The organism is Arthrobacter sp. SPG23, from assembly GCF_000876655.1.
Classification (GTDB): Bacteria; Actinomycetota; Actinomycetes; order Actinomycetales; family Micrococcaceae; genus Arthrobacter.
Genome location: NZ_JYCN01000021.1, coordinates 170,389 through 216,929 on the forward strand (window position 1 = coordinate 170,389; position 46,541 = coordinate 216,929).

The window sequence follows — 46,541 nt, forward strand, 5'->3', positions numbered from 1 at the left end:
CCGGCAACGGACGAGATGTCCGCGGGTCATCGTCCGGCCGACGCACCGCCAGGGCCGCGGCCAACAAATCCGGCCGGAGCCGGCGATAACGGGCGTTCCCTGCGGATTGCGGGCGAGAACAGGGAAGTCTGCGCGATTACCCGCGGGACGGTTCAAGCCGCCATCGAAGTGCTGGCAGGAACACGGCCTGTCCAGCAACTCTCTCGAAGGCTTGACCAACGGTGCCTGGCCTCATTGCAGCACCGCGCGGCGCTGACCCGTCGGCTTGCTGCCGGTCCCTCCCCCACAGCAGGTCGCCTGCACCGCAACCCAGTAGTCCGCTCGGTCCGCGCCTGCGAAGTCGCTGCCGGGATCTACGAGGCAAGTGCCGTGGTCGTGGATGAACTGAGGGTCCGCGCAGTCGCTGTGAGGCTTGAGCGCAGCAACCAGGTGTGGCGCATCACGGCACTGGAGATCGGTTGACTGATCGTCATGAACGCCAACTCACGGTTCAAGCATCCAAACACGGTTGAATACGGGTGAAGACCGGAACAACAGTTCCGGTCTTCACCCGTATTCAACCCGCTGCTGTTCGACCAGCCCTCAATCCCTAACGCTTCTTCTTTTTGGCCGCCGGCTTGCGTGCGCCGTCCTGGGCAGCCTTGGCCGGGTTTCCGGAGCGCCCCGACGACCTGCCTTCAACACGGGTCTGGCTGGCGCCGTCTTCGCCCGGCGCGGTGTACTGCAGCTGGGCCGGCTTCTCCGGCGCTTCCAGTCCGGCAGCGTGGATTTGCGGCTCGTGGTGCTCCGTGTGCTCACCGGCACCGTCGGCCACGACGACGTCTTCGGCAGGAGTGACCTCGACCTCCAGGTTGAACAGGAAGCCGACGCTCTCCTCCCTAATGGCCTCCATCATGGCCTGGAACATGATGAACCCCTCGCGCTGGTATTCCACGAGCGGGTCGCGCTGTGCCATGGCGCGGAGGCCGATGCCTTCCTTCAGGTAGTCCATCTCGTAGAGATGCTCCTGCCACTTCCGGCCGATCACGGAAAGCACCACCCGGCGCTCCAGTTCGCGCATGCTCTCTGAGCCGATGGCCTCTTCCCTGGCCTGGTAGACCAGGCGCGCGTCGGAAAGAATCTCCTCCTTCAGGAAGTCCACCGTGATGCGGGACTTGCCGCCGGCCTCGTCGATGACGTCGTGGGAAGTCACGCTGACCGGGTACAGCGTCTTGAGGTTGGTCCAGAGCTGGTTGAAGTCCCAGTCGTCCCCGGTGCCTTCGGCCGTTGCTGCGTCGATGAGCGCGGTGATGGTGTCTTCAAGGAAGAACTGCACTTTCTCGTGCAGGTCATCGCCTTCGAGGATCCGGCGGCGGTCCCCGTAGATGGCTTCACGCTGGCGGTTGAGGACGTCGTCGTACTTCAGGACGTTCTTGCGCTGTTCCGCGTTGCGGCCCTCGACCTGGCCCTGGGCAGATGCGATGGCCCGCGAAACCAGCTTCGACTCCAGGGCAACGTCGTCAGGAACGGAACTGTTCATCAGCCGTTCCGCTGCGCCCGAATTGAACAAGCGCATCAGGTCATCCGTCAAGGAAAGGTAGAACCGCGACTCGCCCGGGTCGCCCTGGCGTCCTGAACGTCCGCGGAGCTGGTTGTCGATGCGGCGGGACTCGTGGCGTTCAGTGCCGAGGACGTAGAGTCCGCCCAGGTCCAGGACTTCCTCGTGTTCGTCTTTGACCGCCTGCTTGGCCGCCTCGAACGCCGCAGGCCAGGCGGCCTCGTATTCTTCCGAGTTTTCTTCCGGATCCAGGCCTTTGGCTGCCAATTCAGCGACCGCGGTGAATTCAGCGTTTCCGCCGAGCATGATGTCCGTACCGCGGCCGGCCATGTTGGTCGCAACCGTCACGGCACCCTTACGGCCGGCCTGCGCGACGATGGCCGCTTCACGGGCGTGGTTCTTCGCGTTCAGGACCTCGTGCCGGATGCCTTCCTTGGCCAGCAGCCGGGAGAGGTATTCGCTCTTCTCCACGCTGGTGGTACCCACCAGCACCGGCTGGCCCTTTTCGTGCCGCTCGGCGATGTCCCTAACGACGGCATCGAACTTGACCGCCTCGTTTTTGTAGACGAGGTCGGGCTGGTCAATGCGCTGCATGTCCCGGTTGGTGGGGATGGCCACCACGCCGAGCTTGTAGGTGCTCATGAACTCGGCAGCCTCGGTCTCGGCGGTACCGGTCATGCCGGAAAGCTTGTCGTACATGCGGAAGTAGTTCTGCAGCGTGACCGTGGCGAGGGTCTGGTTCTCCGCCTTGATCTCGACGCCTTCCTTGGCCTCGATCGCCTGGTGCATGCCTTCGTTATAGCGGCGGCCGGCAAGGATACGGCCGGTGTGCTCGTCGACGATCAGCACTTCGCCGTCGAGGATGACGTAGTCCTTGTCCCGCTTGAAGAGTTCCTTGGCCTTGATGGCGTTGTTAAGGAACCCGATCAGCGGCGTGTTGGCGGACTCGTAAAGATTGTGGATGCCAAGGTAGTCCTCGACCTTCTCGATGCCGGCCTCCAGGACACCGACCGTGCGCTTCTTTTCGTCGACTTCGTAATCCTGCTCGGGCTGCAGCCGCAGGACCACCTTCGCGAACTCGCTGTACCAGCGGTTGGTGTCCCCTTGGGCCGGACCGGAAATGATAAGCGGGGTACGGGCCTCATCGATGAGGATCGAGTCCACTTCGTCAACGATGGCGAAGTGGTGGCCGCGCTGGACGAGTTCCGTCTGGTCCCAGGCCATGTTGTCCCGCAGGTAGTCGAAGCCGAATTCGTTGTTCGTACCATAGGTGATGTCCGCGGCGTACTGCTCACGGCGAACGGCGGGGTCCTGGTTGGACAGGATGCAGCCGCTGCTCAGTCCCAGGAAGCGGTAGACACGCCCCATGAGGTCGGACTGGTATTCGGCCAGGTAGTCGTTCACGGTGACGACGTGCACGCCCTTGCCGGCGAGCGCATTGAGGTAAGCCGGAGCGGTGGCAACGAGGGTCTTTCCTTCACCGGTCTTCATTTCAGCGATATTGCCCAGGTGCAGGGCAGCGCCACCCATCAACTGAACGTCGAAGTGGCGCATTCCCAAGGTGCGGGAGGAGGCTTCGCGGACGGCAGCGAAGGCCTCCGGCAGGAGGTCATCCAGCTTCTCGCCGTCCTGGTGGCGTTCCCGTAGCCGGTCGGTTTCTTCACGCAGTTCGGCGTCCGTGAAGGTCTTGAAAGAGCTCTCCAGGGCATTGATGGAATCGGCATAGTTCCTCAACTGCCTCAGGGTCTTTTTGTCACCCGTACGGAGAAGTTTTTCGATAAGTGATGCCACGTGAAGTTGCTCCCAGTCTCAAGCTGCCGAATTCTGGCCTGTTCAGTCTACGGGAGACACGCACGGCACGTTACGCCTGTTCCCTAAGAGCGGATAGCCCGCTTCGCCAGCAGCTACGGCCGCGGCAAGAGCGGGCGCAAGGTCCCCGGAGGGCAGCACAACCACACGGTCAAGCCCCAGCCAGTCGGCCATGAGGTGCAGTTCCGCAGCAAGTTCGACGGCGGTGTCCGCCGGGGCGTCCGGCTCGGCGTGCGCCGCCCTCGCGAGGAGCAGCCCGGACGCCCTGTCAGCCTTGAGGTCGACCCTCGCCACGATGCCGTCCCGCAACAGGAACGGAAGCACGTAGTATCCGAAACGGCGTTTCGCCTCAGGGGTGTAGATCTCAATCCTGTAGTGGAATCCGAACAGCTCCTCCAGGCGCCGGCGCTCAAACACGAGCGAGTCGAAGGGGCTCAGAAGCGCCCGCCCGGTCGCCGTGCGAGGGAGCCTGGCGTCAACATGCCGGTAGACCGCCCTGTCCCAGCCCCGGACGGATACGGGCTCGAGCGTGCCGTCCTCCACCAGGTGCTGCACCGCGATGGCGGCCGCCTTCAGGGGCGTTCGGAAGTAGTCCGCGAAGCAGCGGACGGTGCCGATGCCGTGGGCCCTGGCCGCGGCATCGATGAGCCGTTCCATCGCAGCCGCAGGATCAGCCTCAGCGCCTCCTCCGCCGTCGAACCCGGAATAAACCCTGGCGGTCAGCGCGTAGCGCCGTTCAAACTGTTCGGTCCGCGAGGCCGCGGAAACCAGGCCTTCCTCAAACAGATGTTCCAGGACCCTTTTGACCGTATTCCAGTTCCAGCCCCATTGGTCCCGCTGCCGGTCCTCCACATGGCCCAGCCGGGCGGTAAGTTCCGCGGCGGTCAGGGGTTTTCCCTTTGCGAGTTCTTCGAGGACTTTCGCGGCCACTCCGGTGCGGAGTTCCGGATCCATGCCTGAGGCCCCCACCCATTTGCGGTTCTGCCACAGCAGCAGGTCCGGGAAGTGGTCCGGCCGGATGAAACTGGCTTCGTGTGCCCAGTACTCCGTCATCCTGCGCGGATGCGAGGAAGCCATCCGGTGGAGAATGCCGCGGTCGTAGTTTCCGAGCCGGGAAAAGAAAGGCAGATAGTGGCTGCGGGCCACGACATTTACGGAATCAATCTGGACCAGGTGGAGCCGGTCAAAGGTCCGGCCCACCGCCCGTGCAGTCACGGGTCCGGCGGGCCGTCCCTTGTCCAGTCCCTGGGCTGCCAGCGCGATCCGCCGTGCCTGGTTAAGGCTCAGCGATGCGCCCATGTCAGTCCTTCCGTTGGCTGGTCAACACCAGCTTAGGGGGACGCGCGGCTCAGGCGCGCGCGGGCTCGTCCTCCGAGCGGTAGGCAAGGATCTTCTCTTCCACGGCTGCTTCACCCGGTTCGCATGTCTGGTCCAGGCTGATGACGCCATAGGTCCACCCGTCGCGGCGGTACACCACGGACGGTGCTTTCGTTTCCTTATCAACGAACAGGTAGAAGTCGTGCCCCACAAGCTCCATGTTGTCGACGGCGTCGTCGAGCGTGAGGGATGCCGCCGGGAACACCTTGCGGCGGATCAGGACCGGCGAATCCCCTGCAGGGATGTCGTTGTCGACGTCGTACGGCGACTTTTCGACCGGTGCGGCCTGGGGCTCCTGGTGGCTGCTCGCCTCCACGTACAGAGGCTCAGTGGCGCTTGCCGGCTCAAGGCTGGCGGTCGCTTCGGTGACGGACTTGGGGGTGTGCCGTCCGTGGTGGACCTTCTTGCGGTCCTTCGCCCGGCGCAGGCGCTCAAGAAGCTTGTTGTAGGCGAGATCGAACGCGGCGAACTTGTCGGCGGCGCTGGCCTCCGCACGGATGACGGGGCCCCGGCCCAAGACAGTCAGCTCAACCGTGAGCAAGTCTGCGGTCTGGCGGGCCTTGGTCTCCTTGGAGACCTTCGCGTCCACCCGTTGGACCTTGTCTCCCAGCGATGCGATCTTTGAGATCTTCTCGTCGGCGTATTCGCGGAAGCGGTCTGAAACCGTCAAATTCCGTCCGCTGATCATGAACTCCATGGTGCCCTCCAAATGACTTCGGTGACACGACGGCGACACTTCCCGGGGCCGATCTGACTGACAGTCGAGCCCCTTTCCGAGCCGCTATCGACAGGTACAACTGATCTTGGTACCCACAACCGACGTTAGTTCATCGCTACCCGTTATTCACCTTTTCTTCGTTTATTTTTTTCAAAGTCAGCCGCCCATCGCTGCTGTGGCGCCGGGAACGGTTGGTGGATCTCCGACGTCGGGCGGGCGTGTCGCTGCGAGTACAACGGCACCCACTACGACGCCTCCCGCCTGGTGGACCGCACGTGCTGCTTCCGCCAGCGTGGCTCCGGTGGTCAGCACGTCGTCCACGATGATGCATGGGCGTCCACGGATGTCCGGGGCGAGGAGCGCCGGCCTGGCCCGCATGGACCCCCGGACGCGCTTGGCGCGGGCGCCTCGTCCCAGTCCTTTTTGGCCTCCGGCCATCGCGTGGGCCGGAACCAGCGACTGGAGCCGCTCGGACAGGTCACCGTCAGCCCATGGCTTCTGTCCGAATCCTCTACCCTTGCGCAGTGCGTCGGCAGGACCCCCCGCACCGAGGCTCCCGCCGCGGTCCAGATTCCGCAGCATGAGGTGCACGGGGCTGAATCCGCGCTTCCTGAATGCGCTGTTGGTGGTGGGAACGGGTACCAGGCAGTATCCCCGCATTGTTCCGGCTGCACTTTTGATGGCTCTTCCCAGCGCTTTGGACAACACCGACTCGAGGTGGCCCTGGCCATATTTCTTGAACGACAGCACAGCCTGCGCGAGCTCCTCGCGATAGACACCGGCGGCCACGACGGGAAGGATGACCAAACCGTTCACATCCATCAGGGCAGGGGCCTGTCCCTCGGCCCTAAACGGAGTCCGTGTGAGCCCGCGCAGCGCCCGTTCACAGGGGCCGCACAGCGTGAAGTCTTCCGTCCCACAGCAGACGCACTCCACGGGGGCGGCGAGGGCCAGGAGTTCGCGGACCGAGTCCGCTGCCCGGTCCGCGGCACGCGGCCACCACTGCGCATAGTCGCTCCGGTGTTTTGCCGACGCCGGCGCGGACGGCTGGAGATCGGGGTCGGGGCTTCTCGTCACAGACCAAGCCTTCAGTGCGGGGTGTCCGGGCGCCAGCCCTCCCCCGCCTATGTGGGTCTGGTTCCTATGTGGATAATGTCCCGCCCGGCGGGCACGCTTCGCGCAGGGCCGGCACCGGCGTCAGCCCGGAAATTCAGCCCGGGAATGACGGGTCCACAGGTCCCTTCAGCTGGGGCGACCAGCCGTTTCCGAGGCGCTGGAATATACCGTCAGCGGACTGCCCGAAGATTTCCTCGGGTCCGTTGCCTGCGCTGATCGCGGTGAGTCCGGGCCAAGGGGCCAGTGGCTGGGGCTGCGATGCTGCCAGGGAAAGCAGTTCAGGGGTGACGTTGTCAGTGGCCGATGCTTTCATGACCGCTACTGTGGTGTCGCTGACCCAAACGCCCTGGTCCGGTTCCCGGTCCGTCAGGAGGGTTGTTGGGGCAGTCAGGTCACGGGGGGTTCCGTCCGCATTGCGGACGATGCCGGTCACCTGCACGCGGGTCTTCCCGTTCTGCTCGGAAATCACGAGTGCCCGCACCCCCTCGCGCGACACCCGGAACTCTTTGACGGTACGTCCGGCAAGCCAGGCAGGCGCAAGGGTTACGGTGGGCATGGCCGCGCCTTCCGCAACACCCGATGGGCGGTATGCCAGCACTTCTGTCGCCCCATTGGCGCCCGGCCCGGCAGTCCAGACCCAGTCCTGCTGCCCGAACGACGGGTGGGTGAGAGTGGAGCGGGTAGTCAGTGCCCGCGCTGGCTGGCCCGGCACGATCGAGTACAACGTGGTCCGGCTGCTGTTCAGGAACGCCACTGACTGCGATATGGGCGATTCGGCGGGGGAAACCGGACCGAGGGCTCCCACGGACTGAATATCAGGCAAGGGCGAGACGCGGTTGTTCTCGTACCGGACCAGTTGGCCGTCATTCACGGCAATCTGGCGGGCCGGGACGTTCTTGTCCCGGACGGGTGGGAGCACGGACCCGTTATCCTCCACGCGCACCAGGTCCTGGTTTGCCCGGAGTTCGACGTTGACGACGTCAGGCTGGCCACGGAAGGTGAGGGCCAGCTGGGTCTGCATCCTCAGCCTGTCCTCGCTGGAGGCCTCGACGAGTTCTTTAGCCGACAGGTCCACCTGGGCTGCCCCGGAGACCACCGGAACGGACTCCCGCGTCAGCTTCATTCCGGACGGGAAGGCGCTGACTACGGCTCCCTTGAGATACGGGGCTGGTCCGCTGAGCAGGGCGCTGGTCATAGCTTTGACCGTCTTCTTTTTGTTGAACCATCTGACGTCGGGCACCGCGTAGGTGAAGCCGGGGTCGTAGAAGTAGATGGGGTAGGCGCCGTAAATCACCTTGAATGTCTGCTCCGGGATGGCAATTCCGTCAGGGATCGCAGAGATGCGCCACTCACCGTCCACCTGGGTCAGCGTGACCGGAATGTTCTCCTTGGTGCCTTCGGGGAACTGTGTGGCAATCCCGTCCGCATCGACCGAATAGGCAACATCAAGTTCGTAGTTGAAGACGTTTTCCACTCCGGTCCGGACCACCCTGGTGGAACGGAACACCAGAGTGCGCTGGTCCGGTTTCCAGGCAACGGAGGCGGCCTGGGTCAGGTATTCCCTCGCAACGGCATAGTCATCCTCGTAGCCGCTGCCGGCGAGGTAGAAGTCTTCTATGACGGATTCCGGTCCGGCGCCTTCGCGCGGCGCCACCGGAAAGAAGACGGGCGCGTTGTTTGGCTTGCCGGCGCTCTCATCCGTGCTCTTTCCCACTGGCCCGGAACGGGGAATCTGCGCGCAGGAGGTCAACAGCAGGAGCAGAGCTGTCAACAGGGCAACGGCCAGGTTGACCAACCGTCGTCGGGTTCCGTTCATTTCGATTCTTCCCTGCCGGTAGCTGGCTTCAGTCCCCGCGAGCCGGCCGACGGGCCTGCCGGCTCCTCCGGACCCGGCCGATCTGACTCTGTTGGACCGGCCGGCCCTGCGCCCGTGTCGACGCCGACCGTGTCAACGCCTGCGTCCTCCGGCGATGCAGTGCTTCCCAGGAGCAGCATGGTGCCCTCCCCCGATCCGCCGGGCAATTCGACGTCGGCAGGTTCCAGCTGGAGCGGCGATTTGGCGATGGCCTCGCCCTGCCTGAGCGGAAGCGTCAGCCTGAAGTTTGACCCTGTTCCCTTGCTGCCCCAGGCCTGAAGCCAACCGTTGTGGAGCTTCGTATCCTCCGCGGCAATGGACAGGCCCAGCCCGCTGCCGCCCGTGGTGCGTGCCCGGGCGGGGTCCGCCCGCCAGAAACGGTCGAAGACCCGTGCCGCCTCGGACTGCGTCATGCCGATGCCGTGGTCGCGGACAGCGACGGCAACGGCGGTCTCGTTCGCAGCCACGGAAATATTGACCGGTTTGCCTTCGCTGTGTTCCAGCGCGTTAAGCACGAGGTTGCGGAGAATCCGCTCGATCCGCCGGTCGTCCATCTCCACCACGATGCTCTCATCCCGGGAATTGATGGTGACCTGCGAACCGTATTCCGCCGCGACGGGCGCTGCGTCTTCGACGACCTTCGCCAGGAGCTGCAGGATATCGGTGGGTTCGGCGTCGAGCATGGCCACGCCGGCGTCGAAGCGGGAGATCTCCAGGAGGTCGGCCAGGAGGGACTGGAAGCGCTCCACCTGGTTGTAGAGCAGCTCGGCGGAACGCTTGTTGATGGGATCGAATTCATGCCGTGCGTCGTACAGTACTTCGGCGGCCATCCGCACCGTGGTGAGGGGCGTGCGGAGTTCGTGGGACACGTCGGAGACAAAGCGCTGCTGCATCTGGGACAGCGTTGCCAGCTGGGTGATCTGTTCCTGGAGGCTGGCAGCCATGTGGTTGAACGATGCGCCCAGCCGTGCCACCTCGTCCTCGCCCTTGACCACCATCCGCTCCTGCAGCTGCCCTGCCGCCAGTTTTTCCGAGACCACCGCGGCATGGCTGACCGGGCTGACCACGTTCCGGGTCACGTACCAGGCGATGGCACCGATGATCAGAACCAGTACCGCCCCGCCGGCGAGCAGGACATTCTGAATCTCGTCCAGGGTTTTCTGCGCGGTGTTCAGGTCGTAGATGAGGTACAGCTCGTACACAGTCCCGTTGAAGGTGACCTTGTTGCCGACGGCGATGCCCGGCCGGTCTTCGGTACCCACCGGGAACTCCGTGGATGCCCAGTACTGGTCCTTGCCGGACTCCTGAACTGCCTTCCGCAACTCGGGCGGAATGACACTGACCGTGAGCTGGTCCGAGGCCCGCGATTCCACCCAGCGGTTGCGTGGCTTCGTCTGTTCCGGCATCGCCTCAAACACATATCGCCGCTGGATGACCGATCCGCGCCCTTCAACGGCATTCAGGGTGTCGTACACCAGCGTTATCACGCTGGACTGGTCGGTGACCTGGGCGCCGTCAAAAGTGTCCTGGACCTGCTTGACGTTGTAAAGCGTCTCCGACTCGGCCTGGGTCAGCCGTTCCTGGAAGAGGTTGTTGGCGATCTGGTTGGACAGGTAGGCACCCACCACGGCAAACGAGCCGATCGAGAGCAGCAGGGTGGTGAGGACTGTGCGGAACTGCAGGGACCGGCGCCAGCGACGGTGCAGGGCCCGCAGCAGGAACCGGACACCGGGCAGCAGGCGGACCAGTCCGGTCCGGACAAGCCGCGCAACCCGAAGCCCCACGATCCGGGCCCGGCGAAGCCAAATACGGGTTCGGAACGGCAAGCCCGAAAGCACGCCGGCCATGGCGTCCGTATGCTCCGGAGCGCTGTGGCCGTGGGCGTGTTCCGTTTTGTGGGGGCGGGCTACCTCCGGCTCATTGCCGGTTTCGCCGCTGGACGGTTCAGGAACCTGCTTTGTAGCCGACACCACGGACCGTCAAAACTACTTCGGGGGCTTCGGGGTCCCGCTCGATCTTCGACCTCAGCCGCTGAACGTGGACGTTCACGAGCCGCGTGTCTGCGGCATGCCGGTATCCCCAGACCTGCTCCAGAAGCAGCTCACGGGTGAAGACCTGCCACGGCTTGCGCGCAAGGGCAACAAGCAAGTCGAATTCGAGGGGCGTCAGCGAGATCCGCTCGTCATTCCGGCTCACCAGATGGCCGGCCACGTCGATGGTGATGTCGGCAATGCGCAGTGTTTCAGGTGCTTTTTGGTCCCCGGGCCGGAGCCTGGCCCTGACGCGGGCCACCAGTTCCGCCGGTTTGAACGGTTTCGGCACGTAGTCGTCAGCGCCCGATTCCAGACCGCGGACAACGTCCGAGGTATCCGACTTGGCGGTCAGCATGACGATGGGTGAATCAGACTCGGCGCGGATCTGCCGGCACACTTCAATGCCGTCCGCACCAGGGAGCATGAGGTCAAGCAGCACAAGATCCGGTTTTGAGGAACGGAAGACTTCCAGCGCCTGCCCGCCATCCGCGCAAAAGACCGGCTCGAAGCCGTCGTTGCGCAAGACAATCCCGATCATCTCGGCCAGCGCCTCATCATCGTCCACTACCAGAATGCGTGCCTTCATAGTTATATATTCGCCTATTGAATGGGCTTTGTCCCGTTGAGGGCCCACACGGCATGGCGCGGGCACCGCCGGACGGGACGTGGTCCGGGAAGCGGATCGGCGCCACAACGGGAAGAATCAGCCCGAAGCTATGAGGCATGCAGGCAAAACTATAGGCTGGGAGCGGGCCGGACGGTGCAGCACACCTCAGGCACGGAGCGCCCGGCTGAAGTCCTGGCCGGTCGGCTCGCGGACAGCGTCTTTTGGGGAGGAACAGGTTGTCAGAGCAGGATCCGAACGCGCAGTCCCGGGAGGGCCAGGCGCAGCCGGCGCAACCACACCCTTGGGACGCGCCTCCGCAGTGGAATGCGCCGCCGCCGGCCTACGGCGGACAGCCACAGTGGAATGCGCCGCCGCCGGGCTACGGCGGACAGCCACAGTGGAATGCGCCGCCGCCGGCCTACGGCGGACAGCCACAGTGGAGCACGCCCAACCCCGGACCACAGCCGGGGTACTCCCAGCCGGCATATGTTGCCCCGCCAAAGCCGGGCATTGTGCCTCTTCGGCCGCTGCTGTTCGGGGAAATCCTCGACGGCGCGTTCCAGACCATCAGGCGGAACGCGGCGGCGATGCTGGGGGCGGCACTGCTGGCACAGACCCTCGCCACCGTCGTCGGGGAGGTCGCCGCGGCCGAGACCGAATCGGGGGGAGAGTCGATCGGCCTGTGGCTGACAGGCATGGCTCCCCCCGAAGTGGCCAACCTTGGCGGAGGCCTCCTCATCGGCGCTGCCATCCTGGGACTGGTCTCGTTCTTTATCTCCGTTGTACTTCAGGGTGTGATGGTAGTTCCGGTGGCCCGTTCGGTCCTCAACCAGCGCACCGGCTTCAAGAAGATGTGGACGTTGTCACGGTCCAGGATCGGCGCGCTGCTCGCGCTGGGCGGCCTGCAGATCCTGGCCGGCGTGGCACTGGGCGTCGTGCTGCTGGGCGGGGCCTTCCTGCTGGCAACAGCCATGGGCGGAATGTCTGCGCTGATAATCGTCCCCCTGTTCCTCGGCAGCATGGTGGCCGTATTGCTGATCTCCATCCGGCTACTCTTGACCCCGGCAGCGATCGTGGTCGAGGAACAAGGCGTTCTTGACGGCCTGCGAAGGTCCTGGCAGCTCACCCGGCACAACTGGTGGCGGATCTTCGGCATCGTACTGGTCATTTCCCTCCTGATCGGCATCATCAGCCAGATTGTCCTGGTCCCCATCAGCCTTGCTTCCGGCGGCTTCTCCTCCGTCATCGCACCCCACGGCGGCGACGACGCGCAGCGCGCCCTGTCCGCGGGCCTCGGCATCGCGACGATCATTGTCACGGCCGTTATCGGTGCCGTCGGCTACGCGTTCCAAACCTCAGTGATGGGCCTTTTGTACATGGACCTCCGGATGCGCAAGGAAGGCCTGGACCTCGCGCTTCAGCGGCAGCTCGAGTCAGGAAACGACGACGACGGGGTTCCGGGGCGCGGCGTCGCACCGGAGGCTCACCCGGCGGGGCGCCCTCCCGACGGCGGCTGGGCTCAGTCCCCCTACGGCCCCCACCGGGCTACAACCCGCCACCGCCTTACGGCGCACCGCCAACCTACGGCCCCCCACCGGGCTACAACCCGCCACCCGGCTACAACCCGCCACCGGGTGCCGGATGAGCGGGCCTGGCATTGTCGAGGCGGCCTCGCACGCGCTGTCCGCAGCCGGCGCGGCCATGCATTCGGCATTCGGCCGCGCGCGGGCCGAGGCTCCCGTGGAGCCGGACAGGCAGGAGGCCAGCCGATGGGCCGTCGAGGAGCTCTCAAAGCCTGTTTACCGGGATGCGCAGCCTGACTGGCTAACAGACCTCTGGCGTCAGTTCGCTGAATGGTTGCGATCCCTTGGCAGCGGGGACCCCGCAATGGACAGCGGGCTCGCGGTACCCGCCATCGGAGTGACGATCCTGGTCCTCATCGCTGTGGCCATCCTCCTCGCGCGCCCACGGCTGAACGCCCGCCGCCGGCGCGCGGACGGTGACGATGTCGACGCCGACCCTTCCGTCAGCCCGGCCGAATACCGGCGGCTTGCGGGAGCCGCTGCAGCGCGCTCCGAGTGGCGCACCGCCGTCGTCGAACAGTTCCGTGCCATCGTCCGGGCCGCGGAGGACCGCGCCATTATCGACCCATTGCCGGGCCGGACGGCGGATGAGGTCGCCGGCCAGCTTGCCGGCGCCTTCAGCGGCCATGCCCCTGAGCTGCGGCGCGCCGCCCGCGTCTTCGACGGAATCAGGTACGGCAGCGCTGACGCCACAGCCAGGGACCACGCAGGCGTGGTGGCGTTGGACCAGCTTCTGGAAACTGCCAAACCCGACTATGGCCGGCCCGCCGCAGACAATCTGGCGCTGCCGCGATGACGCCCGTCCTGGAGACGGACCGGCCCGCATCCGCCGCTCCTGGAGCCGGCAGCGGCCGCCGCACCCTCATGGCTTGGATCCGCCACCACCGTACCTGGACCCTTCTTATCCTGGTGTTTTCCCTTGGAGTGGGGCTAACTATCCTCGCCCAGCAATCGCCCCGCAGCGACGGCCTTGCCCTGTCTGCGCGCAACCCTGCTCCCGACGGAGCCAGGGCAGCAGCCCAAATACTGTCCAGCCGTGGCGTCGACGTCCGCCAGACCGACAACTTCGAAGCAACGATGTCCGCGCTGGACAGCGCGTCGCAGGCGTCGCAAGCCGGCAGCGGCTCCGGGCCCACATTGCTCCTGTACGACCGAAACGGCTACCTCGACGCCGTGCAGCTGCAGGCGTTGCAGCGGACGGCAGACCGGATGGTGGTGATTACTCCCCGCCTGAACACGCTCAGCGCCCTCGACGGCGGCATCCGTCCCGCCGGCGTCGTGCCGGCGGGTATGCCGACCCTGGACCCGGGCTGTGAGCTGGATGATCCCGCCGCCGCCGGCGCGGTTACGGCGGACTCCGCATACCTCTATAAGGCCAATCATGTCTGCTACGAGCCCGTGGAAGGCCTGGGCGGCCTGTATGCCAGCAGCGACGACGGCCGGCTGGCGGTGCTCGGCAGCACCCAAATCATCAGCAACCGCCTGCTCGATGAACACGGCAACGCCGCTTTGACGCTCAGGACGCTGGGTGCCTCGGACACATTGGTCTGGTACCTGCCCGGCCTGGCGGACGTCACAACAGCGGACAAGCCGAAGACACTGGATGAACTCGCCCCGCCGTGGGTTGCCTTCCTTGGCCCGTGGCTTGCCCTGGTGGCATTGCTGGCCATGGCCTGGCGGGGAAGGCGGCTGGGGCCCCTGGTCTTCGAACCGCTGCCCGTGGTGGTCAAGGCAGTGGAAACGGCCGAAGGCCGGGCCCGGCTCTACCATGACGCCCACGCCGTGGACCGGGCGGCCGACAATCTCAGGGCCGGTGCCCTGGTCCGGCTCGCCCGGGTCCTCCGGCTGGGACCGGACGCCGGGTCAGCGGCAGTTGTCGACGCCGTCGCCCGTCATCTGGGGCGCACTCCCGAAGACACGGCCGGCATCCTTGAGGCCCGTCCCCGGACGGAGACCGCGCTGGTCCACTGGGCCCAGGAACTTGAATCACTAGAGGAAGAGGTAACTGCCCGATGAGTGAGCAGACCAACAGTTTCACGCACGGCGCCCCCGGCGGGCCCGCCCTGGCAACCGCCGGGGCCGGGCCCGGCACCGATCCCGTCCGCCAGGCCCTGCTCGACGTGCGGCACGAGGTGGCCAAAGCTGTGGTCGGCCAGGACGCCACCGTCACGGGGCTGCTCATCGCATTACTGTGCCGCGGGCATGTCCTGCTGGAAGGAGTTCCGGGGGTGGCCAAGACCCTGCTGGTCCGCACGCTTTCCGCAGCCCTGAGCCTGGACACCAAGCGCGTGCAGTTCACTCCCGACCTGATGCCCGGTGATATTACCGGCTCTCTGGTCTTCGACTCCCGGACCTCTGAGTTCAGCTTCCGTGAGGGCCCCGTCTTCACCAACATCCTCCTGGCCGACGAGATCAACAGGACGCCGCCGAAGACGCAGGCCTCCCTGTTGGAGGCCATGGAGGAACGCCAGGTGTCGGCGGACGGCACCACACGGCCGCTTCCGGTTCCGTTCATCGTGGCGGCCACGCAGAACCCCGTGGAGTACGAGGGCACCTATCCCCTGCCTGAGGCCCAGCTGGACCGTTTCCTCCTGAAGCTTGCCATGCCGTTGCCGGGGCGGGCCGACGAGATCGAGGTCATCCGCAGGCATGCGGCCGGCTTCGACTCCAGGAACCTGGCGGCTGCCGGCGTGCGCGCGGTGGCGGGTGTGGCCGAACTGGAACAGGCACGCCAGGCAGTGGGTGCCGTGGAGGTGGCCCCTGAGGTTGCCGCCTACATCGTCGATATCGCCAGGGCCACCCGCGCCGCGCCGTCCTTCCAGCTCGGCGTGTCTCCGCGCGGCGCGACAGCCCTGCTGAGTGCCGCCCGCGCGTGGGCCTGGCTCTCCGGGCGGCAGTTCGTCACCCCGGACGACGTGAAGGCGCTGGCACTCCCCTGCCTGCGCCACCGCGTGGCCCTGCAGCCGGAAGCGCAGATGGACGGCGTGCACGTTGACGGCGTCCTCAACAGCATCCTGGCTACCGTTCCCGTGCCCCGCTGACGCCATGGCCATCTCCGGACGGTTCGTCCTACTGGCGCTGGCCGGGCTGGTGCCGGTGATGCTGTTCCCCGGCTGGGGCACGGTGCTGCTGGTCTGCCTGGCCCTGATCGCTTTCCTGCTGCTGGATCTCGCCATGGCCGCGTCCCTCCGAAAGGTGACGCTGGACCGCACCCTGCCGGCAAACGTCACGCTCACAGGCAGCACCGAGTCCGTCCTGACTGTCGGGAACACGGGTTCGCGTCCGCTCCGGGTGTTGGTCCGGGATGCCTGGCAGCCGTCTGCCGGCGCGCAGAATCCCCGCCAGCAGGTGGACGTTCCGGCCGGCGAGCGGCGGCGCATGAAGGTCCTGCTGAAGCCTGCCCGGCGCGGCGACCTCGCGGCACCGCATGTGACCCTCCGCGCCTTTGGTCCGCTGCGGCTGGCCGCCCGGCAGCGGACACTGCCGTGTCCGGGCTCCGTCCGGGTGCTGCCGCCGTTCCACTCGCGACGCCACCTTCCCTCCAAGCTCCGTAAACTGCGCGAGCTGGACGGAAAGGCGGCGGTCCAGATCAGGGGTGCCGGCACCGAGTTCGATTCCCTCCGCGACTACGTCCGTGGTGACGACGTGCGCTCCATTGACTGGCGTGCCACGGCGCGGCGGTCCGCCGTCGTCGTCCGTACCTGGCGTCCCGAACGTGACCGGCGCGTGGTGATCATGCTCGATACCTCCCGTACCGCGGCTGCGAGGATCGACGACGAACCCCGCCTTGACACCGGCATCGAGGCGGCGCTGCTGCTGGCCGTGCTCGCCGAACGCGGCGGTGACCGCGTGGACTTCTTCGCCTTTGACCGGCGGACCAGGGGACGGGCCGGGTCCGCCTCGAAAGGGAACCTGTTGGGGCAGCTCGTGCAGGCCATGGCGCCCTTGGAACCCGAGCTCATCGAGCTGGACTGGAGCCAGATCCCCGGCCAGGTCCGGCAGATTTCCGCACACCGCTCACTGGTGGTGCTGCTGACCCCGCTGGACGGCGGCGCGCCGGAAGAAGGACTGCTGCCGATGGCCGCGCAGTTGGCGCAGCAGCACGTTGTGGTGGTTGCCTCCGTGCGGGATCCCATGCTGGGCACGATGCGGAAGGAACGGACGACGGCGGCACAGGTGTTCCGCGCGGCAGCGGCCGAACGGGCTCTGCTGGAACGCGAAGCCGTGGCCATCCAGCTGCGCCAGATGGGCGTGGAAGTGGTGGACGCCGAACCCCACCAGCTGCCGCCCGCACTCGCGGACGCCTACATCCGGCTCAAGGCGGCAGGAAGACTATGACCCATGCGTCGAAAACCAGGAGGATACCGTGAACACACCCATCTATGAACGTGCCCTGGGCAGTGACTTCCCCCGCCTGCAGCCCGAGCTCCAGGAGTACTTCTCGCTCGCTCCCGGCTCCGGGCGCTACGGCGTCGGAGAAGGCGTGTTCGACGTCGTCGGGTGCCGGCAGGCGTGGCTCCGTCCACTGCTGCGGCTGACCGCCGGGGAGGAAGCGTTCTTCCCGGAGTACGGCGAACGTATTCCCTTCCGGATCGAAAACCACGCGCACCTCGACCCGTTCGGCCGATCAAGCCTCACCGCCCGGCGCGAGATCCACTTTCCCGGCGGCACGCGGTTGTTCCACGACACCACCAGCTTTGACGACTCCCGAAGCACTCCGGGTCTGGTGGATTACGTGGGCCGCTACCGGCGCCTGGTCACCGACCTCAACCTCAGCGTGACTGCCGAGGGCAGGCTCCGCGGCGTCTCCGAGGCGTCCCGGCTGTTCCTGGGCCCGCTGCGCATCCCCTTGCCGGCGGCACTGGATGCCAAGGCCTACGCGGAGCAGTGGTGGGAACCGGCAGAGGGCCCGCAGGGAAAGCACCGTATCCAGGTCAAAGTGATCCAGCCGCAGCTGGGACTCGTGCTGGTCTATGCCGGGAGCTTCGACTACCGGCTCCGCGCCTACCCCGGAGGGGCCACGGGCGCGGGCCATCTCCCGGGTTACGCCCGTCCGGACAGGTGGGAGAGCCGGGTCTAGCCGAGCGCCAGCTGGTTGAGCCCGTCCGCCACCTGGGTGAGGCGGGCCAGGACGGCCGTGGCGGAGGACGGCGTGTGCCCGGAAAGCCCCTCGGACGGCGTCACCCGGATCGAACCAAGCGAGGAGGCCGGCAGACCCAGCTGGCGCCAGGGGCGCCACACGTTCTCCACGGCTTCCTGGACACGCGGCAGGGCGTTAGCGGTACGGTTGGCCGGCAGCACGCCGGCCCACAAGCTCTTCCCGGCCTCGACCGCGCCCGCCAGCTGTTCCCATTGACGGGATGTGAGGGCCTTGAGCGGCACTGCGATCCCGTCAGCGCCTGCGGAGAGAATGCGTTCGAAGGGCGCCTCGATTTCAGCAACCGCGATGACCGTTTCGGCGGCACCGGCGGCCCTGAGCGCATCGATGAGCAGACGCCACGACTCTGTGACTTCCTGGCCCGGCACGGACCGCAACGTCCGGTATCCGCTGGCAGTGGGAATCGTGCCGCCGAGGACGGCAGCGATGTCAGGTTCATCGATCTGGACCACCAGCCGCGCCCCGGGAACAGCCGTCCCGACCCTGGCCAGGAAATCCCCTATGCCTGCTGCCAGCGATTCGGCAATGTCGCGTCTGGCGCCGTAGTCGAGCAGGGCCCGTTCGCCGTTGTGGAGGTGAAGGCCGGCGGCCAGGCTGAGCGGACCGCGCAGTTGGACCTTGAAATCTGCTGACGGAGTGTCTTCTGTTCCGGCGATGTCGGCAAGGACGTTGATGTCCGTGGACAGCGCCGACCTGGCCCGCATGAGGTCCTTACCCGGACGATCCACGATCCGCCATCCGTAAGGCTGGACGTCCACGCTAAAGTCCACCAGGAGCGAGGCCGTCCTGCCGAGCGCATCCGACCCGACGCCGCGGTCCGGGAGCTCCACGAGGAACGGCAAGTGCGGGCTGCCGAGTTCGCCGCGGACTATCCGGGTGGCTTCCAGCGGATCTTCACCGGGCCACGGTCCCAGGGCTGTGGCAGTTACCTGCGATTCCGGCATGGCCTAGGCGTCGACGGCGGCGGAGGGGGCAGGCGAGGAAAGCAGCGGCTGGCCCGCAGCCGTTCCGTTGTTCTCCGCGGCCTGGTGATCTTCCGCAATGGCCTCGTGATGCCGGATGACCTCCCCGATGATGAAGTTCAGGAACTTCTCAGCGAACGCCGGATCCAGGTGAGCTTCCTCGGCAAGGCGCCGCAGCCGTGCAATCTGCGCGGTCTCCCGGCCGGGGTCGCCGGCGGGGAGTTTGTGCGCCGCCTTCAGGAAGCCCACTTTCTGCGTGGCCTTGAACCGCTCGGCCAGGAGAAAGACAAGGGTGGCGTCGATGTTGTCGATGCTGGACCGGATAGACAGCAGTTCAGCCATGACCGATTGGTCCACCTGTCCGGCCAGTGAGCTGGCTGAGGGGTCGTAGGAGTCGGTGCCTGGATGATCTTGGTTCTGCTCGGTCATGCTTCCAGTCTATGGGCACCCCGCCAATTCCCCGTGGCTGTTAAGCGTCTGTGCAACGTTGCCCGGGGGCGGGACCGGGGACGCAAATGCCCGCCGTCCTGAACGGACGGCGGGCATCTTCGCCGCGGAACGGAACTAGCCGGCGAGCAGAGAACGGCTCGCTTCCCGGCGCCTGGCCTGTTCGTCCGGGTCAGGCACGGGCAGCGAGGCGATGAGCCGGCGCGTGTAGTCGTGCTGCGGGTTGCCCATCACCTGGGTGCCAAGCCCCTGTTCCACGAGCTTGCCCTTGTAGAGCACACCCACCCAATGGGACAGGATGTCCACTACCGCGAGGTCGTGGCTGATGAACAGCGCGGCGAACCCGAACTCGGACTGGATGTCCTTGAACAGCTCCAGCACCACAGCCTGGACGGAAACGTCCAGCGCCGAGGTGGGCTCGTCGGCAATCAGCAGCTTCGGGTTCAGGATGAGGGCCCTTGCCAGTGACGCCCGCTGGCGCTGCCCGCCGGAGAGTTCGTGCGGGAACCGGTCAGCGTACGACGCCGGCAGCTGCACCGATTCGAGCAGCTCACCCACGCGTTTCCGCGCCTGTGCCGGCGTGGGATTGCTGTGGATGATGAGCGGCTCGGCAACGCAGTCGCCGATGGTCAGCTGCGGATTGAAGGACGCCGCGGGGTCCTGGAACACGAAGCCGATCTCTTTGCGGAGGGGCTTGAACGTCCGTTCTTTGAGGTTCAGCATTTCGTAGTCCAGCACCTTCAGGCTGCCGCCCGTGGTGCGGTTGAGGCCCGCGATGGCCCTTCCGATGGTGGTCTTTCCGGACCCCGATTCACCGACCAGCCCGAAGACCTCGCCTTCGGACAGCGTGAAGCTCACGCCGTCCACAGCCTTGAAGCCCGGGCTGCCCAGCCGCCCGGGGTATTCGATGGTCAGGCCCTTGGCTTCCACCAGTACCTTGCGGTCCTGGTGCGCACGGGCTGTCATTCCCTCGGAGGCAGAATTCCTGCCCAGGTGCGGAACAGCGGCGAGGAGCTTGCGTGTGTACTCCTGCTTCGGCTCGGCAAACAGGACCTTGGCCGTTGCCTCCTCGACGACGTCACCCTGGTACATGACCACCACCCGGTCGGCGAGATCGGCCACCACCCCCATGTTGTGGGTGATCAGCACGATCGAGGTGCCGTATTTGTCCCGCAGGTCCCTCAGCAACTGGAGGATCTCGGCCTGAACCGTAACGTCCAGGGCTGTTGTGGGCTCATCGGCAACGATCAGTCCCGGGTTGAGGGCAAGCGCGGCCGCGATGACCACGCGCTGCTTCTGGCCACCGGAGAACTGGTGGGGATAATAATCCACGCGGTTTTCGGGGTCCGGGATGCCCACTTTCCGGAGCGCGTCGATCGCACGGGATTTAGCTTCCTTTGCCGATACCCGGCCGCCCGTGCCGTGGGCGTGGGCGCGGATGCCTTCGGCGATCTGCCACCCCACGGTGAAGACGGGATTCAGTGCCGTGGACGGTTCCTGGAAAACCATGGCGACGTCCCGGCCGCGGATCTGCCGGAGCTTGGCCGGGCTGACGCTGATCACGTTGTTGCCGTTGATCAGCACGGCGCCGGAACTGATCGCCGTCTCCGGCAGGAGCCCCAGGATGGTTTTTGCTGTCACGGTCTTGCCGGAGCCGGACTCGCCGACGATTGCCACCACTTCGCCCGGATTGACCTCCAGGCTGACATCCTTGACGGCGTAGACGTCTCCGGCGTCGGTGGCAAACGTGACCCTCAGGTGGTCGATGTCCAGGACATGCCCGGTGCCGCGCGGATCGATGTTGGGGCTCATGAACTGCTCACTTCTGCTCGGATGGCTGCCTGCGCGCCTGCGGTGGAATCCGGGCCGCCCTTGCCGGAAGCGGCCTTTCTGCGTCCGCGCAGCCGCGGATCGTTGAGGTCGTTGATGCTCTCGCCGACGAGCGTGAGTCCCAGGACGGTCAGCACAATTGCCAGGCCGGGGAACACACCGGTCCACCAGATGCCCGAGGTGGTGTCCGCGAGGGCTTTGTTGAGGTCGAAGCCCCACTCCGCGGCGGAGGTCGGTTCAATGCCGAATCCCAGGAAGCCAAGGCCTGCGAGCGTCAGGATTGCTTCGGAGGCGTTGAGCGTGAAGATCAGCGGCAGGGTTCGGGTGGCGTTCTTGAAGATGTGCCGGCTCATGATCCGGACGTTGGACGCCCCCACCACCTTTGCGGATTCCACGAAGGGTTCGGCTTTCAGACGGATGGTTTCGGCCCGGATCACCCGGAAGTACTGCGGGATGAAGACGACGGTGATCGAAATCGCCGCGGCAATAATCCCTCCCCACAGGCTGGACCTGCCGCCGCTGATGACGATCGCCATCACGATGGCAACCAGGAGGGACGGGAAGGCGTAGACGGCGTCTGCGATCACCACGAGGATGCGGTCCAGCCAGCCGCCGATGTAGCCGCTGACCAGGCCCAGGATCACGCCGATGAAGATGGACATAACCACGGCCACCACGATCACCATGACTGCGGTCTGGGCGCCCCAGACAACCCTGGAGAAGACGTCATAGCCGCCCACGGTGGTACCCCAGAGGTGCTTTCCGCCCGGCGCCTGCTGGGCAGGGAACCCGCCGTCGGCGTCGGAGATCTGTGAGAAGCCGTAGGGGGCGATAACCGGCGCAAGGACGGCAGTGAGCAGGAAGATGCCCGTCAGGACGAGTCCGGTGACAAGCATTCCGCGCTGCAGGCCTACACTCTTGTTGAAATGTGAGATCACCGGCAGGCGGCGGAACCACGACGCCCGGGGATCCTTGTAGGTAGTGGTTGGGGAATCGGTGCTCATGTCAGTACCTCACGCGGGGGTCGATCAGCGCGGCGACAATGTCCACGATGAAGTTGGTCACGGCCACGATCACTGCAAGGAGGACCACGATGCCCTGAACCGCCACGAAGTCGCGGGCCGTCAGGTAGGTGGCCAGTTGGAAGCCAAGGCCCTTCCATTCGAAGGTTGTCTCGGTCAGCACCGCACCGCCGAGCAGGACGGCGATCTGGAGTCCCATCACGGTGATGATGGGAATCAGGGCAGGCTTGTAGGCGTGCTTAGTCACCAGGCGGAACTCGCTGACGCCGCGTGAACGGCCTGCTTCCACGTAGTCCTTGCCGAGGGTGCCGATGACGTTGGTGCGGACCAGGCGGAGGAAGATACCGGCCGTGAGCAGGCCGAGCGCGAGGGCCGGCAGCACGGCATGGGCCATGACGTCGCCGAGTGCTGCCATGTTGCCGCTGCGGACGGCATCCAGCCAGTAGATGCCGGTGGGCGCCTGCAGCGAGGTGAGCTGCAGTTCGCTGGACGTTTTGGCGCGCCCGGCCACCGGCAGCCATCCCAGCCATACCGAGAAGGTCAGCTTGAACAGCAATCCGGAGAAGAACACCGGCGTGGCGTAGCAAAGGATCGCAAAGATGCGCAGCACGGCGTCGGGTGCCTTGTCGCGGCTGTGCGCGGCAACCATGCCCAGCGGGATGCCCACCAGCAGGGCGACCAGCAACGCATTGATGGTCAGTTCAAGGGTGGCTGAACCATAGGTGGTCAGCATCTCCGTGACCTGGCGGTTGTCCGAGAGGGTGGTGCCGAAATTGCCGGTCAGCAACTGCCCGAGGTATTCGAAGTACTGCACGAGGATCGGACGGTCGTAGCCGGCCGCCGTGATCCTCTCGGCCAGCTGCTCTGGCGGTAGCCGCCCGCCGAGCGCCGCAGTAATCGGATCACCGGTGATCCGCATCAGGAAGAACACCATCGTGACCAGAATCAGGATGGTCGGAAAGATCAGCAGGAACCTGATCAGGATGTATTGGCCCAGTCCCCCGCCGGACGACTTCTTCTTTGACGGCAGCAGGCCGTCGGCGTCGGTTGGCGGCGCCTCGATAAGTGTTGTCATTGGTACCTAAATGTGTGCTTCCGGCAGCCTCGTGAGCCCCGGAATCTGTTGCCCTGGCTCAGCACGAAAGGCGGGACGCCGTGGCGCCCCGCCTCTTCGGCTGGTCAGGACCGGATGGGGAACTGGACCTACTTGGAAATCACGCCAAGACGGGTCTTGAAGGATGCGTCCAAGGTCTTTTCGACACCCTTGACGTCCTTACCGGCGACCATGAGCTGGGCGCCCTGCAGCAGCGGCAGCGTGGAGAGATCCTTGGCGACTGCCGTCTGGGCGTCACCCAGGACTTTCTCGCGCTCTGCCTTGTCAACCGTGGTGAGCTGTTTGGTGATCAGGTCCGTCACGGCCGGGTTTTCGTAGTGGTTCTTCAGGAAGTTGCCCGGAACGAAGAACGGGGTCAGGTAGTTGTCCGCGTCCGAGTAGTCCGGGAACCAGCCGAGCTGGTAGACCGGGTAGACGTCCTTGGTGCGGTCCTTGGAATACGTCACCCATTCGGTGGACTGCAGGTCCACCTTGAAGAGGCCGGACTTTTCCAGCTGCTCCTTGATCATGGCGTACTCGTCGCCTGAGGACTTGCCGTAGTGGTCCGGGTTGTACTGCAGCTTGATGTTAACCGGGGCCGTGACTCCTGCATCGGAGAACGCCTTCTTGGCCTTGTCCAGGCTGGGCTTGCCGCTGCCGTCGCCGTACATTTCCTTGAGCGGCTGGATTGCGCCCACGAACCCGTCGGGGACCACGGAGTACGCCGGCAGGTAGGTGCCCTTGTAGACCTGGGTTGCGATGGCATCGCGGTCAACGACGTCCGCCATGGCCTGGCGGACGGCAAGCGCCTTGGCGGGATCAGCCTCGGCGGTCTTGGCACCGAACGGCATTGTGTCGAAGTTGAACACGATGTAGCGAAGCTCGCCGCCGGGACCCTTGTGGACGGTGACCTTGGAGTCCTTTTCGAGGTCCGCTGCGTCGGTGGCGGTCAGGCTGCGGCCGGCCACGTCGATGTTGCCCTGCTGGACGTCCAGCTTAAGGTTGTTCGAATCTGCGTAGTACTTGATGCTCGCGCCGTCATTCGCGGGCTTGCCCAGCAGGCCCTTGTAATCCGGGTTGACCTTCAGGCTGACGAGTTCGTTCTTCTTGTAGCTTTCGATCGTGTAGGGGCCCGCGAAGGGCTTGCCCTTGACGATTTCGTCGTCACTCATCAGCTTGTCCGCCGGGAAGACCTCTTCATCGACGATGGGTCCGGCATTGGCAGCCAGCACGCCCGGGAAGACCTGGTCGTTGCCGGCCTTGAGCTTGAAGACCACCGTGGAGTCGTCCTTGGCGGTGACCGATTCCAGGTTGCCCAGCAGGGAGGCCGGACCGTTGTCGTCCGCGATGCTGACAACGCGGTCGATGGAGAACTTCACGTCGGAGGAGGTGAGGGCGTGTCCATTGGCAAATTTGAGGTCCGACTTGAGCTTGACGGTGTACTCCGTGGGGCTCGTGAATTCTGCGGATTCTGCAATGTCGGGAGTGGCGTCCGCAGTGCCGGGCTTGGCGTTCAGCAGGAACGGGTAGATCTGGTTCATCACCATGAAGGAACCGGCGTCGTACGAGCCCGCAGGATCGAGGGTAACGACCTTGTCCGTGGTGCCGTAGGTAATGGTTCCGCCTCCGGCGCCGCTGGTGGAAGTTCCGCCGCCGCCGGACGGACCTGTGCAGGCTGTCAGTGCAAACGCGGAAACACCCGCGAGCGCGATAGCGCTGTGCAGGGCCTTTTTGTTCATTGCCATCTGTGGACTTTCTGTTCGATGAGTACACGCGTGCCGCCGCGCAACTGGATGAGTTGGACTCGGTGGGCGGGACGTTGTCCTGATCACACGATTCAATCAGACGGCAGACCGCTGAATCGTTACAACCTGTGAGATGAGACACAAAATTTACCTGATTGGGGCAAAACTATCGTTTTCTTCAGGATTCAGGCCCGATCAGCCTCCGGCGGAACGATTGGGAAACGCCACCGGTGATTGCCATTGAAGAGCCTCCCTCCCGGGAATAGAGTTGCCCTACCCGGCCGAAGGAAACACATCATGAGCAAAGCCGCCCTGTGTGTAGGGATCAACGAATTCGAACACCTGCCGAAATCCAGTTGGCTGCAGGGCTGCGCCAACGACGCCCGGGACCTCGCCGGACTGCTGCAGGCCGGATACGGATTCACCGCTTCCGAGATCTCGCTGCTGCTGGATTCCCAGGCAACGAAAAACCAGGTGATGGCGCAGCTCAATTCGATGATGGACCGCGCCGCGGCCGGCGAACTCCGGCACATCGTTTTCACCTTCTCCAGCCACGGCACCCAGATTCCCGACACCAGCAACGACGAGGCGGACCGGCTGGACGAGGCCTTCGCCTGCTACGACATCAACAACACCGGCGACTCGTGGGATCCGGCCACCGTCATTTCGGACGATGAACTCTTCACCCTCTTTGCCCGCTTGCCGGATGGCGTTCTCATGGACGTTGTACTGGATACCTGCCACAGCGGGACGGGCCTGAAATCATTGGACCTCCTGCCCGGGCGGCGTCCCCGCTTCCTGCCGGCGCCGACGGCGCGCGGTGTTGCCGCCACCGAATTCAGCGACACCCGGGCGCTGCGGGACCTGGTCAAGGCCGGCCGCGGCACCAAGCCGGTCCTCCTGGCTGCATGCCGCGCCGACCAGACGGCAGCAGATGCCTTCCTCGACGGCCGCTACAACGGTGCCTTCACCTACAACTTCATCAGGGCCGTCACGGGCGACGGAACACTGGGCCGGGCAGAGATCCTGAAGCTGGTCAGCAAAGGCCTCCGGGCCGGCGGCTTCGACCAGGTGGCCCAGCTGGAAGGCCCGACGGCGGCACGGAAAGCCCCATGGGGAAGCTGACACAGGGAGGAAGCTGACACAGGAGGAAGCTGGCGGGGGCTCACTCCCGGCGTTCGCCCTCCGGGTGGTAAGTCGCCGCCGGCATTTTTATGCCGGCTTCCCTTTTGATGGTTTCCAGTTTTTCCTGCTGCCACTCGGCGTCCATGACCGGTTTGAGTGCGGCGAAACATAGCCTGCCGCCCTCATCAAACCGCAGCAGTCCCCCGCCCCGCACTGTGTAGTAGTCGCTGTCCACCCTGAGCCCAAGCTTGTTCCTGGCTTCGGCTTTGGACAAGGTGACGGACTGCACGTAGGAAGCACCGATTTCGGACACGACGAAGCCATCCGGTCCGACGCGCGTACTGGGGCGGACCCTGCTCACAACGATGCTCGTGTTCTGGTCGATGCCGGCCGCCTCGATCAACCGCGGATTCTCCCAAATGAACCGGTTGACCTCCTCGGGATCGGCGGCCAGGGCAGATAGGCGGACCGGGTACCGCAGGTCGCGCAGGTGTTTCAGGCCGTCCAGGAGTTCATCGGGTTCCGTGGCAAGGTCAATGTCCCAGAAGGCGTCCCGCACGGCCTGCCTGTATCCCATCATGTCCGTCGGCACCAGCACGGCGTCCGCTGCCAGGATTCCGCGCAGCAGGTCCTCCCACCCCGGGTCCACCGGCGGCATGTAGGCGAGGCCCCGAAGGACCATCCCCAGCATCCGGTGTCCAAGATGCGCGCCCGCTTCGGCCACCTGATATCGGCTGGACCGGCCGCCGGGCCTTTCCAGCCGCTGCAGCCAGATCCTGACGACGGCGTCAAGTACCGCCTTCACGGCAATCTCGCCCCGCCGGTGGGGTTCGGGATCCAGCCGCCACTCGAATGGCACGTCCATGTCGAGCGGCCGCCTGGCGGCGCCCCGGGAGAACAGTCCGTCGGCCAGCCCGAACAGCCCGGAGGCCAGGACTTCCATTTCCATGTTCCGCGCCGGCACGCTTCCCGGCTTGCTGCCCGCGCCGGGAACGGCCACAGACAGCTGTTGCTCCACCCGCTCGGGAGATGAAAACACGCTCAGCATTGCCACGAGATCAGCAATGCACTCGTGCAGGGCATAGCCGTCGAGCAGCGCGTCGCTGTCCGTCCACAGGCGCCGGTAACCATCCAGGACCGCGTGAGTCACCTCATGGGCCACGAGGTCGTGGTAGAGGGCCAGCGGGACGGAACGCTTGGAACGGTCGTCGGTTCTGTGCCCAAATCGGATCAGGCCGCGCTCGCGGTCGTAGCCGGTGGAGGTGTAAGGGATCTTGTCATACACGCTGATGACCAGCCGGTGGCCCGACGCCCAGCCCATCCGGCGTCCCAGGGTGACTTCGAAGGCCTGGAGGGTGGCCGAGGCCACTGCATAGACATGCTGGGCCAGGAACCGGCTGTCGGCCAGCAGCTCGTCCAGTCCGGAAGGTGCGGCCTGGTCATCGATGCACCACTCGTTGCGGTCTACGGACAGGGAAATAGGCCGGGGCCCGTCAGCCCCGGGGGTCCGCACCTGCAGCGCCAGCCGCGCTCCGGCCGGACCGCTGACGATTCTCTCCACGGGAACCCGGATGGTGGTGGTGAGCGGCTTTCCTGATTTGCGGGTGAACGGGCCCTCGGCGAGCGCAGTGAGCGCGACCATCTCGAGGCCATGCCCGATTCCAAGCGCTGCAGAGACCATAGCGGGCCCGCTTTCCTGAACTTGCAGCCTCCCGGCGAAGGGGCGGTCTGCATCAAGTCTGGTTCCCCAGGCCTCAATTATTGCGGGCGAAGCCACGATTGACTACGCCGCCGCGCGGCGGAGGGCCGGTAGAGTGCCGCCCTTTAGAGCGCGGCCCGCTGCAGCGAGCGCGCGGCGTCGATGGTGGCCTGCCCCAGGACACGGCTTCCCTGGTAGAGCACTACGGTCTGACCGGGAGCCACACCGCGCAGCGGAGAGGTCAGCGTCACCACAAGGTTGGTCCGCTCCGCGCCGTCGTCGCCGGTCAGCAATTCCGTGTGGGCCGTCGCCGGGACGGGATCGCCGTGGGCGCGGACCTGGGCGTGGCAGTCGAACTCTTCGCCGGTGGCAATTTCCGCAATGGGCAGGCCGGCCCAGGACACCTTGATGCCGCGGATCTCGTCGATGGCCAGAAGGGCCTCGGGACCCACCACCACCTTGTTCTCCTTCGGGCGGATCTCCAGGACGAACCGCGGTTTGCCGTCAGCGGCAGGGGTGCCCAGCTTGAGCCCGCGGCGCTGCCCGACGGTGAACGCATTGGCACCGGGGTGCTCGCCCACTTTGGACCCGGTTTCATCCACGATGTCGCCTGTGGTCATGTCGATCTTTTCCGCGAGCCACCCCGCGGTGTCGCCGTCCGGGATGAAGCAAATGTCATGGCTGTCCGGCTTGTTGGCCACCGAGAGTCCGCGGCGCTCGGCTTCCGCCCGCACTTCAGCCTTCGAGGGAGTGTCCGCCAGCGGGAACATCGAATGCTGGAGCTGTTCATGGGTGAGCACGCCGAGCACATAGCTCTGGTCCTTGGCCCAGTCGGCCGCACGGTGGAGTTCCGGGTTTCCGTCGGCGTCCGTAATCACCTTGGCATAGTGGCCCGTGCAGACGGCGTCGAAGCCCAGCGCGATGGCCTTTTCCAGCAGCGCCGCAAACTTGATGCGCTCGTTGCAGCGCATGCAGGGGTTGGGGGTCCGTCCGGCGGCGTACTCGTCGATGAAGTCCTGGACCACGTCCTCCTTGAAGCGCTCGGAAAAGTCCCACACGTAGTAAGGAATACCCAGCACGTCGCAGGCACGCCAGGCATCGCGGGAGTCCTCGATGGTGCAGCAGCCGCGGCTGCCGGTACGGAGCGTTCCGGGCATCCTGGACAGCGCCAAGTGGACACCGACGACGTCGTGTCCCGCCTCGACGGCGCGGGCGGCGGCAACGGCGGAATCTACTCCGCCGCTCATGGCTGCAAGAACTCGCATGCTGGCTTTCTCTAGGGGAGGGTTGTGGTTGTACGGCTGCAGAACGTTCGCGGCCGGGTCGCTGGGCGCCGGCCGGACACACTGCATGCCCGTCTATTCTACCGCCTCGCCCGAGGGAGGGCTGAAAATCACCCGGGCGCACCCTTGACTGCCAGGACCGAGGCTTCTATCGTCAGGATTACTCGTTATAGAAGTCCGCCGGCCCCGGCGCCGGCATTTCCCGGAATCGAGCGGCATCATGGCTGTCGAACGAACTCTTGAAAGCATTGTGATCGCAGGGGCCGGCCTGGCCGGCGCCACTGCGGCCCGCACCCTGCGCAGCGAGGGCTTCGGGGGCCGGATCAGCCTCATCGGCACGGAACTGCACCACCCGTATCTCCGCCCGCCGCTGTCCAAGGAATACCTGCTGGGCAAAGCAGGCGAAGACGCCGTCCCGGTGGCACCGGAGCCCTGGTACGCCGGGAACGACGTCGACCTCCGCCTTGGCGTGACGGTCACCGCCATCGAGCCCGGCCCCCATACCGCACGCCTCAGCAGCGGTGGTTCCCTGGACTACGACGCGCTCCTGCTGGCCACGGGCGCACTCCCCCGGCGCCTCCGACTGCCGGGTGGCGGGCTGGAGGGCGTCACCACGTTCCGGACCCTGGACGACAGCCGGCGCCTCAGGGAACAGCTATCGCAGGGCGGAAAGAACGTGGTGATGATCGGCTCCGGCTGGATCGGGATGGAACTCGCAGCCGCTGCCACCGCTTACGGCAATCACGTGACGCTGATCGGGCTTGAGGATGTCCCACTTGCAGCCGCCATTGGACCCGAACTGGGCACGTTCTTCCGCACGCTCCACGAATCGAACGGCGTCCAGTTCCGCCTGGGCGCCACCGCCGCCGAACTCCGGGGCGATTCGGGCCGCGTCACCGCGGTGGTGACCGGATCAGGTGACATCCTGCCCGCCGACATAGTGGTGGTAGCCGTGGGCGTCGCGCCTGACACTTCACTCGCGGAAGCTGCGGGGCTGGCCATTGAGAACGGAATACTGACAGACGCCTCCCTGCGGACCAGTGCCCCGGACATCTTCGCCGCGGGGGACGTGGCCAATGCCATGCACCCGTTCACCGGGCAGCACCACCGCAGCGAGCATTGGTCCAACGCGCTCAACGGCGGCAAGATCGCCGCGAAATCCATGCTTGGGCAGGACGCGAGGCTGGAAACCATCCCGTATTTCTACACCGACCAGTACGACATCAGCATGGAGTACTCGGGTTTCCCCGCCTTGGCGGCAGGTACCGAACCCGTCATCCGGGGCACGCTTGAAGGCAAGGAGTTCATCGCGTTCTGGCAGCACGAAGGCCGCGTGGTCGCAGGCATGAACGTCAACGTGCCGCGTTCGCAGAAAGCAATCAAGGCCCTGATCTCCAGCCATGCGCCCATCGAGGGCGGCCGGCTGGCCGATTCCGCCGTCGCGCTGGATCAGCTCCCGGCGGACGGCTGACGGGCCACCGTGGCAGCCGTCTGGATGGTCGACTCATGTCCCGCCATGCCTGCCTGCCGGGCACGTTCATAGGCGCCCGGCAACGCTGCCAGGAGGGCGTCAACGTCGGCCTCTACTGATGCGTGGCCCAGGGAGAAACGCTGTGCACCCCGCGCTCTTTCCTCATCCAGGCCCATGGCCAGCAGGACGTGCGAGGGCCGCGGCACACCGGCGGTGCAGGCGGAACCAGTGGAGGATTCAACGCCCGCAAGGTCCAGCAGGAACAGCAGGGAGTCACCCTCGCAGCCCGGAAACGTGAAGTGGGCATTGCCGGGGAGGCGTCCGTCCCCCGGAGCTCCGCGCAGCACAGCTTCCGGGATGGCGTTCCGCACGCCCGCGATCAGCTTGTCCCGCAACCCAGCGATCCGGGCCGACTCCCCCGGGAGGTCCCGGGTCACGGCCTCGGCGGCAGCTGCGAAGGCGGCGATCGACGCTGTGTCCAGCGTCCCGGACCGGACATCGCGCTCCTGCCCGCCGCCGTGCTGCACCGGCGTCAGCTTGACGGAGCGGCCCAGCAGCAGGGCGCCAACGCCCACCGGCCCGCCGATCTTGTGGCCCGATATGGACATGGCATCCAGCCCGCTCGCCCGGAAATCCACCGGGACGGATCCGAAGGCCTGAACCGCGTCGGAATGGACCGGCACGCCCGCGGCATGGGCCAACTCAACCACTTCATGCACCGGCTGGATGGTACCAACCTCGTTGTTGGCCCACATCACGGTGACGAGGGCGATGGACTCCGGTCTGCGTCCGAGCTCGGACTTCAGCACATCGAGGTCAACAACGCCGCCGGGATCCACCGGCAGCCAGGTAACCTGCGCTTCCTCGTGCCGCTCCAGCCACTCGACGGTGTCCAGGACAGCGTGATGTTCGACGGCGGAGCACAGGATTCGCGTTCGTTGCGGGTTTTCGGCGCGGCGGGCCCAGTACAGGCCCTTCACAGCCAGGTTGTCAGCCTCCGTGCCGCCCGAGGTGAAGATGACCTCTGAGGGGTGGGCGCCGGCCACGGCAGCGATGGACTCCCGGGCATCCTCCACCGAACGCCGGGCGCGGCGTCCGGAGCCGTGCAATGACGACGGGTTCCCGGTCCGGGCGAGCTCGCGGGTGAGCGCCGCCAATGCCTCGGCGGCGATGGGCGTGGTGGCGGCATGATCGAGGTAGACGGACACATCCCAATTCTAGCCGCGGCCGCTCCGCCCCCTCAGGCACCGGTGTAGATTCGAGCGGTGAAAGCCTCCATATACCTGGTGCTGGCCACCCTGTTCTGGTCCGGCAACCTCGCTGTGGGGCAGGTTGCCGTGAACACCATGACGCCGCTGGAACTTACCTTCTGGAGGTGGGCACTGGCCGCCCTTCCGCTCGTTGCCCTGGCCCACTTCGTGGAACGTCCCGACTGGCGTGCTGTCCTTGGCCGCTGGCGGGTGCTGCTCCTCCTGAGCGTCCTGGGCATGGGCTGCTACACCCTGCTGCTCTACACCGCCCTCCAGCACACTTCGGCACTCAATGCGTCGCTGATCACCGCCGCCAACCCGGCGCTCATCGTGGTGATGGCCATCTTCATTCTCGGCGAAAGACCCGGTCCCTTCGGCTGGCTGGGCATAGCCCTGGGCCTCGCCGGGGTGCTCCTGGTCCTGACCCGGGGCGAACTGCAACGGGCGTTCAGCATCAGCTTCAATTTTGGCGAGCTGCTGATGATCGGTGCGATCACGGTGTGGGGCTTCTACACCATCATTTCCCGCCGGCTCGGGCTGCCGGCCATCGCCGCCACGGCTGTGCAGGTGGTGATGGCAACCGCCCTCCTCGCTCCGATCGCCTTCGTAGCCGGCTCCGGATTCCCCTCCACCGCAGCCGAAGGATGGTCGATCGCGTACATCGCCGCCTTCCCGTCATTGGGGGCTTACTTGTGCTGGAACCTCGCACTCAAAACGACGGCACCGGCGACCGCCGGCAACTACCTCAACCTGATCGTGGTGTTCACGGCGGCCATCACGGTCATGATGGGCGTTCCGGTCAGCCTGCCCCAGGCCGTCGGGGGCCTGCTGGTCATAGCCGGCGTCCTGCTGGCAAGCCGGCCGAAACGCTCTCCGGCAATTAGGGCGGCGTAACCCGGGCGCAGCACTGGCCGGGTGTTGTGTTACCCACGATGCGGTTTTCCTCAATCCCGCAGCCGGCGGCCGCGCCGCAGAGGAACGCTCCGTTCATGGCGCAGACCACGTCCGCGTGGCCGTCCGCAAGCTTGTGGAACGGGCAATTTCCGAGGGCAAAGCCTCCGGCTCCGTCGGATCTCGGCATGTAGCCCTCGGCCGAGAGGAATTCCTCCAGGCTTCGGCTCCCTTCCGCCATCGCCCGGCCCTTCGCATACGAGGTGGCCAGCAGTGCATCCCGGATAGGTTCTCCGCCGGCAGTGGACTGCTCGATGGCGCTGGCCATCAGTTCGCCGGCGAGATCGTAATTGCGGTCAGGAACAGAGGCTCCCACCTCCGGCTGCGCCAACCGGTACATTTTCGCCGGCCGCCCCGAACCGGGGCCCGCTTTGCCGCCGAGCTTGCGGAACTCAACGGCGAGCAATCCGTCCTGCGCCATCCTGTCCAGATGGAACGACGCCGTGCTTCGCGGGATTTCCAGGGCAGCAGCCGCTTCATCCCGGCCCGCCGGACCGGACGAAGCGGCGACGAATGCGAAAAGTTTCCGGCGCGTCTCATCACCAAGGGATGCCACGGCCGCGATCCGGCGGGACCAGGGAAGTCTGCGCATGGAACACCCTAACTCTAAAAACAAGATCCATTGCTTAATCTGACTGTGATTTCTAAAATAAGAATACCCACTTTTAGAAGGAGTCGTCATGAAATCCTCTTCGGTCCTGAGTTCGCCCGGCTACACGCTGGCCTCCGAACCAGGCAGGCAGGCCTTCCTGCTGCTGCGCACCGTCTTCACGGTCGCGCCAATCATCTTCGGCCTCGACAAATTCACCAACTGGCTCACCGACTGGACCATGTATTTGGCCCCGGCCGCGACAGCGGTGGTGCCGCTCCCGGCGCAGACCATCATGTACGTCGCTGGCGTCGTCGAAGTCGTGGCGGGTATCACGGTGGCAGTCCGGCCGCGTTTCGGCTCGCTGCTGGTGGCCGTGTGGCTGCTGGGAATCATCATCAACCTGCTGCTTTTGGGCAGTTTCTTCGACGTCGCACTTCGCGATTTCGGCCTGCTCGTGGGCGCGCTGGCCCTCAACCGGCTGTCACCGCAGCCCTCCCGCAAGCCATAGCGGGCAACGCTCAGTTCGTTGGCGGAACAACCAGCAGGCGTTCCGCCACGTCCGCCCGGGCCGCCGCGAGCGCGGCCGGGTCGGGGCACGACACCGAGATATAAACGGACGAACCCGCTGTGGCAAAGAGCCGAGCCAGTACTGCCGTCGATTTTCCGCCTGGCGCCGATCCGCCCTCGAAGACCAGCATCTCCACGCGGGGACCGGGCTTATCCGGCTCACCGCCCCAGCGCAGGGTGCCGCTTTTCAGGTAGCCGGGAAGAATGGTGGGGTCCAGGTATTTGAACAGCTCAACGGTGGAGGCCCTGTCGTCCCCGTCAACGGCCAGGGACCCTTGGTTCTCCCGGACCCGGGCCGAGACCACGCATCCGTCGGCCTTGAGGTAGCGGTTCTCCCCCGCCACGTTCTCCTTGACTGCCTTCCACCCCGGCGCCTCGCGGAGTCCGTCGGAAAGCCCGACGGCGACTCCTGCGGCCAGCGAGCCGCCGGCCGTCAGCGGAAGGTCCTTTGCCGCGACCGCAGCGGCATCGTGGCCCGGGGTGATGGTGGGCGTCGCAAGCGCGGACGTGGTCGGGACACCACGCGGAGCCGCGGGGTCCGGTACGCCCACGCTGCACCCGGCGACGGCGGCGAGCACCGCGGCGAGGGTCAGCGGCCACACGATCCGCGGGGTTGCCCGGGGTGCGCAACGCGACCGGCCCGCAGCGGTTCCCCTGCCCATCAATTGCACCTTGCCCCCACACGGTCTGCCGGCGGCACTGATCCGGCCGGTCCTCCGCAAGAGTTTAGACGCTCCGGCCGTCATGGCCGCACGGACCCGGCCAGCACCCTGATGGCGCCGGGCACCACCTCCACGGTCAGTGGCAGCGGGCCCGCCCTCTCGCCGTCGGCATACGCAACCACGTTTCCCGCCGAAAGCTCCACCCGGCGCACCTGCCGGATGTGCACAGCGTCGTGCCCGGCATGACGGCCGGAATAGACTTTCGGGAACACGGCAAGGAACCGTGCGCGGGACCGCGGCTTGACGATGAACAGATCCAGGAACCCGTCGTCGAGCACGGCATCGGGGGTGATTTTCATGCCGCCCCCGATGGACTGGCCATTCGCCACCGAGATGAGCATGGCCCCCTGCCGCCAGGTTTCCCCGTCTGCCGTTACCGTGTAGTCGATGGCCTTGAAAGTGGCGAGTTCGCGGAGCATGGCGAGGATGTACCTGCTCTTGCCACGGGGCCAGCGCCAGGCGTTTGCACGTTCATTGACAGCGGCATCGAAGCCGGCGGAAACGACTCCGGCAAACCAGCGGCTTGAACCGTTGCCCGTAATCCGCCCGGCATCGATGAAGCGCCCGCCCGCCTGCATCGCGGACCATATCTGTTCACAGGCGGCAGCCGCATCATTCAACGGCAGACCCAGCGCCCGGGCCATGTCGTTCCCTGTGCCTGCCGGCACGATACCTAGCGGCACCGTGCCGTAAGGGCCACCTGACTCGGCGAGCGCATTGATGCCCAGGTGGACCATGCCGTCCCCGCCCACCACAATCAGGGCATCGCAGCCCGACGCCAGCACCGTGCGTACCTCAGCTGCCAGCCGTTCATAGCTGGCCTCCCGCAGGGCGATGACGCGTGCCCCGGCGGCGCGGAAGAAGGCCACCACGGCGTCGCCCGTGTGCCGGGTACTGCCGAACGAAGCCCGCGGGTTGATGGCAACGGCGAGGATCATGCGCTGAATTATGCCAGTGCCCGGGAACCAGAGCCGCGGGCGCGGACGTTGAGCCTGTACACGGTTAAACTGGGCGGACCGGACTGCCTGAGTGGACTGGAACCGACAAGATAAGGATCAGTGCTTGACCCAGGGCAGCAGCTCCCATTACCAGGTCCTTCGCCTTCCCGTGACGGCGACGGACAAAGAGATCAAGGTGGCGTACCGCAAGGCTGCCCGACGGGCACATCCCGACCACGGCGGGGACGCCGCCGTCTTCCGGCAGGTGACGCTGGCTTACGAGACCCTGATAGATCCGAAGCGCCGGGCCGCCTACGACCGCTCGTACGCGCACGGGGCCACCGGCGCGGCAGCGACGGAAGGCGCCCATTTTGATGCGCCGGCGGCCGGGAGCCGCGCGTCGGCAACCGTCCATCGGCCCAACACACCACGCAACACCGCAGGCGACCCTCCGGTCTACGTTCCGCCGTTCGAGCATCCGGAATCCGGCAATGTTCCGCTGATTCCGGAGGAACTTGCCAGCCGGCAGGTCCACGGCATGCCGCGGAAACGGGGCATCTTCGGAGCGGAAGCCCGGATCCAGCGGGAGATGCGGACCGTCCAGCTGATCAGCAGGCAGATCCTGCCCGCCATTCCCGCGGCCCGGTTGATCAACGGGCTGCAGTCGCCCGCGGACAACAGCCACATCGACCACGCGCTGCTTTCCGGCTACCGGCTGGCCCTGATCGGATCCATGCTGCTGCCCAAGGGTGCGTACGCCTGGAATGGAAGCACGCTGACGCACGGCGGCCGGGCCATTGCCCCGCCGCAGCTGGCGCATATCGTGCGGCGCATGCAGGACATCTTCCCGGAGCTCAACGTGACGGGATGGACAGTCATCCACAGTCCGGACGGCAACCTCCATGAACCGGTGATCGACCATCACCGTCGCTCACACCGCGGGCATGAAACCGTGCAGGTGGTCAACGGTGCCGGGCTGGTCCGCGGACTCAAGGAGTTTCTTGGCTCCGGGCCCGCCCCGAATACGGTCAACGTTCCTGTCCTCGCCAGGCTGCTGCGCGGAATGCACTGAGGCGCGGCGTGGACCGCAGGGTCATACCGCAGCACGGGCGGCGTGCCGCACCCGGGGGCCGCGATGGCTAGGATGGGACCGTGTTCCGCATCCTCTTCCACACCCCAGAAATTCCCGGCAATACGGGCAATGCCATCCGGCTGGCTGCCATCACAGGCGCCGAGCTGCACCTGGTGGAGCCGCTGGGCTTTGATTTTTCCGATGCCAAGCTGCGCCGCGCCGGCCTGGACTACCACGACCTCGCTGTCGTGACCGTCCACAAAAGCATCGATGCTGCCTGGGAGGCCTTGCAGCCCGAGCGCGTCTACGCGTTCACGTCCGACGGCGAAACCTCCTATGTGGACATCAATTACCTCCCCGGCGACGTCCTTCTGTTCGGTCCGGAGTCCGTGGGGCTTCCGGACGAGATCAAGCATGACCCCCATGTGACGTCCCGGGTGCGGCTTCCGATGCTGCCGTCCCTGCGGTCCCTGAATCTTGCCAACGCGGCGTCGATCGCGGTCTTTGAGGCCTGGCGCCAGAACGGCTTCGCCGGCGCCAAACTGTAGCCCGGCGACTCCCAGAGGCGTCCGCTCTCCCGCGCCGGCAGCACCTCAATTTGCAGAACCCGCCGCCCATCCATCCGCGCCTGCACTCCGAATCACCTGTAGAGGCCAACCCGGGCCAACTTCAAGAATGCGAGGAGCGGCAGGTGACTACAGTGCAGGTCCGCCGGTCCCCGGCCCGGATCACCGAGGGCCACCCCGACGTTCCTAGTGCCTCTGCTGACAAAAGATCGGCCCGGGTCGACTTATGCTTGGGAGTGATGGAAACTCCCAACGCCCCAAACCCAGAGGCCACTGCTTCCCCTGGCACATCCGCCGACGTGAACCGCCGGCTCGGCGACCTGCTGGCACGGATCGCCGTAGGCGACCAAGGGGCTTTTGCGGAGTTCTACGAATTGACCTCACGGCGGGTGTTCGGCATGGCCCGGCGCGTCCTGATTGACCCCGAGCTCAGCGAAGACACCACCCAGGAAGTGTTCCTCCAGGTCTGGCAGAATGCGGCGAAGTTCAATCCTGAGGCGGGCAGTCCGCTGGCCTGGCTTATGACGATTTCGCACCGCCGGGCGGTGGACAAGGTCCGGTCCTCCCAGTCGGCCACCGACAGGGAGGCCAAATACGGGGCCAGCAGCCAGGAGATCGACCATGACTCCGTCTCAGACGAGGTCGGAAGCAGGCTGGAAGCCGAGGCCGTGGTCAGATGCCTGGACACCCTCACCGAGACGCAGCAGCAGTCCGTTCGGCTGGCCTACTACGGCGGGCTGACGTACCGCGAAGTCGCAGAGACACTGAACGCCGCCGTGCCCACCATCAAGTCACGCATCCGCGATGGACTGATCCGATTGAAAACCTGTCTGGGGGTGAGTTGAGATGACCGACATGAACCAACCGAACAGCAGCCGCTCCTCCGGAATGTTTGCCCGCGATATCGCCACGGACCTGGCCTCCGGCCGTGCCGTGGAGCTGGCGGAGGTGTATGCCCTGGACGCGGTGAGCACCGCCGAGCGGGCTGCCATTGAGGACTACATCTCGGCCGCGCCGGTGCCCGAACGGGAGGCGTTCGATGAGCGCGTGCGGCAGGCCCGCGAAACGCTGGCCGTTACCTTTACTGCCGAGGAGGAACCGCCGGCCGGCCTGTTCGACCGCATCCTGGCGCAGCTTCCCGCGCAACCCCCGGTCCAGCTTCCGGCACAGCCAGGCACCATGCCCGGTTCCGCTCCCCGGGTGCACGAACACGCCCGGGAGCCGGGCCAGGCCCCTCCTGTCAGCGATGAGCTCGGCGCAGCCCGCGCCCGCCGCGAAGAACGGCGCCGGGCACCGGGGCTCCGCAACTGGCTGGTGGGCGTGGCCGCCGCCGCCGTCATTGCCCTGGGCGGCGTAGGCGTAGGCGCCTACGTGGCCAACCAGAACGATCCCCTCAACCAGGTGCTCCAGGCCCAGGATGTCCGGGAAGCGACCGTCGACGTCAGCGGAGGAGGCACGGCCACCGTTGCCATTTCGTCATCCAAGGACGCAGTAGTGGTCAAGATGAACGGCGTTCCGGCACCCCCCGCCGGAAAGGTGTACCAGATGTGGCTGATCCCCAAGGACGGCTCCGCACCGGTTTCGCAGGGGCTCATGGACGCGGAGGCACTGTCCAAGCCTGCCGTGGTGAAGGGCATTCATTCGGCGGCAGCGCTGGGCATCACAGTTGAACCGGTGGGCGGTTCCGCTTCGCCTACCCTGCCGACGGTTGCTGCGGCGCCCCTCGGAGCCTAATCGGACCCTGTTTTCCATACCGGCCTGCCGGTGCCGCCACCTGGGCGTGCACCGGCAGGCCGCGAAGTTTAAGCACTGCCCCCAGCAGCCGCAACAGGCTGTTGACTTTGACGCAACGTCAACTTCTAGGATGGGGGCATGAAGCAGGAGGAACCCCGCAGCTGGTCCATTGCCGAGGTTGCCCGGCTGAGCAACGTCTCGTCCCGCACCCTCCGGCACTACCACCATCTGGGGATCCTGGACCCCGCCTACACCGGGCAGAACGGCTACCGCTATTACGGCCGGCAGCAGCTGCTCCGGCTGCAGCGGATTCTCCTGCTTCGCGAATTGGGCCTCGGTCTCGAGGCCATCGCCGAGGTCCTCGCCGGACAAACCAGCCAGCTGGAGGCACTCGCGGTGCACCGTGACTGGCTGCTGGCCGAACGCGACCGACTCGGCCGGATGGCCGCCACCGTGGAGGGCACCATGACAGCGCTAAGACAAGGAGACACCATGTCCGCCGAGGACATCTTCAAGGATTTCGACGACAACCCGTATGAGGAAGAGGCCCGGCAACGCTGGGGCGACCAGGCCGTTGAGGCCAGCAAGGCCCGCCACGCGGCCATGAGTGGCGCCGCGAAAAAAGCACTCATGCAGGAGGCTCAGGACATCAACGAGGAACTGGCACGCTGCTTCGACGCCGGCCTGACGGCCGACGCACCGGAAGTCCAAGCCGCCGTCGACCGGCACTACCGGTGGGTATGCACCAGCTGGACTCCGGACGCGCAAAGCTACGTCGGCCTAGGCCGGATGTACGTCGACGACCCGCGGTTTACCGCCTTCTATGACAAGAACCGCGCAGGCCTGGCTCCCTACCTTTTCGAAGGGATCAAGGCCTACGCGGCGGCACGGCTAAGCTAAGCCCTGAACACAGGGTTGCTTTAGAATCCGGCAATGGTCGCCGGGCCGTTCACGGTGACAACGTGGAACGCCTCGGCGCTGTGCCCGGGGGGCAACCCGGCCCGCTCGCCGGTGGCCAGCATGAGGCTGCGGACCGTCCGGTCCATCGCGTCAAGGTCGGGGTGCTGGCTGGCATGCACGTGGATGGCCTCGAGTTTGTTGTCCACGTGGGCCGTAACGTCCACGAAGTAATTTTCCCGTTCCTCCGGCCCCGCGAACAACCACAGCCATGGCAGCTTGTAGGCCGCCAGGCCCGCTTCGGCAAGGTCGGGGTAGGCGAAGGGGTTTTCCAAGGCGGGATAAACCGCCCGGGTCACCGCCTCGCCTACGGCCAAGTGGTCCGGGTGGCTCTTCTGGATGCGGTTCCAGTTGCGTTCAGGATGCATGGAAAGAACGACGTCGGGCCGGATCTCCCGGATCAGCTTAACCACGCCCCTCATCACCTCGTGCGTCGGCTCCAGGTAGCCGTCCCGTTGATGGAGGTAGTGGATGTCCGTCACGCCGACCATGGCGGCGGCGCGGCGCTGCTCTTCCGCCCTCATGGCCACTATTTCCTCGCGCTGCGCGGGATCGAACCCGCCGGCATCGCCGTCGGTCATGATGCAGTAGCTGACCTCAACCCCGGCTGCGGTCCAGGCGGCGATAGTGCCGGCGGCACCAAAGTCGATGTCGTCCGGGTGGGCGGTAAAACAAAGGACCCGCTCAACCCGGTGGTGGTCCGGGTTGAACGGGCTTTGCGCCGTAGCGTTGGTGCTCAAGTCATCAGCCCTTGCGCTTCTTGATTTCTTCAGTCGCCTGCGGGAGGACCTGGAAGAGATCCCCGATAATTCCGAAGTCGGCAATTTCGAAGACGGGCGACTCTGCATCCTTGTTCACCGCGACGATAACCTTGGCGGTTTGCATGCCGGCCTTCTGCTGGATTGCGCCGGAGATGCCGGCGGAAATGTACAGCTGCGGGGAAACGGTCTTTCCCGTCTGGCCCACCTGCGCATCGTGGCCGATCCAGCCGGCGTCCGTAGCGGCGCGGGACGCACCCACTGCAGCACCCAGGGCGTCGGCAAGCTCCTCCACCGGGCCAAAGTCGCCGTCCACGCCGCGGCCTCCTGCCACCACAATCCGGGCCTCGGTGAGGTCCGGGCGGCCGCTGGCGGGCTTGTCCTTGCGCCCCGTAATGCGGGCAGCGCCGGCCGTGGCGGAGTCCGGAACGTCAACGGTGAGGAGTTCGGGGCTCGCTGCGGCGGCGGCGGGTTCCGACGTGACGCTGTTGGGCTTGACCGTCAGCACGGAAACGGCCGTGGTGGCCTTGGCCGTGGTGGTGTAGGACCCCGCCAGCACGGACTTGTGGGCCGTGCCGTCCGCTTCCACGCCAACGACGTCCGTGATGACGCCCGCGCCGAGCTTGATGCCCAGCCGGGCCGCGATTTCCTTGCCGTCGAACGAATTCTCCAGGAGCACGGTGGTGGCGCCCGAGGCCGCAACGGCACCGGCAAGGTAGGCAGCCTTGGGTCCTACCAGGAAGACGTCCAGGTCGTCGGACGACGGACGGAAGACGGCCGTCGCGCCGTGGGCACCCAGGGCCGCCACGACGTCGTCGGTCAGTGTGCCGTTGACGGCGACGGCCGTCTCACCCAGCGAGCGCGCGATCGTCAGCAGTTCCAGGCTGCTCTTCTTGAGGGCCTGGCCGGGGTTGTCAATGAATACAAGTACTTTTGCCATATCGGGGATCCTCTTAGAGCAGCTTCTGGGCGGCCAGGAAGTCCACCAGCTGGATGCCGGCGTCGCCTTCGTCGGTAATGATGGTGCCGGCGGTGCGCGGCGGGCGCGCGGCGGCCGTCTTCACTTCGGTCCAGGAACCCGCCTTGCCCACCTGCGCAGGGTCCACCCCGATATCCGCGAGCGTCAGGGTGGTGATGGTCTTGCGCTTGGCCGCGATGATTCCCTTGAAGTTGGGGAACCGGGGCTCGTTGATCTGGTCGGTCACGGAAACGACGGCGGGCAGCGTTGCCTCGATCGTGTCGTAGTGGGTGTCGCTGTCGCGGCGGGCGATGACGCGGCCGCCGTCGACGTCGAGTTCGGAGGCGAAGGTTACCTGCGGGAGGTCAAGCCGCTCTGCGAGCTGCGCAGGTACCAGGGAGGTCTCACCGTCGGTGGATGCCATGCCGGTCAGGACCAGGTCCACGGGACTGTCTGCCCCGAGGTGGCGGACGGCCGCTGCCAGCGCCAAAGAGGTCGCAGCGGCGTCGGATCCGGCCAAGGCATCGTCACGGAGGTGGACGCCCTCGGTGGCGCCAATCTGGAGGGACTTCTTGATGGCATTGACGGCGCCGGCGGGGCCCATGCTCAGGGCGATGACCTGGTTGCCTGCTTTTGCTCCCCCGCGGGCTTCAATCAGCTGGAGGGCAGCTTCCAGGGCGTATTCGTCCAGCTCGGACAGGATGCTATCGGCGCGGTCGGTGGTGTTGTCCTCGTCGCTGAGGTGACGGTCCAATTGCGCGTCTGGTACATGCTTGACCAGAACGATGATCTTCAATGTCTCTTCCACTTTCTGTACAGCAGCCTTCCATGCTTGTGGATAGCCAGCCGGGTGAGGTTATGGCCGCGGATCTCCCCCGGGGTGCGGGTAGATCCAAGCTAACCATATAGCGGGGCGCCCGCGCCGTCCCGTTAACGCCTGTGTCAGGCTGCCACTGGCAGCGGGTTAACGCAGCGGAGGCGGGGACCACCGCACCGGTGTTCCCCGCCTCCGCTGTCGCCTAATGCGTCCTTGAGGTGTGGCCTGGCCCGCAGCCCGGAACTACTGCTCCGCTGCCGCTCCGAGCGTTACGTCCACTTGCTGTTCCTGGCCGCCGCGCTGGATGGTGACTTTCACGGACGCTCCGGCCGGCTGTTCGCGGACCGCTGCGGTCAGCTGGTTCGGATCGCTGATGATGAGGTCGTTGAACTTCGTGACGACGTCACCCACCTTGAGGCCGGCCTTGGCGGCGGCGGAGCCGGACTCCACGGTGGCCACTTCGGCGCCCACCGAGAAGGACGAGCTCGACGACGTCGACGACTTCGCCTTGACACTGACGCCGAACTGGCCGTGTGTTGCCTTGCCGGTGTCAATGATCTCCTGGGCCACCCGCTTGGCGTTGTTGATGGGCACGCTGAAACCAACGCCGATGTTGCCGCTGGTGCTGGAGCTCGAGTCGCCGCCGGCCGAGGCAATGGCCACGTTGACGCCGATGACTTCGCCCTTGCTGTTGACCAGGGCACCGCCCGAGTTGCCCGGGTTGATGGCCGCATCGGTCTGGATCACATTAATCGAAATGGATCCCTGGTTCGTGGCGTTCTGGCTCTGGCCGCCGTCCGGCGGCGCAAACTGGAAACCGCCCTCGCCGTTGCCCTGCGAGTTGTCCGCTCCGTCCTTCGGCGCGGCCGAGGAGGCCACGCTAATGGTGCGGTTCAAGGTGGACACAATGCCGTCGGTCACCGTACCCGTCAGGCCCAGCGGCGATCCGATGGCTATGGCGGTGTCTCCCACGTTGAGTTTGCTGGAGTCACCGAGGGTTGCCGGTGTCAGCCCTGTTGCGTTGTCCACCTTGATGACGGCGAGGTCGCTCAGTGGATCCGTGCCCACGATCTTCGCGGTGAGAACCCTGCCGTTACTCGTGCGGACTTCGATGGTGGCGTTGGCGGTCTTGCCGTCCAGGGTCACCACGTGGGTGTTCGTCAGGATGTGGCCGTTGTCGTCCAGGATGATTCCAGAGCCGGTGCCGCCGTCGCTTCCACTCGTCGCCTTGATGGTCACGACGCTGGGCGAGGCCTTCACCGAAGCAGCAGTAATGACGTTCACGTCGTCTTTGTTGTTCACGATCACGGTGCCGGGCTGGCTGCCGGTGCCGCTGACGACAGACGTGGAACCGTTATTCAGGAAGGCATCACTGGCCGCCACCACGCCGCCGCCCACCAGGCCTGCGGCAAGGATGCTGGCCACGAGGGTTCCCACACCGAAGGCCGCCTTCCGCTTCGGCGTGCTCGCAGGATCCGCGGCATAAATGCTGCCCGGATGGTGCTGGTTTCCCTGGTAGGGCCCGCTGCCCTGCGGGGCGCCGGCACCTGAATATGTGCCGCTTCCGGCGTGGGCGCCGTGCTGTGGGGCCGAGGGACCGGGCTGCTGGCCGTAGAAAGGCTGATGCTGAGGATAAACGGGCTGCGGAGCGCCGTGGTCGCCGTGCTGCGGCTGTCCACTTCCGGAGTGAGCCTGGCCGTTTTCGGACTGCGCCTGGTCCAGCCGGACAGTCGGGTTGTCCTGTGCAGTCGGGTTGTCCTGTGCAGTCGGGTTGTCCTGTGCTGTCCGGTTGCCCTGCGCTGAGTCTCCGGCGGGCCGCGCCGCATCCAGCGGTTGCGTGTCCGCATGGGGAGGCTGCGCAGGCCAGCCGTCCCGGGGCTTTTCGGGACCCCTGTTCTCAGGCGACGCACCCTGTGCTGGGTTCTCAGTCATTAGACTTCCTTTCATCCTTGTCTGCCTTTAACTATGGACCCTCAGACTGAAGCTAAAGCGGACGTTGGCTGGGAGGTTCCTGAACGCCGTCGGAATCCATTTTTTGCAGGTACGGCCATGGGTGAAGCGCTTTTCGCTGGTGGCATATTCCCCGCTGTGGACGACCAAATTGGGGCACCATAGAATCAAATGGAATTGCCACAGCGACCTGCGGCTTTACACATGCGTGGGGGCGCTGCTGCATTCTGTGACGACTGGCTCGGCCCGAATCAGTCGCAGAAGTGCTGAAGGGTTGCACATGCGGTCTAAATTCAAACGTCTCCTCGCCGTGATCGGCCTTGCCGGGTTGCTGGCGGTTCCCGCCACCTCAGCTTGGGCTGAAGACCCGGTGACCCTCGACCCGGCGTCAAAAGTCGTGGACAAAGCCGGAGTTCTGGGCGGCAAGAAGTCCGACGTCGAGGCTGCCATCAAGAAGCTCGGCACTGATCACCAGATGAACCTCTACGTTGTCTACGTCAAGACGTTCACCAACCCCTCCGTTCCGTCGGAATGGGCTGCCGAGGTGGCCACTACCGCGCAGCTGAGTAAGAATTCGATGCTTTTAGCTGTCGCCACCGACTCACGCAAATACCAGCTCAGCAAGCCCAGCAACAGCGCTATCAGCGATGCCAAGCGAGACAACATCATCAAGAATGCCGTTGACCCGCAGTTGCGGAATGGCAACTGGGCCCAGGCCGCCATCGACACCGCCGCCGCCATCGGCGACGCCGCCGGTGGCGGTCAGGGCAACCTCCCGGGGGATGGCTCAGGAGCGGCTGTTCTTGTAGGAACAGGAGTCGTCGCAGCTGGAGGTGTCGGCGCGTACCTGTACTTCCGGAACCGCCGCAAGAAGGCGTCCGCCGCGTCCAGCGCTAGCTACGGCCCGCAAGGCGCGGAACTGGACCCGCTTGCGTCGCTGAGCGTGGACGACCTGCGCAAGAAGAGCGGCTCACTGCTGATTGAGGCCGATAACGCCATCAACTCCAGCGAGCAGGAGCTGGGATTCGCCCAAGCGCAGTACGGTGACGCCGCCGTCGGGAACTTCACCAAGGCGCTGCAGGAAGCCAAGGCTCACATGTCCGAGTCCTTCAAACTGCAGCAGCAGCTTGACGACCACATCCCGGACACCGAAGAGCAGCAGCGGAGCTGGCTCGGCGAAATCATCCGCCGCTCAGAGGCCGCACTGTCATCCCTCCAGGAGCAAAAGGCAGACTTCGATTCCCTCCGGGAGTTGGAGAAGAACGCGCCCCAGGCCCTGGCCGCAGTGAACACCGGCGCCCGGGAAGCAGACGCCCGGATCGCGAACGCGGAGCAGACGCTCACTGCACTGCGGGCCAAATATGCCGACAGTGCCCTCGTCCAGGTCTCAGACAACATCGGCCAGGCCAAGGAGCGGCTCGCCTTCGTGCAGAACGCCAGCTCCACCGCCCAGGACAAGCTGGCCTCGGGCGAAGGCAGTCTGGCCGCCGTGGCCGTCCGCGCAGCCGAGGAAAGCCTGCACCAGACAAAAGTGTTGCTCGACGCCATCACGAAGGTCTCCGGCAGCCTGGACGAGGCACGCAACAGCCTTGAGGCCGCCGTGGTTGATACCTCCCAGGACCTCGCCCAGGCCAAAGCGATGATCCAGTCCGGGGCCCATCCGGAACTCGCCGGACCCGTAGCCGGAGTGGAAGCCGCCCTGGCTCAGGTCAAGGCGGAGATCCAGGGGGGAAAGATCGATCCGATTGCCACGCTGGAACGGGTGGAAACAGCCCACCAGTCCTTGGACCAGTCCTTGACAGGTATCCGTGACCAGCAGGAGCAGGCCCGCCGCGCGCAGGCCTCGCTGCAGCAGACCATCATGTCCGCCCAGGCGCAGATCAGTGCCACCTCGGACTACATCACCGCGCGGCGCGGCGGGGTGGGAACCGAAGCACGGACCCGCCTGGCTGAAGCCCAGCGGAACCTGGACTACGCCCTGTCCATCTCCCGCAACGATCCCGTCACGGCTCTGACCTACGCCCAGCAGGCCCACGCCCTGGCAGCCCAGGCCGCGCAGCTCGCCCAAGGCGACGTGGACAGCTTCGGCTACGCAAACCAGGGCTACGGCCGCGGCGGCATGTTTGGCGGCGGCGGAGGCGGCGGCCTCGGCGGCGCAATCCTGGGCGGCATCCTCATCAACTCCATCCTCAACGGAGGCAGCGGCGGCGGCTGGGGCGGCGGCCACAGCGACGGCGGC

General features: G+C 65.8%; 40 protein-coding genes (1 of these 40 running past the window's edge). 17 read left to right on the forward strand and 23 right to left on the reverse strand.

Annotation, left to right across the window (positions count from 1 at the left end):
- Positions 1–462: the 3' portion of an Rv3235 family protein gene (locus TV39_RS22580; protein WP_235347391.1), read on the forward strand. Its footprint begins 87 nt before the window's first position; only the last 462 of its 549 coding nucleotides appear in the window; its start codon lies beyond the left edge, outside the window; it ends in the stop codon at positions 460–462.
- Positions 463–589: 127 nt separating this feature from the next.
- Here the strand turns inward: TV39_RS22580 and secA are convergent, their stop codons facing one another.
- The 7 genes from secA to mtrA form a co-directional block, all read right to left on the reverse strand.
- A complete protein-coding gene (secA, locus tag TV39_RS14020) occupies positions 590–3,328 on the reverse strand; it encodes a preprotein translocase subunit SecA (RefSeq protein WP_043482635.1) in 2,739 nt (912 codons plus the stop codon).
- 42 nt (positions 3,329–3,370) lie between these two features.
- Positions 3,371–4,645 (reverse strand): winged helix-turn-helix domain-containing protein, encoded by a 1,275-nt coding sequence (locus TV39_RS14025; RefSeq protein ID WP_043482636.1) that lies wholly within the window; start codon positions 4,643–4,645, stop codon positions 3,371–3,373.
- A 49-nt stretch (positions 4,646–4,694) separates the two neighbouring features.
- A complete protein-coding gene (hpf, locus tag TV39_RS14030) occupies positions 4,695–5,420 on the reverse strand; it encodes a ribosome hibernation-promoting factor, HPF/YfiA family (RefSeq protein WP_043482637.1) in 726 nt (241 codons plus the stop codon).
- 177 nt (positions 5,421–5,597) lie between these two features.
- Positions 5,598–6,518, reverse strand: coding sequence for a ComF family protein (locus TV39_RS14035; protein WP_043482638.1), 921 nt, complete (start codon positions 6,516–6,518; stop codon positions 5,598–5,600).
- Positions 6,519–6,651: 133 nt separating this feature from the next.
- The gene (locus TV39_RS14040; protein ID WP_043482639.1) at positions 6,652–8,373 is read right to left on the reverse strand and encodes an LpqB family beta-propeller domain-containing protein; all 1,722 of its coding nucleotides are present in this window, start codon (positions 8,371–8,373) and stop codon (positions 6,652–6,654) included.
- On the reverse strand, positions 8,370–10,259 hold the full coding sequence (mtrB, locus tag TV39_RS14045) for an MtrAB system histidine kinase MtrB (protein ID WP_052500583.1): 1,890 nt from the start codon (positions 10,257–10,259) through the stop codon (positions 8,370–8,372). Before mtrB ends, TV39_RS14040 begins: the two co-directional genes overlap by 4 nt.
- 97 nt (positions 10,260–10,356) lie before the next feature.
- Positions 10,357–11,031, reverse strand: a complete 675-nt coding sequence (gene mtrA / locus TV39_RS14050) for an MtrAB system response regulator MtrA (RefSeq protein ID WP_043482640.1) — start codon at positions 11,029–11,031, stop codon at positions 10,357–10,359.
- Between the two features lie 533 nt (positions 11,032–11,564).
- On the opposite strand from mtrA, the gene TV39_RS22585 reads away from it, so the two are divergent.
- The 6 genes from TV39_RS22585 to TV39_RS14080 all read left to right on the forward strand — a co-directional run bounded on the left by TV39_RS22585 (position 11,565) and on the right by TV39_RS14080 (position 17,715).
- On the forward strand, positions 11,565–12,872 hold the full coding sequence (locus tag TV39_RS22585; RefSeq protein ID WP_144406425.1) for a DUF7847 domain-containing protein: 1,308 nt from the start codon (positions 11,565–11,567) through the stop codon (positions 12,870–12,872).
- Positions 12,873–12,939: 67 nt separating this feature from the next.
- Complete coding sequence (locus TV39_RS14060) at positions 12,940–13,431, forward strand: DUF4129 domain-containing protein (RefSeq protein WP_235347392.1); 492 nt, start codon at positions 12,940–12,942, stop codon at positions 13,429–13,431.
- Positions 13,428–14,651 carry a DUF4350 domain-containing protein gene (locus TV39_RS14065; protein WP_043482642.1) on the forward strand — a complete coding sequence of 408 codons (1,224 nt, stop codon included), beginning with the start codon at positions 13,428–13,430 and terminating at the stop codon, positions 14,649–14,651. The genes TV39_RS14060 and TV39_RS14065 overlap by 4 nt, the downstream gene beginning before the upstream one ends.
- Positions 14,648–15,676, forward strand: coding sequence for an AAA family ATPase (locus tag TV39_RS14070; RefSeq protein WP_235347393.1), 1,029 nt, complete (start codon positions 14,648–14,650; stop codon positions 15,674–15,676). The genes TV39_RS14065 and TV39_RS14070 overlap by 4 nt, the downstream gene beginning before the upstream one ends.
- A gap of 4 nt (positions 15,677–15,680) precedes the next feature.
- On the forward strand, positions 15,681–16,973 hold the full coding sequence (locus tag TV39_RS14075; protein WP_043482643.1) for a DUF58 domain-containing protein: 1,293 nt from the start codon (positions 15,681–15,683) through the stop codon (positions 16,971–16,973).
- 28 nt (positions 16,974–17,001) lie between these two features.
- Entirely contained in the window at positions 17,002–17,715 is a 714-nt protein-coding gene (locus TV39_RS14080; protein WP_043482644.1) for a DUF4166 domain-containing protein, read from the forward strand.
- Here TV39_RS14080 and TV39_RS14085 read toward each other — a convergent pair.
- The 6 genes from TV39_RS14085 to TV39_RS14110 form a co-directional block, all read right to left on the reverse strand.
- Positions 17,712–18,737 carry a hypothetical protein gene (locus TV39_RS14085; protein WP_043482645.1) on the reverse strand — a complete coding sequence of 342 codons (1,026 nt, stop codon included), beginning with the start codon at positions 18,735–18,737 and terminating at the stop codon, positions 17,712–17,714. The genes TV39_RS14080 and TV39_RS14085 overlap by 4 nt on opposite strands.
- Positions 18,738–18,740: 3 nt before the next feature.
- Positions 18,741–19,184 carry a chorismate mutase gene (locus TV39_RS14090; protein WP_043482646.1) on the reverse strand — a complete coding sequence of 148 codons (444 nt, stop codon included), beginning with the start codon at positions 19,182–19,184 and terminating at the stop codon, positions 18,741–18,743.
- 135 nt (positions 19,185–19,319) lie between these two features.
- Positions 19,320–21,014 carry an ABC transporter ATP-binding protein gene (locus TV39_RS14095; RefSeq protein WP_043482647.1) on the reverse strand — a complete coding sequence of 565 codons (1,695 nt, stop codon included), beginning with the start codon at positions 21,012–21,014 and terminating at the stop codon, positions 19,320–19,322.
- Positions 21,011–22,036: an ABC transporter permease gene (locus TV39_RS14100; protein WP_043482648.1), complete on the reverse strand. Its 1,026-nt coding sequence runs from the start codon at positions 22,034–22,036 to the stop codon at positions 21,011–21,013. The genes TV39_RS14095 and TV39_RS14100 overlap by 4 nt, the downstream gene beginning before the upstream one ends.
- Position 22,037: 1 nt before the next feature.
- Positions 22,038–23,129, reverse strand: coding sequence for an ABC transporter permease (locus TV39_RS14105; protein ID WP_043482649.1), 1,092 nt, complete (start codon positions 23,127–23,129; stop codon positions 22,038–22,040).
- A 128-nt stretch (positions 23,130–23,257) separates the two neighbouring features.
- Positions 23,258–24,892, reverse strand: a complete 1,635-nt coding sequence (locus TV39_RS14110) for an ABC transporter substrate-binding protein (RefSeq protein ID WP_043482650.1) — start codon at positions 24,890–24,892, stop codon at positions 23,258–23,260.
- 297 nt (positions 24,893–25,189) lie between these two features.
- Between TV39_RS14110 and TV39_RS14115 the strand changes: the two genes are divergently transcribed.
- Positions 25,190–26,017 carry a caspase family protein gene (locus tag TV39_RS14115; protein ID WP_043482651.1) on the forward strand — a complete coding sequence of 276 codons (828 nt, stop codon included), beginning with the start codon at positions 25,190–25,192 and terminating at the stop codon, positions 26,015–26,017.
- Between the two features lie 40 nt (positions 26,018–26,057).
- Here the strand turns inward: TV39_RS14115 and TV39_RS14120 are convergent, their stop codons facing one another.
- Both TV39_RS14120 and mnmA read right to left on the reverse strand, forming a co-directional pair.
- A complete protein-coding gene (locus TV39_RS14120; protein ID WP_043482652.1) occupies positions 26,058–27,698 on the reverse strand; it encodes a hypothetical protein in 1,641 nt (546 codons plus the stop codon).
- A gap of 143 nt (positions 27,699–27,841) precedes the next feature.
- Positions 27,842–28,981 (reverse strand): tRNA 2-thiouridine(34) synthase MnmA, encoded by a 1,140-nt coding sequence (gene mnmA, locus TV39_RS14125; protein ID WP_043482653.1) that lies wholly within the window; start codon positions 28,979–28,981, stop codon positions 27,842–27,844.
- Between the two features lie 238 nt (positions 28,982–29,219).
- On the opposite strand from mnmA, the gene TV39_RS14130 reads away from it, so the two are divergent.
- Positions 29,220–30,470, forward strand: coding sequence for an NAD(P)/FAD-dependent oxidoreductase (locus tag TV39_RS14130; protein ID WP_043482654.1), 1,251 nt, complete (start codon positions 29,220–29,222; stop codon positions 30,468–30,470).
- Here TV39_RS14130 and TV39_RS14135 read toward each other — a convergent pair.
- A complete protein-coding gene (locus tag TV39_RS14135; protein ID WP_043482655.1) occupies positions 30,449–31,678 on the reverse strand; it encodes a cysteine desulfurase family protein in 1,230 nt (409 codons plus the stop codon). The genes TV39_RS14130 and TV39_RS14135 overlap by 22 nt on opposite strands.
- 57 nt (positions 31,679–31,735) lie before the next feature.
- Here TV39_RS14135 and TV39_RS14140 point away from each other — a divergent pair, with 57 nt between their 5' ends.
- Positions 31,736–32,614, forward strand: coding sequence for a DMT family transporter (locus tag TV39_RS14140; RefSeq protein WP_043482656.1), 879 nt, complete (start codon positions 31,736–31,738; stop codon positions 32,612–32,614).
- On the opposite strand, the gene TV39_RS14145 is transcribed toward TV39_RS14140, so the two are convergent.
- Complete coding sequence (locus TV39_RS14145; RefSeq protein WP_043482657.1) at positions 32,601–33,263, reverse strand: helix-turn-helix transcriptional regulator; 663 nt, start codon at positions 33,261–33,263, stop codon at positions 32,601–32,603. The genes TV39_RS14140 and TV39_RS14145 overlap by 14 nt on opposite strands.
- Positions 33,264–33,351: 88 nt before the next feature.
- Here TV39_RS14145 and TV39_RS14150 point away from each other — a divergent pair, with 88 nt between their 5' ends.
- Positions 33,352–33,771 carry a DoxX family membrane protein gene (locus tag TV39_RS14150; RefSeq protein WP_043482658.1) on the forward strand — a complete coding sequence of 140 codons (420 nt, stop codon included), beginning with the start codon at positions 33,352–33,354 and terminating at the stop codon, positions 33,769–33,771.
- A 10-nt stretch (positions 33,772–33,781) separates the two neighbouring features.
- Here the strand turns inward: TV39_RS14150 and TV39_RS14155 are convergent, their stop codons facing one another.
- Together TV39_RS14155 and TV39_RS14160 are read right to left on the reverse strand one after the other, a co-directional pair.
- The gene (locus tag TV39_RS14155; protein ID WP_235347394.1) at positions 33,782–34,492 is read right to left on the reverse strand and encodes a hypothetical protein; all 711 of its coding nucleotides are present in this window, start codon (positions 34,490–34,492) and stop codon (positions 33,782–33,784) included.
- A gap of 80 nt (positions 34,493–34,572) precedes the next feature.
- Complete coding sequence (locus tag TV39_RS14160) at positions 34,573–35,490, reverse strand: diacylglycerol/lipid kinase family protein (RefSeq protein ID WP_043482660.1); 918 nt, start codon at positions 35,488–35,490, stop codon at positions 34,573–34,575.
- Positions 35,491–35,614: 124 nt separating this feature from the next.
- Here TV39_RS14160 and TV39_RS14165 point away from each other — a divergent pair, with 124 nt between their 5' ends.
- The 5 genes from TV39_RS14165 to TV39_RS14185 all read left to right on the forward strand — a co-directional run bounded on the left by TV39_RS14165 (position 35,615) and on the right by TV39_RS14185 (position 39,762).
- A complete protein-coding gene (locus tag TV39_RS14165; protein ID WP_043482661.1) occupies positions 35,615–36,562 on the forward strand; it encodes a J domain-containing protein in 948 nt (315 codons plus the stop codon).
- Positions 36,563–36,642: 80 nt separating this feature from the next.
- Positions 36,643–37,110 (forward strand): tRNA (cytidine(34)-2'-O)-methyltransferase, encoded by a 468-nt coding sequence (locus tag TV39_RS14170; RefSeq protein WP_043482662.1) that lies wholly within the window; start codon positions 36,643–36,645, stop codon positions 37,108–37,110.
- Positions 37,111–37,367: 257 nt separating this feature from the next.
- Positions 37,368–37,973: an ECF RNA polymerase sigma factor SigK gene (sigK, locus tag TV39_RS14175; RefSeq protein ID WP_043482663.1), complete on the forward strand. Its 606-nt coding sequence runs from the start codon at positions 37,368–37,370 to the stop codon at positions 37,971–37,973.
- A gap of 1 nt (position 37,974) precedes the next feature.
- The gene (locus TV39_RS14180; protein ID WP_082049737.1) at positions 37,975–38,862 is read left to right on the forward strand and encodes an anti-sigma factor; all 888 of its coding nucleotides are present in this window, start codon (positions 37,975–37,977) and stop codon (positions 38,860–38,862) included.
- Positions 38,863–39,000: 138 nt separating this feature from the next.
- A complete protein-coding gene (locus TV39_RS14185; protein WP_043482664.1) occupies positions 39,001–39,762 on the forward strand; it encodes a MerR family transcriptional regulator in 762 nt (253 codons plus the stop codon).
- 20 nt (positions 39,763–39,782) lie between these two features.
- On the opposite strand, the gene TV39_RS14190 is transcribed toward TV39_RS14185, so the two are convergent.
- The 4 genes from TV39_RS14190 to TV39_RS14205 form a co-directional block, all read right to left on the reverse strand.
- Entirely contained in the window at positions 39,783–40,559 is a 777-nt protein-coding gene (locus TV39_RS14190; RefSeq protein ID WP_043482665.1) for a PIG-L deacetylase family protein, read from the reverse strand.
- Positions 40,560–40,563: 4 nt separating this feature from the next.
- Complete coding sequence (locus tag TV39_RS14195) at positions 40,564–41,517, reverse strand: electron transfer flavoprotein subunit alpha/FixB family protein (protein ID WP_043482666.1); 954 nt, start codon at positions 41,515–41,517, stop codon at positions 40,564–40,566.
- Positions 41,518–41,530: 13 nt separating this feature from the next.
- Entirely contained in the window at positions 41,531–42,331 is an 801-nt protein-coding gene (locus TV39_RS14200) for an electron transfer flavoprotein subunit beta/FixA family protein (protein WP_043482667.1), read from the reverse strand.
- 264 nt (positions 42,332–42,595) lie between these two features.
- Entirely contained in the window at positions 42,596–44,284 is a 1,689-nt protein-coding gene (locus tag TV39_RS14205; protein WP_043482668.1) for a S1C family serine protease, read from the reverse strand.
- 298 nt (positions 44,285–44,582) lie between these two features.
- Here TV39_RS14205 and TV39_RS14210 point away from each other — a divergent pair.
- Positions 44,583–46,541, forward strand: a 1,959-nt coding sequence (locus tag TV39_RS14210; RefSeq protein ID WP_200891025.1) for a TPM domain-containing protein, incomplete at its 3' end; no start/stop codon positions are given.

Bases quoted from the DNA above. Each gene is read 5' to 3' on its own strand.
- TV39_RS14025 (WP_043482636.1), bottom strand. From the start codon at position 4,645: ATGGGCGCATCGCTGAGCCTTAACCAGGCACGGCGGATCGCGCTGGCA.
- hpf (WP_043482637.1), bottom strand. From the start codon at position 5,420: ATGGAGTTCATGATCAGCGGACGGAATTTGACGGTTTCAGACCGCTTC.
- TV39_RS14040 (WP_043482639.1), bottom strand. From the start codon at position 8,373: ATGAACGGAACCCGACGACGGTTGGTCAACCTGGCCGTTGCCCTGTTG.
- mtrB (WP_052500583.1), bottom strand. From the start codon at position 10,259: ATGGCCGGCGTGCTTTCGGGCTTGCCGTTCCGAACCCGTATTTGGCTT.
- mtrA (WP_043482640.1), bottom strand. From the start codon at position 11,031: ATGAAGGCACGCATTCTGGTAGTGGACGATGATGAGGCGCTGGCCGAG.
- TV39_RS14060 (WP_235347392.1), top strand. From the start codon at position 12,940: ATGGACAGCGGGCTCGCGGTACCCGCCATCGGAGTGACGATCCTGGTC.
- TV39_RS14065 (WP_043482642.1), top strand. From the start codon at position 13,428: ATGACGCCCGTCCTGGAGACGGACCGGCCCGCATCCGCCGCTCCTGGA.
- TV39_RS14070 (WP_235347393.1), top strand. From the start codon at position 14,648: ATGAGTGAGCAGACCAACAGTTTCACGCACGGCGCCCCCGGCGGGCCC.
- TV39_RS14075 (WP_043482643.1), top strand. From the start codon at position 15,681: ATGGCCATCTCCGGACGGTTCGTCCTACTGGCGCTGGCCGGGCTGGTG.
- TV39_RS14085 (WP_043482645.1), bottom strand. From the start codon at position 18,737: ATGCCGGAATCGCAGGTAACTGCCACAGCCCTGGGACCGTGGCCCGGT.
- TV39_RS14090 (WP_043482646.1), bottom strand. From the start codon at position 19,184: ATGACCGAGCAGAACCAAGATCATCCAGGCACCGACTCCTACGACCCC.
- TV39_RS14095 (WP_043482647.1), bottom strand. From the start codon at position 21,014: ATGAGCCCCAACATCGATCCGCGCGGCACCGGGCATGTCCTGGACATC.
- TV39_RS14100 (WP_043482648.1), bottom strand. From the start codon at position 22,036: ATGAGCACCGATTCCCCAACCACTACCTACAAGGATCCCCGGGCGTCG.
- TV39_RS14105 (WP_043482649.1), bottom strand. From the start codon at position 23,129: ATGACAACACTTATCGAGGCGCCGCCAACCGACGCCGACGGCCTGCTG.
- TV39_RS14110 (WP_043482650.1), bottom strand. From the start codon at position 24,892: ATGGCAATGAACAAAAAGGCCCTGCACAGCGCTATCGCGCTCGCGGGT.
- TV39_RS14115 (WP_043482651.1), top strand. From the start codon at position 25,190: ATGAGCAAAGCCGCCCTGTGTGTAGGGATCAACGAATTCGAACACCTG.
- TV39_RS14120 (WP_043482652.1), bottom strand. From the start codon at position 27,698: ATGGTCTCTGCAGCGCTTGGAATCGGGCATGGCCTCGAGATGGTCGCG.
- mnmA (WP_043482653.1), bottom strand. From the start codon at position 28,981: ATGCGAGTTCTTGCAGCCATGAGCGGCGGAGTAGATTCCGCCGTTGCC.
- TV39_RS14130 (WP_043482654.1), top strand. From the start codon at position 29,220: ATGGCTGTCGAACGAACTCTTGAAAGCATTGTGATCGCAGGGGCCGGC.
- TV39_RS14145 (WP_043482657.1), bottom strand. From the start codon at position 33,263: ATGCGCAGACTTCCCTGGTCCCGCCGGATCGCGGCCGTGGCATCCCTT.
- TV39_RS14150 (WP_043482658.1), top strand. From the start codon at position 33,352: ATGAAATCCTCTTCGGTCCTGAGTTCGCCCGGCTACACGCTGGCCTCC.
- TV39_RS14155 (WP_235347394.1), bottom strand. From the start codon at position 34,492: ATGGGCAGGGGAACCGCTGCGGGCCGGTCGCGTTGCGCACCCCGGGCA.
- TV39_RS14160 (WP_043482660.1), bottom strand. From the start codon at position 35,490: ATGATCCTCGCCGTTGCCATCAACCCGCGGGCTTCGTTCGGCAGTACC.
- sigK (WP_043482663.1), top strand. From the start codon at position 37,368: ATGGAAACTCCCAACGCCCCAAACCCAGAGGCCACTGCTTCCCCTGGC.
- TV39_RS14180 (WP_082049737.1), top strand. From the start codon at position 37,975: ATGACCGACATGAACCAACCGAACAGCAGCCGCTCCTCCGGAATGTTT.
- TV39_RS14185 (WP_043482664.1), top strand. From the start codon at position 39,001: ATGAAGCAGGAGGAACCCCGCAGCTGGTCCATTGCCGAGGTTGCCCGG.
- TV39_RS14195 (WP_043482666.1), bottom strand. From the start codon at position 41,517: ATGGCAAAAGTACTTGTATTCATTGACAACCCCGGCCAGGCCCTCAAG.
- TV39_RS14205 (WP_043482668.1), bottom strand. From the start codon at position 44,284: ATGACTGAGAACCCAGCACAGGGTGCGTCGCCTGAGAACAGGGGTCCC.